General features: G+C 60.4%; 52 protein-coding genes, 1 pseudogene and 1 riboswitch (1 of these 54 only partly in view). Of the genes and pseudogenes, 36 read left to right on the forward strand and 17 right to left on the reverse strand.

What is annotated here, in order from left to right:
- Together CUN63_RS32310 and CUN63_RS21795 are read left to right on the forward strand one after the other, a co-directional pair.
- Positions 1–226 (forward strand): annotated as a pseudogene (locus CUN63_RS32310) (group II intron reverse transcriptase/maturase); the annotation flags it as partial.
- A 96-nt stretch (positions 227–322) separates the two neighbouring features.
- On the forward strand, positions 323–1,051 hold the full coding sequence (locus CUN63_RS21795; RefSeq protein WP_129442306.1) for a dienelactone hydrolase family protein: 729 nt from the start codon (positions 323–325) through the stop codon (positions 1,049–1,051).
- 99 nt (positions 1,052–1,150) lie between these two features.
- Here the strand turns inward: CUN63_RS21795 and CUN63_RS21800 are convergent, their stop codons facing one another.
- Positions 1,151–2,011: a pirin family protein gene (locus tag CUN63_RS21800; RefSeq protein ID WP_129442307.1), complete on the reverse strand. Its 861-nt coding sequence runs from the start codon at positions 2,009–2,011 to the stop codon at positions 1,151–1,153.
- Positions 2,012–2,072: 61 nt separating this feature from the next.
- Positions 2,073–2,489, reverse strand: coding sequence for an OsmC family protein (locus tag CUN63_RS21805; protein WP_129442309.1), 417 nt, complete (start codon positions 2,487–2,489; stop codon positions 2,073–2,075).
- Positions 2,490–2,741: 252 nt separating this feature from the next.
- Between CUN63_RS21805 and CUN63_RS21810 the strand changes: the two genes are divergently transcribed.
- From CUN63_RS21810 to CUN63_RS21820, 3 genes are all read left to right on the forward strand, one after another.
- Positions 2,742–4,367, forward strand: coding sequence for a methyl-accepting chemotaxis protein (locus CUN63_RS21810; protein WP_129442311.1), 1,626 nt, complete (start codon positions 2,742–2,744; stop codon positions 4,365–4,367).
- 169 nt (positions 4,368–4,536) lie between these two features.
- Positions 4,537–5,913: a pyridoxal-phosphate dependent enzyme gene (locus CUN63_RS21815; protein ID WP_129442313.1), complete on the forward strand. Its 1,377-nt coding sequence runs from the start codon at positions 4,537–4,539 to the stop codon at positions 5,911–5,913.
- Positions 5,910–7,100, forward strand: a complete 1,191-nt coding sequence (locus tag CUN63_RS21820) for a cystathionine gamma-synthase (RefSeq protein WP_129442314.1) — start codon at positions 5,910–5,912, stop codon at positions 7,098–7,100. The genes CUN63_RS21815 and CUN63_RS21820 overlap by 4 nt, the downstream gene beginning before the upstream one ends.
- 63 nt (positions 7,101–7,163) lie before the next feature.
- Here CUN63_RS21820 and CUN63_RS21825 read toward each other — a convergent pair whose 3' ends face one another.
- From CUN63_RS21825 to purM, 3 genes are read right to left on the reverse strand one after another with little or no spacing between them, the layout of a single operon-like run.
- A complete protein-coding gene (locus CUN63_RS21825; RefSeq protein WP_129442316.1) occupies positions 7,164–7,877 on the reverse strand; it encodes a DUF3108 domain-containing protein in 714 nt (237 codons plus the stop codon).
- A gap of 8 nt (positions 7,878–7,885) precedes the next feature.
- Complete coding sequence (gene purN / locus CUN63_RS21830; RefSeq protein ID WP_129445131.1) at positions 7,886–8,536, reverse strand: phosphoribosylglycinamide formyltransferase; 651 nt, start codon at positions 8,534–8,536, stop codon at positions 7,886–7,888.
- Between the two features lie 11 nt (positions 8,537–8,547).
- Positions 8,548–9,606, reverse strand: coding sequence for a phosphoribosylformylglycinamidine cyclo-ligase (gene purM / locus CUN63_RS21835; RefSeq protein WP_008148639.1), 1,059 nt, complete (start codon positions 9,604–9,606; stop codon positions 8,548–8,550).
- A 382-nt stretch (positions 9,607–9,988) separates the two neighbouring features.
- On the opposite strand from purM, the gene CUN63_RS21840 reads away from it, so the two are divergent.
- The 6 genes from CUN63_RS21840 to CUN63_RS21865 all read left to right on the forward strand — a co-directional run bounded on the left by CUN63_RS21840 (position 9,989) and on the right by CUN63_RS21865 (position 15,329).
- Positions 9,989–11,047, forward strand: a complete 1,059-nt coding sequence (locus CUN63_RS21840) for a DUF2066 domain-containing protein (RefSeq protein ID WP_129442318.1) — start codon at positions 9,989–9,991, stop codon at positions 11,045–11,047.
- A gap of 38 nt (positions 11,048–11,085) precedes the next feature.
- On the forward strand, positions 11,086–12,159 hold the full coding sequence (locus CUN63_RS21845; protein ID WP_129442320.1) for an AI-2E family transporter: 1,074 nt from the start codon (positions 11,086–11,088) through the stop codon (positions 12,157–12,159).
- Positions 12,160–12,389: 230 nt separating this feature from the next.
- Entirely contained in the window at positions 12,390–13,094 is a 705-nt protein-coding gene (hda, locus tag CUN63_RS21850; protein WP_008148645.1) for a DnaA regulatory inactivator Hda, read from the forward strand.
- A 214-nt stretch (positions 13,095–13,308) separates the two neighbouring features.
- Positions 13,309–13,959, forward strand: a complete 651-nt coding sequence (locus CUN63_RS21855) for a C40 family peptidase (protein WP_129442322.1) — start codon at positions 13,309–13,311, stop codon at positions 13,957–13,959.
- A 164-nt stretch (positions 13,960–14,123) separates the two neighbouring features.
- Entirely contained in the window at positions 14,124–14,660 is a 537-nt protein-coding gene (locus CUN63_RS21860) for a C40 family peptidase (protein WP_129442324.1), read from the forward strand.
- Between the two features lie 15 nt (positions 14,661–14,675).
- Positions 14,676–15,329, forward strand: a complete 654-nt coding sequence (locus CUN63_RS21865) for a class I SAM-dependent methyltransferase (protein ID WP_129442326.1) — start codon at positions 14,676–14,678, stop codon at positions 15,327–15,329.
- A gap of 133 nt (positions 15,330–15,462) precedes the next feature.
- Here CUN63_RS21865 and CUN63_RS21875 read toward each other — a convergent pair whose 3' ends face one another.
- Positions 15,463–16,776, reverse strand: a complete 1,314-nt coding sequence (locus tag CUN63_RS21875) for a sorbosone dehydrogenase family protein (RefSeq protein WP_129442328.1) — start codon at positions 16,774–16,776, stop codon at positions 15,463–15,465.
- Positions 16,777–16,844: 68 nt separating this feature from the next.
- Entirely contained in the window at positions 16,845–17,429 is a 585-nt protein-coding gene (locus tag CUN63_RS21880) for a hypothetical protein (protein WP_129442330.1), read from the reverse strand.
- Positions 17,430–17,583: 154 nt separating this feature from the next.
- Positions 17,584–17,820: riboswitch (cobalamin riboswitch) on the forward strand.
- 80 nt (positions 17,821–17,900) lie between these two features.
- Here CUN63_RS21880 and cobO point away from each other — a divergent pair.
- The 14 genes from cobO (at position 17,901) to CUN63_RS21945 (ending at position 29,356) form a co-directional block, all read left to right on the forward strand.
- Entirely contained in the window at positions 17,901–18,512 is a 612-nt protein-coding gene (gene cobO, locus CUN63_RS21885) for a cob(I)yrinic acid a,c-diamide adenosyltransferase (RefSeq protein ID WP_129442332.1), read from the forward strand.
- Entirely contained in the window at positions 18,509–19,924 is a 1,416-nt protein-coding gene (locus tag CUN63_RS21890; RefSeq protein WP_129442334.1) for a cobyrinate a,c-diamide synthase, read from the forward strand. Before cobO ends, CUN63_RS21890 begins: the two co-directional genes overlap by 4 nt.
- A complete protein-coding gene (gene bluB, locus CUN63_RS21895) occupies positions 19,921–20,571 on the forward strand; it encodes a 5,6-dimethylbenzimidazole synthase (RefSeq protein ID WP_129442336.1) in 651 nt (216 codons plus the stop codon). Before CUN63_RS21890 ends, bluB begins: the two co-directional genes overlap by 4 nt.
- On the forward strand, positions 20,568–21,476 hold the full coding sequence (gene cbiB / locus CUN63_RS21900) for an adenosylcobinamide-phosphate synthase CbiB (RefSeq protein WP_129442338.1): 909 nt from the start codon (positions 20,568–20,570) through the stop codon (positions 21,474–21,476). Before bluB ends, cbiB begins: the two co-directional genes overlap by 4 nt.
- Positions 21,469–22,461, forward strand: coding sequence for a threonine-phosphate decarboxylase CobD (gene cobD, locus CUN63_RS21905; RefSeq protein ID WP_129442340.1), 993 nt, complete (start codon positions 21,469–21,471; stop codon positions 22,459–22,461). The genes cbiB and cobD overlap by 8 nt, the downstream gene beginning before the upstream one ends.
- Positions 22,458–23,909 carry a cobyric acid synthase gene (locus CUN63_RS21910; protein WP_129442342.1) on the forward strand — a complete coding sequence of 484 codons (1,452 nt, stop codon included), beginning with the start codon at positions 22,458–22,460 and terminating at the stop codon, positions 23,907–23,909. Before cobD ends, CUN63_RS21910 begins: the two co-directional genes overlap by 4 nt.
- Positions 23,910–24,030: 121 nt before the next feature.
- Complete coding sequence (gene cobU, locus CUN63_RS21915) at positions 24,031–24,552, forward strand: bifunctional adenosylcobinamide kinase/adenosylcobinamide-phosphate guanylyltransferase (RefSeq protein WP_129442343.1); 522 nt, start codon at positions 24,031–24,033, stop codon at positions 24,550–24,552.
- Positions 24,549–25,604 (forward strand): nicotinate-nucleotide--dimethylbenzimidazole phosphoribosyltransferase, encoded by a 1,056-nt coding sequence (gene cobT, locus CUN63_RS21920; protein ID WP_129442345.1) that lies wholly within the window; start codon positions 24,549–24,551, stop codon positions 25,602–25,604. The genes cobU and cobT overlap by 4 nt, the downstream gene beginning before the upstream one ends.
- Positions 25,601–26,176 (forward strand): alpha-ribazole phosphatase family protein, encoded by a 576-nt coding sequence (gene cobC / locus CUN63_RS21925; protein WP_129442348.1) that lies wholly within the window; start codon positions 25,601–25,603, stop codon positions 26,174–26,176. The genes cobT and cobC overlap by 4 nt, the downstream gene beginning before the upstream one ends.
- Before the next feature lie 2 nt (positions 26,177–26,178).
- On the forward strand, positions 26,179–26,910 hold the full coding sequence (locus CUN63_RS21930) for an adenosylcobinamide-GDP ribazoletransferase (protein ID WP_129442350.1): 732 nt from the start codon (positions 26,179–26,181) through the stop codon (positions 26,908–26,910).
- A gap of 54 nt (positions 26,911–26,964) precedes the next feature.
- Positions 26,965–27,369: a MarR family winged helix-turn-helix transcriptional regulator gene (locus tag CUN63_RS21935; protein WP_129442352.1), complete on the forward strand. Its 405-nt coding sequence runs from the start codon at positions 26,965–26,967 to the stop codon at positions 27,367–27,369.
- Between the two features lie 52 nt (positions 27,370–27,421).
- The gene (locus CUN63_RS21940; protein WP_129442354.1) at positions 27,422–28,630 is read left to right on the forward strand and encodes an MFS transporter; all 1,209 of its coding nucleotides are present in this window, start codon (positions 27,422–27,424) and stop codon (positions 28,628–28,630) included.
- A complete protein-coding gene (locus CUN63_RS32315) occupies positions 28,627–28,749 on the forward strand; it encodes a hypothetical protein (protein WP_256657562.1) in 123 nt (40 codons plus the stop codon). Before CUN63_RS21940 ends, CUN63_RS32315 begins: the two co-directional genes overlap by 4 nt.
- Positions 28,750–28,804: 55 nt before the next feature.
- On the forward strand, positions 28,805–29,356 hold the full coding sequence (locus CUN63_RS21945; protein ID WP_129442356.1) for a glutathione peroxidase: 552 nt from the start codon (positions 28,805–28,807) through the stop codon (positions 29,354–29,356).
- A gap of 76 nt (positions 29,357–29,432) precedes the next feature.
- Here the strand turns inward: CUN63_RS21945 and CUN63_RS21950 are convergent, their stop codons facing one another.
- The 3 genes from CUN63_RS21950 to CUN63_RS21960 all read right to left on the reverse strand — a co-directional run bounded on the left by CUN63_RS21950 (position 29,433) and on the right by CUN63_RS21960 (position 31,838).
- The gene (locus CUN63_RS21950) at positions 29,433–30,710 is read right to left on the reverse strand and encodes an OmpP1/FadL family transporter (RefSeq protein WP_129442359.1); all 1,278 of its coding nucleotides are present in this window, start codon (positions 30,708–30,710) and stop codon (positions 29,433–29,435) included.
- 145 nt (positions 30,711–30,855) lie between these two features.
- On the reverse strand, positions 30,856–31,338 hold the full coding sequence (locus tag CUN63_RS21955) for a hypothetical protein (protein WP_129442361.1): 483 nt from the start codon (positions 31,336–31,338) through the stop codon (positions 30,856–30,858).
- A 275-nt stretch (positions 31,339–31,613) separates the two neighbouring features.
- Positions 31,614–31,838: a hypothetical protein gene (locus CUN63_RS21960; protein ID WP_007898912.1), complete on the reverse strand. Its 225-nt coding sequence runs from the start codon at positions 31,836–31,838 to the stop codon at positions 31,614–31,616.
- Between the two features lie 999 nt (positions 31,839–32,837).
- On the opposite strand from CUN63_RS21960, the gene CUN63_RS21970 reads away from it, so the two are divergent.
- Entirely contained in the window at positions 32,838–33,161 is a 324-nt protein-coding gene (locus CUN63_RS21970; protein ID WP_129442364.1) for a sel1 repeat family protein, read from the forward strand.
- A gap of 175 nt (positions 33,162–33,336) precedes the next feature.
- Positions 33,337–34,701, forward strand: a complete 1,365-nt coding sequence (gene rmuC / locus CUN63_RS21975) for a DNA recombination protein RmuC (protein WP_165353327.1) — start codon at positions 33,337–33,339, stop codon at positions 34,699–34,701.
- Positions 34,702–34,789: 88 nt separating this feature from the next.
- On the opposite strand, the gene CUN63_RS21980 is transcribed toward rmuC, so the two are convergent.
- Positions 34,790–38,260 carry a PAS domain-containing hybrid sensor histidine kinase/response regulator gene (locus CUN63_RS21980; protein ID WP_129442370.1) on the reverse strand — a complete coding sequence of 1,157 codons (3,471 nt, stop codon included), beginning with the start codon at positions 38,258–38,260 and terminating at the stop codon, positions 34,790–34,792.
- Positions 38,261–38,534: 274 nt separating this feature from the next.
- Positions 38,535–39,074, reverse strand: a complete 540-nt coding sequence (locus CUN63_RS21985; protein ID WP_129442373.1) for a TetR/AcrR family transcriptional regulator — start codon at positions 39,072–39,074, stop codon at positions 38,535–38,537.
- Positions 39,075–39,165: 91 nt separating this feature from the next.
- On the opposite strand from CUN63_RS21985, the gene CUN63_RS21990 reads away from it, so the two are divergent.
- The 4 genes from CUN63_RS21990 to CUN63_RS22005 all read left to right on the forward strand — a co-directional run bounded on the left by CUN63_RS21990 (position 39,166) and on the right by CUN63_RS22005 (position 43,943).
- The gene (locus CUN63_RS21990) at positions 39,166–40,359 is read left to right on the forward strand and encodes an MFS transporter (protein ID WP_129442375.1); all 1,194 of its coding nucleotides are present in this window, start codon (positions 39,166–39,168) and stop codon (positions 40,357–40,359) included.
- Between the two features lie 42 nt (positions 40,360–40,401).
- Positions 40,402–40,713 (forward strand): cupin domain-containing protein, encoded by a 312-nt coding sequence (locus CUN63_RS21995; protein WP_129442378.1) that lies wholly within the window; start codon positions 40,402–40,404, stop codon positions 40,711–40,713.
- 105 nt (positions 40,714–40,818) lie between these two features.
- Positions 40,819–41,970, forward strand: coding sequence for a TDT family transporter (locus tag CUN63_RS22000; protein WP_129442381.1), 1,152 nt, complete (start codon positions 40,819–40,821; stop codon positions 41,968–41,970).
- Positions 41,971–42,068: 98 nt separating this feature from the next.
- Positions 42,069–43,943, forward strand: coding sequence for an MFS transporter (locus CUN63_RS22005; protein WP_129442384.1), 1,875 nt, complete (start codon positions 42,069–42,071; stop codon positions 43,941–43,943).
- Positions 43,944–43,989: 46 nt separating this feature from the next.
- Here CUN63_RS22005 and CUN63_RS22010 read toward each other — a convergent pair whose 3' ends face one another.
- The 5 genes from CUN63_RS22010 to CUN63_RS22030 all read right to left on the reverse strand — a co-directional run bounded on the left by CUN63_RS22010 (position 43,990) and on the right by CUN63_RS22030 (position 48,975).
- Positions 43,990–44,916 carry a GGDEF domain-containing protein gene (locus CUN63_RS22010; protein WP_129442386.1) on the reverse strand — a complete coding sequence of 309 codons (927 nt, stop codon included), beginning with the start codon at positions 44,914–44,916 and terminating at the stop codon, positions 43,990–43,992.
- Positions 44,917–45,289: 373 nt separating this feature from the next.
- Positions 45,290–46,030 carry a YciK family oxidoreductase gene (locus CUN63_RS22015; protein WP_129442389.1) on the reverse strand — a complete coding sequence of 247 codons (741 nt, stop codon included), beginning with the start codon at positions 46,028–46,030 and terminating at the stop codon, positions 45,290–45,292.
- 178 nt (positions 46,031–46,208) lie between these two features.
- Positions 46,209–46,880: an N-acetylmuramic acid 6-phosphate phosphatase MupP gene (gene mupP / locus CUN63_RS22020; RefSeq protein WP_056744070.1), complete on the reverse strand. Its 672-nt coding sequence runs from the start codon at positions 46,878–46,880 to the stop codon at positions 46,209–46,211.
- 4 nt (positions 46,881–46,884) lie between these two features.
- The gene (gene ubiG / locus CUN63_RS22025; RefSeq protein WP_033055822.1) at positions 46,885–47,583 is read right to left on the reverse strand and encodes a bifunctional 2-polyprenyl-6-hydroxyphenol methylase/3-demethylubiquinol 3-O-methyltransferase UbiG; all 699 of its coding nucleotides are present in this window, start codon (positions 47,581–47,583) and stop codon (positions 46,885–46,887) included.
- Positions 47,584–47,640: 57 nt separating this feature from the next.
- Positions 47,641–48,975, reverse strand: coding sequence for a TRZ/ATZ family hydrolase (locus tag CUN63_RS22030; protein WP_129442392.1), 1,335 nt, complete (start codon positions 48,973–48,975; stop codon positions 47,641–47,643).
- A gap of 108 nt (positions 48,976–49,083) precedes the next feature.
- Between CUN63_RS22030 and mtnA the strand changes: the two genes are divergently transcribed.
- From mtnA to hisC, 5 genes are all read left to right on the forward strand, one after another.
- Entirely contained in the window at positions 49,084–50,160 is a 1,077-nt protein-coding gene (gene mtnA, locus CUN63_RS22035; protein WP_129442395.1) for an S-methyl-5-thioribose-1-phosphate isomerase, read from the forward strand.
- A 450-nt stretch (positions 50,161–50,610) separates the two neighbouring features.
- A complete protein-coding gene (gyrA, locus tag CUN63_RS22040; RefSeq protein WP_008148713.1) occupies positions 50,611–53,268 on the forward strand; it encodes a DNA gyrase subunit A in 2,658 nt (885 codons plus the stop codon).
- A 230-nt stretch (positions 53,269–53,498) separates the two neighbouring features.
- Positions 53,499–54,584 carry a 3-phosphoserine/phosphohydroxythreonine transaminase gene (gene serC / locus CUN63_RS22045; protein WP_129442397.1) on the forward strand — a complete coding sequence of 362 codons (1,086 nt, stop codon included), beginning with the start codon at positions 53,499–53,501 and terminating at the stop codon, positions 54,582–54,584.
- Positions 54,584–55,678, forward strand: a complete 1,095-nt coding sequence (gene pheA / locus CUN63_RS22050) for a prephenate dehydratase (RefSeq protein ID WP_007899727.1) — start codon at positions 54,584–54,586, stop codon at positions 55,676–55,678. The genes serC and pheA overlap by 1 nt, the downstream gene beginning before the upstream one ends.
- Before the next feature lie 12 nt (positions 55,679–55,690).
- Positions 55,691–56,621, forward strand: the 5' portion of a protein-coding gene (gene hisC, locus CUN63_RS22055; RefSeq protein WP_129442400.1) for a histidinol-phosphate transaminase. 182 nt of this gene lie beyond the right edge of the window; 931 of the gene's 1,113 nt are visible here — the first part of the coding sequence; the start codon lies at positions 55,691–55,693; its stop codon lies beyond the right edge, outside the window.

Genomic DNA, 56,621 nt, shown 5'->3' on the forward strand with positions numbered 1-56,621 from the left:
CTGCGTCGTCTGGCGACAATGGAAGCGGCCCTCAACGAGGGCACGTAACTTGATGCGCCTGGGGCTTAGCGAAGCTCGCGCCTGCAAATCAGCCTTCAATGGCCGAGGCCCATGGTGGAGCTCAGGCGCATCTCATATGAATCAGGCGCTGCCGAAGAAACTATGGGGTCAGCTTGGGTTAGTTTCGGTACTGGATACGATAAACCGGCTTAGCCGCATAGCTTGAACCGCCGTATACGGATCCGTACGTACGGTGGTGTGAGAGGACGGCGGCTGTAAAGCCGCCTCCTACTCGATTGGTGTCTTTTACTGGGAGTTAGTCATGAGCCAGATCATTGTTCGTTCCGTCGCTTATCAGATTGATGGCCAGTCGTATGAAAGCCGTCTGGCGTTCGATGCTGACCACAAAGGCCCACGTCCCGGCCTGTTGATGGCGCCGAACTGGATGGGCGTCAGCGCCGGTGCCGAGGAGATTGCCAAGTCCGTGGCGTCCAAGGGTTATGTGGTGCTGATCGCGGACCTCTACGGCCAGTCGGTCCGTCCGCAGAACGGCGACGAGGCGGGTGCGGCGATGATGCCGCTGAAGAACGACCGCGCATTGCTGCGCAAACGTATGGCGGCGGCCTTCGAGCAATTGCAGGCCCAGGGCGAGGCGGCAGTCGATACCGCGAAGCTGGCGACGTTCGGTTTCTGCTTTGGCGGTTGCTGTGCGCTGGAGTTGGCCCGCACTGGTGCGCCAGTGAAAGCGGCGGTGTCGTTCCATGGCTCGCTCGATACGCCGAACCTGGCGGATGCCAAAAACATCAAAGGCTCGGTACTGGTGCTGCACGGCGCATCCGATCCATTGGTGCCGAAAGACCAACTGCCGGCGTTTGAAGAAGAAATGAATGCGGCGGGCGTGGATTGGCAACTGCTGAGCTACGGCGGCGCGGTGCATTCCTTCACCGATCCGCACGCCAATGTGCCGGGCATGATGATGTATGACGCGAAGACGGCAAGTCGTGCGTTTACCTCGATGCACAACTTGCTGGATGAAGTTTTTAAAGGCTGATTGCCTCAAGATCAAAAGATCGCAGGCTGCGCCAGCTCCTACAGGGGTATGCATTTACATGTAGGAGCTGCCGAAGGCTGCGATCTTTTGATTTTTGCCCTAAGGCAATTCGATCCGCTCACTTTCCCCCGGCACCGTCGGCCAATCCCCGGCCGCCCAGCGTCGCCGCGCTTCATCGATCAACGCCGGATCACTCGCCACGAAGTTCCAGTTGATTCGCCGCGGCCCATCCAGAGGCGCACCCCCAAACAGCACGGCATGACAGTCGCTTTCAGCGAACAGCGTCATCTCTTCCCCGGCCGGCAACACCACCAGTGAATGCGGTTCTACCAGCTCGCCATCCAGTTGCACCTCGCCGTCCAGCACATACAACGCCCGCTCTTCATGCTCGGTTGGAATCAGCAATGTGGTCGCCGATTGCAGGTTCAATTCGGCATACAGCGTGGGAGAAAGCACCGGGACCGGTGATTCCAGGCAAAAGCCTGACCCGGCAATCATCCGGATCTTCACTCCCAGGTTATCGCTGACCGGCAGCGTGGCCGCCGGGTGGTGACTGTAGTGTCCGGGACCGTGCTCTTTATCTTTTGGTGAGGCCAGCCAAATCTGCAAACCATGCATCGTGAAGCCGCTGTCCTTCAACGCCTCAGGCGTGCGCTCGACGTGGGCAATCGCGCTGCCCGCCGTCATCCAGCTGACATCACCGGCCTCCACCACCTGATCGGAGCCGAGGCTGTCCTTGTGCTGGATTTTTCCTTCGAACAAGTACGTGAGGGTCGACAGACCAATGTGCGGATGCTGACGGATGTTCATGCCTTTTCCCGCCTCATAACGGGTTTCGAGCATATGGTCGAAAAACACGAAAGGCCCGACGCTGCGGCATTTGGCTGACGGCAGCGGGCGAAGAATCGGTTGACCCTCGACATCTTCGGCGCGGGGACGAATCACGAGCGGAGTGTTCATGCTGCATTCCAGGCTGAGCGGGTAATGCGTGGAGCATAACCCGCTTGCGCAGCCCTTGCCGCTATTGGCTGAAGGCACCTTCAGACAGGTGCGTTTCGATGCTGACGTCGGTGGTGGTCATCAACTTGTGTACCGGGCAACGGTCGGCCACGCGGTGCAGCTCATCGCGCTGAGCGTCGGTGAGCACACCTTTGAGTGTCAGTTTGACGTGCAGGGCATATTTACCTTTCTGCTCTTCGCTGTTGTCACGTTTGACTTCGACCGTGACACCGGTCAGCGGGATGTCTTTCTTCTTCGCGTACATCTTCAGGGTCAGGGCCTTGCAGGCACCGAGGGCCGCGTCGAAGTAATCGTGTGGCTCGGGCGCCGAGCCTTCGCCGCCGGCGAGTGTCGGTACGTCGGCAAAGAGTTCATGGTCATCGATCTGTACGCTGTGACGAAAACCTTCGGCGGAAACGGTATTGACGGTGACAGTCATGGGAAACCTCGTAGGCAACAGGAAAAGTCATTCGATCAAAAAAGACCTTGAAGGTATAGAGCACTCCTCTTGTTACGCGTTCCACTTTTTCGCTCGCCCATTGCCGTGCGCTGAATCGTTACCGCCCGACGATCGAAGTAGTAAGGCGTTTTGATATCACTTTTTCGTCTTACGCAAAATCTCTCAGGGCCGATACCTTCTAAGGCAACCCGCTGCAGGGTTGATGCGGCACTTTTGGAAGGAACCAGAGCAATGAGTATCAGAAGTCTCAATATTGCGCCGCGCGCGGGCCTGGGTTTTGGCCTGCTGGCGTTGATGGTGTTTGGATTGGGGGCGTTCGCCCTGCTGCAAATGTCGAACATGCGCGCGCAGTCCGATCAGGTCGATGACAACTGGCTGCCCAGCGTGATGGCGGTCGGGGAGATGAATCAGGACATGCTGCGGCTGCGGGCATTGACTATGCGTCTGCTGCTCAATCGGGACCCGCAGGCGCTGATGCAAAACGTCAGTAAACTCAACGAACTCAAAGGCACCCTGGGTGAGCCTCAGCAGCGTTATGACGCGCTGATCGTGCTGCCCGAAGAGCGCGTGCTGTTCGACCGCTTCAAAGCCTCGGAGCAACACTACCTGCAGTTCCAGACGCAGGTGATGACGCTGTCGGTCCAGGGACGGGTGGAAGAGGCGGCCGCCATCCTCAATGGCGAGATGAGTCCGTTGGCCGATGAAATCACCGTCACCCTCAAGGCATTGGTCGAACTGAACAAGCACAACGCCAACCTGGCGACGGAGGCGGGGCGCCAGGTGTTCAGCCGTTCGCGGGTCTGGGTCGGGGTGATGATCGGCCTGACGGCGCTGATGACCATCGGCCTGGCGCTGCTGCTGACCCGCAGCATCGTCGTGCCGCTTTCCCAATCGTTGAAGGTGGCTGAAGAGGTGGCTGGCGGCGATCTCACCGGTGAAATCAGCATCAGCGGCAAGGACGAGCCAGCGCGGCTGTTGCACGCGCTCAAGAGCATGCAGGGGAGTTTGCGCGAAACCCTTCGGCGTATTTCCGACTCGTCCAGTCAATTGGCCTCGGCCTCGGAAGAACTCAGTTGTGTGACCGAAGAGGCCACCCGGGGTCTGCATCAGCAGAGCCTGGAAATCGACCAGGCCGCCACGGCGGTGAATCAGATGACCGCTGCGGTGGAGGAGGTTGCGAGCAATGCGGTGGCCACGTCCGAAGCGTCTCGGGAGTCCGACCGGATTGCCCAGCACGGTCGCGAGCAGGTGCATCAGACCGTGTTGTCCATCGAATCCCTGGCCGACGATGTCACGGCCAATGCGACCCAGGTCGAGGACCTGGCGCAGAAAGTTTATGGCATCAGCAAAGTCCTGGACGTGATTCGCTCGATTGCCGAGCAAACGAACTTGCTGGCCCTGAACGCGGCCATCGAAGCGGCGCGGGCCGGGAGTGCCGGGCGCGGCTTTGCGGTGGTGGCCGATGAAGTGCGGGCGCTGGCGCACCGGACTCAGCAATCGACCCAGGAAATCGAGCAGATGATCTCCGGCATCCAGCAAGGCACCGATGCTGCGGTCAGCTCGATGCAGCAGAGCAACACTCGGGCGCGTTCGACCCTGGAAGTGGCGAAAGCCGCCGGTACGGCGCTGGAAGAAATCGCCACGGCGTTTACCCTGATCAATGAACGCAACCTGGTGATCGCCAGTGCCTCGGAGGAACAAGCGGCTGTCGCGCGAGAGGTGGATCGCAACCTGATGAATATTCGCGATCTTGCGTTGCAGACGTCGGCCGGGGCGAATCAAACCAGTGCGGCGAGCCAGGAGCTGTCTCGGTTGGCGGTCGATCTTAATACGATGGTGGCGCGGTTCTCGGTCTGAACGCCGAGCGGCTTTGTCGTTCCGGCGACGCTACCGGCTGGCTGTGCAAGGTTGCGGGTGGCGCCATCCCGGCCTATGGTCCAAGCGATACTTTGCCTGCGACTGGCGCGCAATGATTCGTCGCCGGTTGCTGTCCATCCAGTGCTAATTTTCGTAGCGAGGTGACGACATGCCCACCGACTCCCGACCCGCCGTGCTCGAACTGATCGGCAATACGCCGCTGGTGCGCGTCAGCCGTTTCGATACCGGCCCGTGCACGCTGTTCCTCAAGCTCGAATCACAGAACCCCGGCGGCTCGATCAAGGATCGCATCGGCCTGGCGATGATCGACGCCGCCGAGCGCGATGGCAGCCTGCGACCCGGCGGCACCATCGTCGAGGCCACCGCTGGCAACACCGGCCTTGGCTTGGCCCTGGTCGGCCGTGCCAAGGGTTACCGAGTGGTGTTGGTGGTGCCGGACAAGATGTCCACCGAGAAGGTCTTGCACCTCAAGGCGATGGGCGCCGAGGTGCACATCACCCGCTCCGACGTCGGCAAGGGCCACCCCGATTACTACCAGGACGTTGCGGCGCGGCTGGCGCAGGAAATTCCCGACGCCTTCTTCGCCGATCAATTCAACAACCCGGCCAACCCGCTGGCCCACGAGTGCAGCACCGCGCCGGAAATCTGGGCGCAGACTCAGCATGACCTGGACGCCATCGTCGTCGGCGTCGGCTCGGCCGGCACGCTGACCGGGTTGACCCGTTTCTTTCGCCGCGTGCAACCGGACCTGGTCATGGTGCTGGCCGATCCGGTCGGCTCGGTGATGGCCGAATACAGCCGCAGCGGCACCATGAACACGCCCGGCTCCTGGGCGGTGGAGGGCATCGGCGAGGACTTCATTCCGTCGATTGCCGATCTGTCCAGCGTCCGCCACGCCTACTCGATCAGCGACGAGGAAAGCTTCGACCATGCCCGCCAACTGCTGCGTGCCGAAGGCATACTCGGCGGCTCTTCGACCGGCACACTGCTGGCGGCGGCGCTGCGTTACTGCCGCGAGCAGACCGAGCCGAAGCGGGTCGTCAGCTTCGTCTGCGACACCGGCACGCGCTACCTGTCGAAGGTCTACAACGACCAGTGGATGAACGATCAGGGCCTGCTGCAATACAAACATTACGGCGATCTGCGCGACCTGATCTCGCGGCGCTTCGAGGATGGCCGGGTGATCAGCGTGGGCCCGGACGACACGCTGCTCACCGCGTTCCAGCGCATGCGCCTGGCGGATGTGTCGCAACTGCCGGTGCTGGAGGGCGGGCAGCGGCTGGTCGGCGTGATCGACGAGTCCGACATTCTGCTGGGCATGCAAGAAGAGGCTTCGCACTTTCGCGCGAGCGTGGCCAGCGCGATGACCGATAAGCTGCAAACCCTGCCTCCAGGCGCCAGTCTGGCTGAACTACGGGCGGAGCTCGACCGTGGGCTGGTGGCGATCATCGCCGACGCTTCGGGCTTCTACGGCTTGATTACTCGAGTCGACATGCTCATTCACCTACGGAGATCCCTTACATGAGTCAACACGATGAAAACGCTGTGCCACGCGCCTTCGCCACCCGTGTGATCCATGCCGGGCAAACGCCCGACCCCACCACCGGGGCGCTGATGCCGCCGATTTACGCCAACTCCACCTATTTGCAGCAGAGCCCCGGTGTGCACAAGGGCTTCGACTACGGGCGCTCGCACAACCCGACGCGCTTTGCGCTGGAACGTTGCGTTGCAGACCTCGAAGGCGGCTCCCAGGCCTTCGCGTTCGCCTCCGGGCTGGCAGCGATCTCCACGGTGCTCGAGCTGCTCGACGCGGGCTCGCACATCGTCTCCGGCAATGATTTGTACGGCGGCACCTTTCGGCTGTTCGACAAGGTGCGCAAACGCAGCGCCGGGCATCGCTTCAGCTTCGTCGACCTGACTGACCTGGCGGGATTCGAAGCAGCACTGCAGCCCGACACGAAGATGGTTTGGGTCGAGACGCCAAGCAATCCCTTGCTGAGCCTGACGGACCTCGCCGCCGTCGCGCGCATCTGTCGCTCGCGAGGCATTATTTGTGTCGCCGACAACACCTTTGCCAGCCCCTGGATACAGCGCCCGCTGGAGCTTGGCTTCGACATCGTGCTGCACTCGACCACCAAGTACCTGAACGGCCACTCCGACGTGATCGGCGGCATTGCGGTGGTCGGACAAAACGCAGACCTGGCGGAGCGTCTGGGCTTCCTGCAGAACTCGGTAGGCGCGATTGCCGGGCCGTTCGACGCTTTCCTCACCCTGCGCGGCGTGAAGACCCTGGCGCTGCGCATGGAACGCCACTGCAATAACGCGCTGGACCTGGCGCAATGGCTGGAACGTCAGCCGCAGGTGGCGCGCGTCTATTATCCGGGCCTGCCGTCGCACCCGCAGCACGAACTGGCGCAGCGGCAGATGCGCGGTTTCGGCGGGATGATATCCCTCGACCTGAACAGCGACCTGAACAGCGACCTGGCCGGCGCCACGCGCTTCCTCGAGAGTGTGCGGATCTTTGCCTTGGCCGAGAGCCTGGGCGGGGTGGAAAGCCTGATCGAGCACCCGGCGATCATGACTCACGCCAGCATCCCCGCAGGCACCCGCGCGCAACTCGGCATCGGTGATGCGTTGGTGCGGTTGTCCGTGGGGGTCGAGGATGTCGAAGACCTGCGCGCCGACCTGGCACAGGCGCTGGCGCGGATCTGAATTTCAGCAGGCAAAAAAAATCCGGAACCCTTATCGGATTCCGGATTTTTGTGTCGAGCCGGATCAGCTGCCTTTGACAGCCTTGCCGTTGACCGTACCGTCGAGGAGCATGATGTTGTACTCCTTGCCGTCGGTTTCAACCTGTTGCAAACGAACCAACAGGTAATCCCAGTCCTTGGCGAACCACAGGACGGTGATGCGCTTGCTTTGTGTCGGGTCGCGCACGCGCTCGACCTTGATCGCATCGATCTGGCCAGCCTTGGTGTCGACCTTTTCCGAACCCAGCACGCGGAAGTCATAGGTATCGACTTCGCCAGCATCGACGACCTGGTAACTCATGCTCTTCTTGCCGGCAGCCACATCGTGTTGCAGGGCCAGCTGATAAGTGGATTTGTCGACCATGCCACGGTTGAGCGGGATCTTGACCGGGTCACCGCGATCGGTGCCGGTGACCATTTTGTTGGTCCAGTCGAAATCCAGGTCAGCCTTCTTGGCTTTACCCAAGCCGCCACGTTCGAAGTGGTAGGACTGCGGCAGCAAGGTGTCCTTGTCCAGCGTCAGGGTGCTTTCTTCGGTCAGGCTGGCGATCATCATCGAGGCCTTGAAGCTGAGCTTCCAGGCGCCGTTGGCTTGCTTGGTCAGGCTTCGTTCAGCGGTGCCGCTCATGGGCAACTGCTTCCAGTCAGCGGTGTAGCTGGCGGAGAAAGGTTGAAGTTCTGCAGCCTGCGCAAATGGCAGTGCGAGCAGAGCGCAAGCGAAGAGCAGGGCGCGACGCATAAAATCTCCTAGGTTCGAATCAAGTGGCCGCTGGCCGCGAGTAACTTTCCATCCAGTAAAGCACCTTGCTCGCCGAGTGATACACGACCTTCGGCAAACCAGCGTACAGCCAGCGGGTAAATCAGGTGTTCCTGGGTATGAACTCGCTGCGCCAGACTCTGCGGCGAATCGTGCAACTCTACCGGTATTACTGCCTGTACGACCAGTGGTCCGCCATCGAGTTCCTCGGTGACGAAGTGCACGGAGCAGCCGTGCTCGGTGTCGCCGGCCTCCAGCGCGCGCTGATGCGTGTGTAACCCTTTGTATTTGGGTAGCAGCGAAGGATGGATATTGAGCAGGCGACCCTGGTAGTGGCGCACGAAGCCTGCGCTGAGAATGCGCATGAAGCCGGCCAGTACCACGAGTTTGGGGTTGAACGCGTCGATCAGTTCGATCAGCGCGGCATCGAAGGCCTCGCGGCCTTCGAAAGCCTTGTGATCCAGGGTGCGGGTGTCGATACCCGCGTCCCTGGCGCGTTGCAGGCCGTAGGCGTCGGCGCGGTTGGAAATCACCGCAGCGATGCGGGCCGGGCTGTCGCCGGTCCGCGTGCTGTCGATCAAGGCCTGCAAGTTACTGCCGGTGCCGGACAACAGCACCACCACATCACAGGTCTGGGACATCGGCACTTGCATCAGTGTGCCTTGAGGTTCTTCAGTTCAACCTGAGCCGCGCCTTCGGCAGCGGTGGAGATCTGACCGATGACCCAAGGCTGCTCGCCGGCTTCGCGCAGGACGTTCAGGGCGGTTTCGACGTGCTCTTGAGCAACGCAGATGACCATGCCCACGCCGCAGTTCAGCACGCGGTGCATTTCGTTTTCGTCAACGTTGCCTTTCTCTTGCAGCCAGTCGAACACGGCAGGACGGGTCCAGCTCGCAACGTCAACCACGGCTTGTGCGCCTTTTGGCAGAACGCGCGGGATGTTGTCCAGCAGGCCACCGCCGGTGATGTGGGCCATGGCTTTCACGGCGCCGGTTTCCTTGATCAGCTTGAGCAGCGGCTTCACGTAGATGCGGGTCGGGGCCATCAGCAGGTCGGTCAGCGGTTTGCCGTCGAGCTGGATGTTTTCGATGTCGGCACCGGAGACTTCGATGATCTTGCGGATCAGCGAGTAGCCGTTGGAGTGCGGGCCGGAAGACGGCAGGGCGAGCAGGGCATCGCCGGCAGCGACTTTGGAACCGTCGATGATTTCGGATTTTTCCACGACGCCGACGCAGAAGCCGGCCAGGTCGTAGTCTTCGCCTTCGTACATGCCTGGCATTTCAGCGGTTTCGCCGCCAACCAGGGAGCAGCCGGACAATTCACAGCCAGCGCCAATGCCGGTCACGACCTGGGTCGCGGTTTCGACGTTGAGTTTGCCGGTGGCGTAGTAGTCGAGGAAGAACAGCGGCTCAGCGCCGCAAACCACCAGGTCGTTCACACACATGGCAACCAGGTCGATGCCGATGCTGTCGTGCTTGTTCAGGTTCAGTGCCAGGCGCAGCTTGGTGCCAACGCCGTCGGTGCCGGAAACCAGCACGGGCTGTTTGTAGCCGGCCGGGATTTCGCAGAGGGCGCCGAAACCGCCCAGGCCGCCCATGACTTCCGGGCGCGCAGTGCGCTTGGCGACGCTCTTGATGCGTTCGACCAATGCTTCACCGGCGTCGATGTCTACACCGGCGTCCTTGTAGCTCAGGGAGGGTTGCTTGCTCATGATCCAGGCCTTTAGGGGGGATTCAGGGGTAACGACCGAGTCCAGTGGGACCACCGAAACTGACGAAGGCGATTGCCATCCGCGAATTTCAGGGTGCCCGGCTGTTGCCGGTCTGCGAAGGCGCGCGATTTTATCAGGCTTGAGGGGCAGCGGCCATCCTCAGGCCGACGGCAGGGGCATATCAGCTTAAAAAAACCTTCATTGCCCGTGTTGGCCGCATCCTTCATGGCTGTATAAGGTATCGCTATTAACCGTCTATCGTTAGGACAGTGCAAAAACTTACCAGGGTCAGGTGAATGTTTTGCTTGGGGGCGTGGTCACAGCCTTGCTCAATCCGGTTCACGCGGCCTGTTCCAGCCGCTCTTGTCGTCAGGAATCCTCCATGCGTTTTTTTTCTAGATTTTTGTTTGCGGGCTGTATGTCATTGGTCAGCCTGGCGAGTCACGCCGAAACCGTCAAAAATCTGTATCAGGTGCGTCAGCCTGTCAGTGGTCAAACCCCGGAAGTGCGCGAGCAAGCGACCCAGCAAGCGCTGGATACGTTGGTGTTGCGTCTGACCGGTGATCCCAAGGCTGCGCAAAGTCCGGGGTTGGCGGCACTGCGCAAGGACCCGCAGCAAATCATCAGTCAGTACGGCTTTGACGCCGGCCCGCCGGAAGTGCTGAAGGTCGATTTCGACCCGGCCACCACCGAGCAAGCGTTGCGCCGTGCCGGGCTGTCGTTGTGGGGGGCGAACCGGCCTTCGATCCTCGGCTGGTGGTTGAACGATTCCACCGAGGGTTCGAGCCTCGTCGGTGATGGCCAGGCCAGTGCTGCGCCGCTGCGCCGAGCAGCGCAACACCGTGGTTTGCCGCTGCGCCTGCCGCTGGCCGATCTGAGTGAGCAGATCGTCGCCACGGCACCGAATCTGGAAGGTGCGGACGCGACGCCACTGCGCGGTGCATCGGAGCGTTACAACGCTGACGCCTTGCTCGCGGTGCATGCCCGTGAAGAGGGCGGGCAGTGGCAGGCCAAGTGGCATTTGTGGCTCGGTGACAAGAAAGAGGCGGGCAGCGTAGAAGGTGCGGATCAGGCTGCGGTGGCCGATGCGGTGATGCTGGCGGTCAGTGAGCGGCTGGCGCCTCGCTTTGTCGTCAAACCGGGTGCTTCGGGCGAACAATTGCTCGAAGTACAGGGCATGAATCTGGAGCACTACGCGGCGCTTGGGCGTTTGCTGGAACCGTTTGGTGCGCGTCTGCAAAGTGTCGACGGCGACCGGATTGTCTATCGGGTCAATGGCAGCGCCGAACAGTTGAGGTCGCAATTGTCGCTGGCGAAGTTGCAGGAAGTTCCGGCCGGTGAAGCGCCGGCGCCAGTCGCACCGGCTCAGCCGGCCGAGGGTTCGGCACCGGTAGTAGCGCCGACTCCGGCACCTGTGCCGCAGTTGCGATTCCGTTGGTAAGGTTTTCTTTCTTTATATAGATGCATATGGAGTGGTACATGGCCGATACGCGGCGTTGGTTCTGGTTGGGTGGGGTTGTCCTGCTCTGCGCGTTTGTCTGGCTGTTGCATCCGATCCTGACGCCGTTTCTGGTGGCACTGCTGTTGGCCTATCTGTTCGACCCGTTGGTGGATCGGCTGGAGAAGGCCGGTCTGTCTCGGACCTGGGGCGTGGTGGCGGTGTTTGCGCTGTTCACCCTGATTTTCACGACCTTGCTACTGGTGTTGGTGCCGATGCTCGCCAAGCAGCTGTTTCGCTTGTACGAATTGGCACCGCAGATGCTCGACTGGTTGCAGCACACCGCACTGCCGTGGGCGCAATCGAAATTCGGACTCTCGGATAATTTCTGGAAATTCGACAAGCTCAAGGCTGCAATCAGTGAGCACATGGGCCAGACCACTGACATTGTCGGGGTCGTGCTGAGTCAGGCGACGGCTTCCGGGCTGGCGCTGATCGGTTGGTTGGCGAATCTGGTGCTGATCCCGGTGGTGAGTTTCTATCTGCTGCGGGACTGGGACCTGATGATGGCCAAGATCCGCGGTCTGCTGCCCCGTGACCGCGAAGAGCGCGTTGTGATCCTGGCGGGTGAATGCCATGAAGTGCTGGGTGCATTCGTGCGCGGACAGTTGCTGGTGATGGTGGCGCTGGGCGTGATCTACGCGGCGGGCCTGATGTTGGTAGGGCTGGAGCTGGGGCTGTTGATTGGGTTGATTGCCGGTCTGGCGGCGATCGTGCCGTACATGGGGTTCGTTATCGGGATCGGTGCGGCCTTGATTGCCGGGCTGTTCCAGTTCGGTGGCGATCTGTATCCCATGATCGGAATCGTCGCGGTGTTCATGGTGGGACAGGCGCTGGAAGGTATGGTGCTGACGCCATTGCTGGTGGGGGACCGGATCGGTCTGCACCCGGTGGCGGTGATCTTCGCGATTCTGGCAGGGGGTGAGCTGTTCGGTTTCACCGGTGTGTTGCTGGCGCTGCCGGTGGCGGCGGTGATCATGGTGCTGGTGCGGCATGTGCATGATTTGTATAAAGATTCTGATATCTACAGTGGTGTCGACGAGCCTGAGCGCTAAGGTTCGTTGATGGTGGGTAACGGGCGGCCTGGTTCCATGCCGGGTTGGCCCACATCCCTCGTGCGGCTGTCACATGCGCCGCCAAAGAAACTGTCATAAAACCAGTGTGTTAACGCAAACCTTTGATTTTGCTTGTGGTCTGTCGCATTGTGCGACCCGCCTCACGGGTATAAACTTCGCAAACTTTACACAGAGGCCACTAACGGTTCCTTTGGAACTGTTCAGTCAGCATGAAACCGATTCAGCTGCCCCTAGGTGTGCGTCTGCGTGATGACGCTACCTTTATCAATTACTATCCAGGCGCCAATGCCGCTGCACTCGGCTATGTCGAGCGGCTATGCGAAGCCGACGCCGGCTGGACCGAAAGCCTGATTTACCTCTGGGGCAAGGACGGGGTAGGGCGTACGCACTTGTTGCAGGCGGCCTGCCTGCGCTTCGAGCAACTGGGGGAGCCGGCGGTGTATTTGCCGTTGGCCGAACTGCTTGATCGCGGCATCGCCATCCTCGACAACCTCGAACAGTACGAACTGGTCTGCCTGGATGATTTGCAGGCGGTGGCCGGTCGGGCGGATTGGGAAGAGGCGCTGTTCCATCTGTTCAATCGTCTGCGTGACAGCGGTCGACGCCTGTTGATCGCCGCGTCGACATCCCCGCGTGAACTGCCGGTGAAGCTGGCGGACCTCAAATCCCGTCTGACGTTGGCGCTGATCTTTCAGATGCGTCCGCTCTCCGACGAAGACAAATTGCGTGCCTTGCAACTGCGCGCATCTCGTCGTGGTCTGCACCTGACCGATGAAGTCGGGCATTTTATTTTGACCCGCGGTACGCGCAGCATGAGTGCACTTTTCGAGCTGCTTGAGCGTCTCGATCAGGCTTCCCTTCAAGCTCAGCGCAAGCTGACAATTCCGTTCCTGAAAGAAACGCTAGGCTGGTAAAGCCAAGGCCTGTAGCGGGATTTGGCATATTTCAGGCGTCAAGAATTCCGCTTTCCTACAGGGTTGCAGGCTGCGCGAACGTCTAAAACGGGCTTAAGCGCTTAGATGTAAACGAGAAACCGATAAGTCACATCAAGATCGATTGAATTTGCAAATGAGGTTGATAGCGGGCATAGTCTCGCCTTCTTTACAACTATCAGCCACGGTCGTGCCCATGCTAAATCGCTTTGCACCCCTCGTGCCTCTCGCACTCGTCACCCTGTTGTTCGGTTGCGCTGCCCACTCTCCAGTGTCCCAGCAAGAGCAACAACAGCAGGTTAAAAATTCTGCTACCGCCCAATCTTCCGCTCTTTATCAGCAAGCTCTTTTCCAGGAAGAGGCGGCCACCGAAAAAGAACTGGCAGACTTCGCCGGCGGCAAGTCCTACCAGCTTCCAGTTCTGGCTGACAGCATCCTCGAACGCGGCATGTCCCTGATCGGTACCCGTTACCGTTTCGGCGGCACCTCCGAAGCTGGCTTTGATTGCAGCGGCTTCATCGGTTACCTGTTTCGTGAAGAAGCCGGCCTGAACCTGCCACGCTCCACTCGCGAAATGATCAACGTCGACGCTCCGCTGGTTTCTCGCAGCAAACTGGAGCCGGGCGACTTGCTGTTTTTCGCCACCAATGGCCGTCGCGGCCGCGTCAGTCACGCCGGGATCTACCTGGGTGACAACCAGTTCATCCATTCCAGCAGCCGCAAAAGCGGTGGTGTCCGGATCGATAGCCTGGGCGACAGCTACTGGAGCAAGACCTTCATCGAAGCCAAGCGCGCACTGGCGATGGCGCCGACTGCAGCCCCGACGATCGTCACGGCTCGCAAGTAAGCGGACATTTTGTAAGGTGAACTTAAAGTCTTACTTGAAGTTTGCCGCGTAGCCGCTAGAATCCTGATCTATTATTGATGGCAAACCGCCTGCGTCCTGCGCAGGCGGTTTTCTTTTCTGCGCCCCTGCAGAAAAAGCCGCAGCCAGATCAGGATGCTCTGCATATGTCGACGTCGGCCCGCCTCGCAATCATGTTCTTCGCCGCGCTGCTCAGCGCCTGCGCCAGCCGTACACCGCCTCCTGCGCCGGTGGTTCGCGCGCCCATTATTTTCAGTTCCTCCCAAGCATTCTCCCCTGAAGCAGAAGACGTATTGTTCCGCGCGCTCGGCCTGGTGGGCACGCCGTATCGTTGGGGTGGCAACACACCGGATTCGGGTTTCGATTGCAGCGGGCTGATCGGTTATGTCTACCGTGATGTCGCCGGCATTTCTCTGCCGCGTACCACGCGCGAGATGATCAGCATGCAGGCGGCCAGTGTGGGCAAGGAAGGCCTGCAGACCGGTGACCTGATCTTCTTTGCCACAAATGGCGGTTCTCAGGTCAGTCACGCCGGGATCTACGTCGGCGAAGGTCGCTTCGTCCATGCGCCAGCCACCGGCGGCACGGTGAAGCTCGACAGCTTGTCCAAAGCTTACTGGCAGAAAGCCTATCTGAGTGCCAAGCGCGTCTTGCAACCTGAGCACTTGGCACGCAACCCCTAAATGGCAGAGGTTGTCATGACCGCTCGCACACTCAATCTCGACGATTCCCTGTATCAATACGTGCTCGACGTTTCCCTGCGCGAAACGCCGTTGCTCAAGCGTTTGCGTGACGAAACCCAGGCGCTGCCCATGGCTCGCTGGCAGGTGGCGCCCGAGCAAGGTCAGTTCCTCGCGCTATTGGTGAAGCTCACCGGCGCCAAGCGTCTGCTGGAAGTGGGCACCTTTACCGGTTACAGCGCGTTGTGCATGGCGGCTACATTGCCGGATGACGGTTCGCTGATCTGCTGTGACATACCTGGCGACTACAACGCCATCGCGCGCCGTTACTGGCAGGAGGCGGGGCTTGCTGAGCGGATCGATCTGCGTCTGGCGCCCGCGCTGGAAACCCTGGCTCAGCTGGATCAGCAAGTGCCATTCGACCTGATCTTCATCGATGCCGACAAAGCCAACTACCCACGCTATCTGGAGCACGCATTACGTCTGCTGCGCGTCGGCGGTCTGGCGGTGTTTGATAACACGCTGTGGAGTGGCCGGGTGCTTGAGGACAATCCCGAGAGCGAAGACACCCGAGCCATCCAGGCACTCAATCGTGCCTTGAAGGATGACTCGCGTGTTGACCTGTCGTTGTTGCCAATAGGCGATGGTTTAACGCTGTGCCGCAAAAGGTAGGCGCTGAACCGATCTAATGTGGGAGCGGGCTTGCTCGCGAAAGCGCACTGACAGTCAACATTGATGTTGAATGTCATGACACCTTCGCGAGCAAGCCCGCTCCCACATTGGTTATGTGTTGGCAGTTGGAGATTTATTTTGCGGCCGACACGCGCCACACCTTATTGCCCACGTCATCCGCCACCAACAAATCACCCTGCTGGTCAATCACCACGCCCACTGGCCGGCCCATGGCTTTCTCATCTGCGTTGAGGAAACCTGTGAGCACATCGACCGGTTGCCCAGTCGGTTTGCCTCCCGCGAACGGTACGAAAATCACTTTATAGCCACTGTGCGGTTTACGGTTCCACGAACCGTGCTGGCCGACGAACGCCCCTTCCTTGAACTGCGCCGGCAGTCTGTTGCCTTCAGCGAACGTCAGGCCCAACGAGGCGGTATGCGGGCCGACCGCGTAGTCCGGAGCAATGGCCGTGGCCACCAGGTCGGGGTTTTGCGGTTCGACGCGGATGTCGACGTGCTGACCGTAATAACTGTAAGGCCAGCCATAGAACCCGCCGTCCTTCACTGACGTGATGTAGTCCGGCACCAGATCGCTGCCGATCTCGTCACGTTCGTTGACTGCCGTCCACAATGCGCCGCTCCGAGGTTCCCAGGCCAGACCGTTTGGATTACGAATTCCCGAGGCAAAGATCCGATGGTTGCCGGTGGCGCGATCCACTTCCCAGATCGCCGCCCGACCTTCTTCCTTGTCCATGCCGTTTTCGGCCACGTTGCTGTTGGAGCCTACAGTGACGTACAGCTTGCTGCCGTCCTTGCTGGCGATGACGTTTTTGGTCCAGTGGTGATTCAGCGTACCGCCCGGCAGGTCGATCACCTTCATCGGCTGCGACTTGATCGCCGTCTCGCCGTTTTCATAGTGGAAGCGCAGCAAGCGGTCCGTGTCGGCGACGTACAGGTCATTGCCGACCAGGGTCATGCCGAAGGGCGAGTTGAGGTTTTCCAGGAACACCGTACGGGTTTCGGCGATGCCGTCATGGTCCTTGTCCCGCAGCAGCGTGATGCGATTCGGGCTCGGTACTTTGGCGCCGGCACGGTCCATGACTTTGCCCATGACCCAGCCACGAATACCTTTGCCGTCATCGGGTTTGGGTGGTGCGTTGGTTTCGGCCACCAGCACGTCGCCGTTAGGTAATACGTAAAGCCAGCGCGGGTGATCGAGACCTTCGGCAAACGCCGCCACCTGAGTCCCTGTCGCGGCGATAGGCTTCGCGCCGTTCGGCCAGCCAATCGCCGGGGCGATGTTCACTGTCGGGATCAGGGTTTTGTTTGGTTCTGGCAGCTTGGGTGACGGGCCGGTGCCGTCGGAGACTTGCAGCCTGGAGGTTTCACCACAGGCGGCAAGCCCTCCGGCGAGCACGATGACGAGAACGAGCGGGGGCTTGCGCATGCTGATCTTCCCTATGAATGCATTGACCTAATCAATAGAGAAGCGCAAATGCGCGATGGTTCAACCGGTCAGCCGCGGGCTTCCTTGAACAGCACGGCAATGCCGGGGTGATAGTTGCCGGCTTCGTTGCGTAACTTGCGATAGGCATAGGGGAAGTACCAGGCCACCGCGCAGGAGTGTTCCTTTTGCAGGTCGTCGACCATGTCCTGGAGTTCTTCCGGGGTGGCGCTTTGTTGGGCTTTTTGCGGCGCGACGAACAGGCAGCCGAGTTTCAGGTCGCTGGCGTAGCTGATGCGCTTGGCGTCGCTGGTGATGTCCTGCAATGCTTGAGTCAGGTTCAGGCTGTTGACGCGTGGCCAGCGCTGGGTCGCCTGAAGGTAAGCGCGTTCTTCGCTGGTCGCGATAAACAGATCGGCGCGGCCATTGCGTTCGCCTTCCTCGGTCTGCTTACGGGTCGGCGTTTGTTGCAGCGTGATCATTTCTGCCATCCAGGCCGCGGCGGAAAGCAGGCTCAGGTTGGCTTTTTCGTCGAACCAGTAAGGCGTGTCGTTATCGCCGCGCACGGCGTTGTAGCGGTCGATACAGTCAAACCAGCGTTCCAGCACCGGGCGCAGGAATTCCAGCTTCGGATTGCTGATGATCATGCCTTGCATGTGGCTCACCCTTGTTATTGTGTTGTGAGATTGTGGCTCTTTGATATCACTGCTGAGAGTGTGGCACAAGATTGGCGCCAGATAATTGATCGACGGCAGTTATTCGCTCGCAGGCCGCCCGTCTTCAATTGACGCTCCATCCCCAACCCTCTAACCTTCGCGGCTTGTTTCAGGTGCTCTGTGACCTTGGTCGACAGAGTGAAACAGGGAAGCCGGTGAGTGACTCTCTTCACGCGACGAAGAGCCATGATCCCGGCGCTGCCCCCGCAACGGTAAATGAGTGAAGGCTGCGCCTTGAGCCACTGTGTTGATATCAACATGGGAAGGCGCGCAGTCAGGCAAAAAATGCCGCTCATGAGCCCGGAGACCGGCCTGATCCATCCAGCGGCATCACGGTGGGCGATGCCAGGCTTCTTGCCGTCTATTCTTGTGCCTGCCCGCCGTTATCCAGCCTCAACGGAGAGCTCCCCCATGACTGATACCCCCGATCGTGACGAACGTCATCTGGCGCGCATGCTGCGCAAAAAAGCCGTGATCGACGAACGCATCGCCAATTCCCCGAATGAATGTGGCCTGCTGCTGGTGCTGACCGGCAACGGCAAAGGCAAAAGCAGCTCGGCCTTCGGCATGCTCGCCCGGTCCATGGGCCACGGCATGCAGTGTGGCGTGGTTCAGTTCATCAAGGGGCGCAGCAGCACCGGCGAAGAACTGTTCTTCCGGCGCTTTGCGGAACAGGTGCGTTTTCATGTGATGGGCGAGGGCTTCACTTGGGAAACCCAGGATCGCCAGCGAGACATCGCCGCCGCTGAAGCCGCGTGGGCGGTGTCGCGCGAATTGCTGCGTGACCCGTCGATCGGCCTGGTGGTGCTGGATGAATTGAACATCGCGCTCAAGCACGGTTATCTGGATCTCGATCAAGTGCTCAGCGACTTGCAGGCCCGTCCGCCGATGCAGCACGTGGTGGTGACCGGTCGCGGCGCCAAGCCGGAGATGATCGAACTGGCCGACACCGTCACCGAAATGGGCGTGATCAAGCACGCATTCCAGGCCGGGATCAAAGCGCAAAAAGGCGTCGAATTGTGAGTCAACCACGTCATTGCCCGGCGGTATTGATTGCCGCGCCGGCCTCCGGTCAGGGCAAGACCACCGTCACCGCCGCACTGGCCCGTTTGCATCGCAATCAGGGCCGCAAGGTGCGCGTGTTCAAATGCGGCCCCGACTTTCTCGACCCGATGATTCTCGAGCGCGCCAGCGGTGCGCCGGTGTATCAACTCGACATGTGGATGGTCGGGGAACAGGAAAGTCGTCGACTATTGTGGGAAGCCGCCGGCGAAGCCGATCTGATCCTCATCGAAGGCGTCATGGGTCTGTTCGACGGCACTCCGTCCAGTGCTGATCTGGCGCGGCATTTCGGTGTGCCGGTGCTCGGTGTGATCGACGGCACTGCCATGGCCCAGACCTTTGGCGCACTGGCGTTGGGGCTGGCGCGTTATCAGCCGGACTTGCCGTTTGCCGGTGTGCTGGCCAACCGCGTCGGCACCCTGCGTCATGCGCAATTACTTGAAGGCAGCCTGACTGAAGGTTTGCGCTGGTACGGCGCCTTGTCCCGGGAAACCGGGATCGAATTGCCGAGTCGCCATTTGGGTCTGGTTCAGGCCAGTGAGTTGAACGATCTCGACCTGCGCCTCGATGCGGCGGCCGATGCACTGGCCAGCAGCTGCGAGGTCGCGCTGCCACCAGCAGTGGAATTCGCCGCTCCTGATGTGATCGCTGTCGAGCCTCTGTTGGCCGGTGTGCGAATTGCCGTGGCCCGTGACGAAGCGTTTGCCTTCACCTACGGCGCGAGCCTGGATTTGCTGCGAGCCATGGGCGCTGAGTTGCTGTTTTTCTCGCCGATCCGTGATGCGCAATTGCCGCCGGCAGACAGTCTTTATCTGCCGGGCGGTTATCCCGAATTGCACCATGTGGCGCTGTCACAGAACACCACGATGCTGGCCGCAATCCGCGCTCACCATGCGGCGGGGAAACCGATGTTGGCCGAGTGTGGTGGCATGCTCTATCTGCTCGATTCGCTGACCGATGTCGAGGGCACTCGCGCTGAATTGGTCGGCTTGTTGGCCGGTGATGCGGTGATGCAAAAGCGTCTGGCTGCATTGGCGTTGCAGGCGGTCGAATTACCGGAAGGTTCGCTGCGCGGGCACACCTATCACCACTCGCTGACCAGTACCGAGCTTGAACCTATTGCTCGTGGCTTGAGCCCGAACGGTGGGCGCGGGGCAGAGGCGGTTTACCGCGAAGGGCGGATGACGGCTTCTTATGTGCATTTCTATTTCCCGTCCAATCCATCGGCGATTGCCGCGCTGTTTGTGCCTGACCTTCAAGCCGCCTTCGCGAGCAAGTCGAATCGTCGCACCGCCGCTCCCACATTGGACCGCGTTTCTTCAGGCAACACCCTTTCTAATGTGGGAGCGGGCTTGCTCGCGAAGTGGCCATGACGGACAACGCCTTCTCCGAAGCTGAGCGCGCGGCGGTCTACCGAGCCATCGGCGAACGCCGTGACATGCGTCATTTCAGCGGTGGCACGGTCGAGCCCGAGTTACTGCGGCGCCTGCTCGAAGCCGCGCATCAGGCGCCGAGTGTCGGCCTGATGCAGCCCTGGCGGTTCATCCGCATCAGTGATCGGGCCCTGCGCGGCAAGATCCAGCTGTTGGTGGAAGAGGAGCGCATCCGCACCGCCGAAGCCCTCGGCGAGCGCACCGACGAATTCATGAAGCTGAAAGTCGAAGGCATCAACGACTGCGCCGAAGTGCTGGTTGCTGCGCTGATGGATGATCGCGAGCGTCACATCTTCGGCCGTCGCACGATGCCGGAAATGGACATGGCCTCGTTGTCCTGCGCGATCCAGAACCTCTGGCTGGCCTCCCGCGCTGAAGGATTGGGCATGGGCTGGGTCTCGCTGTTCGAGCCGCAAGCGCTAGCGGACTTGCTGGGGTTGCCCGCCGGGGCCAAGCCGTTGGCTGTTCTTTGTCTCGGCCCGGTCAAGGAATTCTATCCGGCGCCGATGCTGGTACTCGAAGGCTGGGCGCAGGCGCGTTCGCTCAGTGAGCTGCTGTATGAAAATTATTGGGGAGTGAGTCAATGAGTGTGGCGTTGTTGAGTGTCGCCGCGGTTGCGCTGGATGCGCTGCTGGGTGAACCCAAACGCTGGCATCCGCTGGTGGCTTTCGGCCGTTTTGCCGACCGCATCGAGCAACGTTTCAATGGTGAAGGTCGCGGCTGGCGCAGTCATGGCGTCACTGCCTGGGTGATCGCGGTGTTGCCGCTGACCTTGCTGGCCACGGCGTTTTCCTGGGCGCCCTATGTCGGCTGGATCGTCGAAATTCTCGTGCTCTATTGCGCCCTCGGCATGCGCAGCCTCGGTGAACACGTCGAGCCGGTGGCCAAGGCGCTGCGCAGCGATGATTTGGACGAGGCGCGCAAACGGGTCAGTTATCTGGTCAGCCGCCAGACCAGCGAACTGGATAAAACCGAAGTCGCCCGCGCCGCCACAGAATCGGTGCTGGAGAACGGCAGCGATGCGGTATTCGCTGCGCTGTTCTGGTTTGCCGTGGCCGGCGCGCCTGGTGTGGTGCTCTACCGTTTGAGCAACACGCTGGATGCGATGTGGGGTTATCGCAATGTACGATTCGAGCGTTTCGGCTGGGCCGCGGCAAAGATCGACGATGTCCTCAACTATATTCCTGCACGCCTGGTGGCGCTGACCTACGCGCTGCTGGGTAAAACCCGACTGGCGCTGAAATGCTGGCGCACCCAGGGCCCGACCTGGGACAGCCCGAATGCCGGTCCGGTGATGGCGGCCGGTGCCGGTGCGCTCGGAGTCGAGTTGGGCGGGGCGGCGATTTATCACGGTGAACTGCATCAGCGTCCGCCACTGGGCGAAGGCGTGCCGGCGGACGCCGACTCCATCGACCGCGGCTGGCAATTGGTCCAGCGCGGGGTATGGTTATGGTTGCTGATCCTCTGCGTGGGGGCTGAATTTTATGCTTGAGCACGGTGGTCGGTTACGCAAGGCAGCGCTCGATTACGGCATTGCCGAAGCCGATTGGCTCGACCTGTCCAGCGGCCTCGCGCCCTGGCCGTTTCCGGTCCCGCAGATCCCGTTGCGGGCCTGGGCGCGGTTGCCGGAAACCGATGACGGTCTGGAGCGGGCGGCCTGTGATTATTACGGCGCTGCTCAGGTGCTGCCGGTGGCCGGCTCGCAAATGGCGATCCAGTTGCTGCCGCGTTTGCGACGGGTCGGCAAGGTCGGCGTGCTCTCGCCGTGTTACGCCGAACACGCCGAAGCGTGGCGCCGTAATGGCTACATCGTGCGTGAAGTGCTGGAGCAGGAAGTCGACTTCTTTCTCGACAGTCTCGACGTGTTGGTGGTGGTCAACCCGAACAACCCAACCGGCCTGAGCCTGACGCCGAGTCGGCTGCTCGACTGGCATTCGCGGCTGGCGCAGCGCGGTGGCTGGCTGGTGGTGGACGAGGCGTTTATGGACAACACGCCGCCGCTGAGCCTGGCACCTTTTGCCAATCAGGTCGGGTTGATCGTGCTGCGTTCCTTCGGCAAGTTTTTCGGCCTGGCCGGTGTGCGCCTGGGTTTCGTACTGGCCGAGCGCAAGTTGCTCAAGTTGCTGGCCGAGCAAGTGGGACCGTGGGCGGTCAGCGGGCCGACGCGGGTGTTGGGGCAGGCCTGTCTGCGGGATACCGAAGGGCATGCCCGGCAACGGGTTCGCGCTGAAGAGGCCAGCGAGCGTCTGGCGCTGCTGCTGGAACAGCACGGTTTCAAACCACAGGGCGGCTGCGCCTTGTTTCAATGGCTGATCACCGACCGCGCCGAAGACCTGCATGAGTTCATGGCTCGGCGCGGCATTTTGCTGCGGTTGTTCACGCACAACAGCAGCCTGCGTTTTGGTTTGCCCGCCGATGACGCGGATTTCACCCGTCTCGAAAAAGCCCTGCAAGCCTACGCCAAGGAAACCCAATGACTACGTTGATGGTGCAGGGCACCACTTCCGACGCCGGTAAAAGCACGCTGGTGACGGCGTTGTGCCGCTGGGTCACGCGTCAGGGCGTCAGCGTCGTGCCGTTCAAGCCGCAGAACATGGCACTTAACAGTGCGGTGACCGCCGACGGTGGCGAGATCGGTCGCGCGCAAGCGGTGCAGGCTCAGGCCGCCAACCTTGAGCCGCACACCGACATGAACCCGGTGCTGCTCAAACCCAACAGCGACACCGGCGCCCAAGTGATCATCCATGGTCGCGCGGTCACGACGATGAACGCGGTCGCGTATCACGACTACAAAGCCATCGCCATGCAAGCAGTGCTGGCCTCCCATGAACGGCTGAGCGCAGCGTATCCAGTGGTCATGGTCGAAGGAGCGGGCTCGCCGGCCGAGATCAATCTGCGTGCCGGTGACATCGCCAACATGGGCTTTGCCGAGGCCGTGGATTGTCCGGTGGTGCTGATCGCCGACATCAATCGCGGCGGGGTTTTCGCGCATCTGGTGGGCACACTGGAACTGCTGTCGCCCAGCGAGCAGGCGCGGGTCAAAGGCTTCATCATCAACCGGTTTCGCGGCGATATCGCTTTGCTGCAACCGGGTCTCGACTGGCTGGAAGCGCGCACCGGCAAACCGGTGATCGGCGTTCTGCCTTACGTGATGGACCTGCACCTGGAAGCCGAGGACGGCATCGATCAGCGTCAGACCGACAAGGCCGACCAGGTGCTGAAAGTGCTGGTGCCGGTGCTGCCGCGCATCAGCAACCACACCGATTTCGATCCGTTGCGCCTGCATCCGCAGGTGGATCTGCAATTCATCGGCCCCGGCCAGGCGATTCCGCCGGCGGACCTGATTATTCTCCCCGGTTCGAAAAGCGTGCGCAGCGACCTCGCGTATCTGCGGGCCAATGGCTGGGACACCGCGATCAGTCGTCATCTTCGTTATGGCGGTAAAGTGCTGGGGATTTGCGGCGGTCTGCAAATGCTCGGCGAGCAGGTACACGACCCGCTAGGCCTCGAAGGCGCACCGGGTTCCAGCGCCGGTTTGGGCTTGTTGGCGTTTGAAACGCAGCTCGAAGAAGAGAAGCAGATGCGCAATGTGCGCGGACGTCTGGCGCTCGAAGACGCGCCGGTCAGCGGTTACGAAATTCATGCCGGCGTCACCACCGGGCCGGCATTGGAAAACGCCGCGGTGCAGCTGGACGACGGTCGCTGCGACGGTGCGCAAAGTGTGGACGGGCAGATATTCGGCACCTATCTGCATGGGCTGTTTGAATCGCCCGCGGCGTGCAGTGCGTTGTTGCGCTGGGCAGGTTTGCAGGCTGTGCAGGAAGTGGATTATCACGCGTTGCGTGAGCGCGATATCGAGCGGCTGGCGGATCTGGTGGAGAAGCATCTGGATACACGGCTGTTGCGTGAGCTCTGCGGGTTTTAGGTTGAATTTGATGGCCTCATCGCGAGCAAGCTCGCTCCCACAGGTGATCGCATTCCAATGTGGGAGCGAGCTTGCTCGCGATGAGGCCCGTCGCCACACCGCCAATTTGAAGGAATGAACCATGCTGCAACTGATCCTCGGCGGCGCCCGTTCCGGTAAAAGCCGCCTGGCCGAAAAACTCGCCTCCGACAGCAATCTGGCGGTGACCTACATTGCCACCAGCCAACCCCTCGACGGTGAAATGAACGAGCGGGTCGCCCATCACCGCGCCCGTCGTCCAGCCGAATGGGCGTTGATCGAAGAGCCTGTGGAACTCGCCCGCATCCTGCGCGAAACCGCCAGTGCCGAACGTTGCCTGCTGGTGGATTGCCTGACGTTGTGGATGACCAATCTGCTGATGCTCGACGACGCCGAGCGACTGTCTGCCGAACGTGATGCATTGCTGGAGTGCCTGGCGTCGTTGCCGGGTGAAATCATTTTTGTCAGCAACGAGACCGGAATGGGTGTCGTGCCGCTGGGCGAATTGACTCGCCGCTATGTCGATGAAGCCGGTTGGCTGCATCAAGCGTTGGCCGAGCGCTGTCAACGCGTCGTCCTGACCGTCGCCGGTCTGCCCCTGACTTTGAAAGGAACTGCGTTATGACTCAATCCTGGTGGCTTAACCCGTGCAAACCGATCGATGCTCAAGCGGTCGAGCAGGCGCAGGCCCGGCAACAACAGCTGACCAAACCGGCCGGCTCCCTCGGTCGGCTTGAGTGGGTGGCCGTGCAATTGGCCGGGATGCAGGGGCAGGTCAAGCCGAGTCTGGATCAGCTGTGGATCGCGATTTTTGCCGGTGACCATGGCGTGGTCGCTGAAGGGGTATCGGCATTTCCCCAGGAAGTTACCGGGCAGATGCTGCACAACTTCGTCAGTGGTGGGGCGGCGATCAGCGTGTTGGCGCGGCAACTCGGGGCATCCCTGGAAGTTGTCGACCTCGGCACGGTCACACCGTCGTTGAATTTGCCGGGCGTGCGGCACTTGAACATCGGCCCGGGCACGGCGAATTTCGTCGAAGGGGCGGCCATGACGCCGGCTCAAGGCGAACTCGCTTTGCAGGCCGGCCGCGACAGCGTGCAGCGCGCCATCGTGGCGGGTGCGCAGTTGTTTATCGGTGGCGAGATGGGCATCGGCAACACCACCGCAGCCAGCGCATTGGCCTGTGCCTTGCTCGATTGCCCGGTGGTACATCTGGCCGGTCCGGGCACGGGTTTGAACGCGGCGGGCGTCAGTCATAAAGCCCAGGTTATCGAGCGCGCTTTGGCGTTGCACAGCGCTCAACGTGGCGATGCACTGCAAACCCTGTTCAACCTCGGCGGTTTTGAAATCGCGGCACTAGTCGGCGCGTATCTGGCGTGTGCCCAGGAAGGCGTCGCGGCGCTGGTGGACGGTTTCATTTGCAGCGTCGCGGCGTTGGTGGCGGTGCGCTTGAATCCTGAATGCCGTCAGTGGCTGTTGTTCGGTCATCGCGGCGTCGAGCCGGGTCATCGTCACGTGCTGGAAACCCTGAACGCCGAACCGCTGCTGGACCTCGGCCTGCGTCTGGGCGAGGGCAGTGGCGCGGCGTTGGCCGTGCCGTTGCTGCGTCTGGCGTGCGACCTTCACGGGCAGATGGCGACGTTCGCCGAGGCCGCCGTGGCGGACCGTCCGGCATGACCTTGCGCCTGGACCTGTTGCGCCACGGTGAAACCGAACTCGGCGGCGGTTTGCGCGGCAGCCTCGACGATGCGCTGACTGAAAAGGGCTGGGCACAGATGCGCGCGGCGGTGGTCGAGTGTGGGCCTTGGGATCGTTTGGTCAGCTCGCCGTTGCAGCGGTGTGCGCGGTTCGCCGAAGAACTCGGCGCACAACTGGGTTTGCCAGTGCAGTTGGATAAAGACCTGCAAGAGCTACACTTCGGCGCCTGGGAAGGGCAGAGCGCTGCGGCGCTGATGGAAACTGATGCCGAGGCGTTGGGATTGTTCTGGGCCGACCCTTATTCGTTTACGCCGCCTCAGGGTGAGCCGGTGGCGGATTTTGCGACGCGGGTGTTGGCAGCTGTTGAGCGCTTACAGGCTACCTACGCAGGCGAGCGGGTATTGCTGATCAGTCACGGCGGGGTCATGCGTTTGTTGCTGGCTCAGGCGCGGGGATTGCCTCGTGAGCAGTTGCTCAACGTCGAAGTCGGCCATGGCGCGTTGTTTTCGCTGACGGTCGAATCCGGCGTGTTGTTAAAGGAAGCGATCTGACCATGTTGCCGTTCTGGATCGCCCTGCAATTTTTGAGCAGTCTGCCGATTCGTCTGCCGGGCATGCCGGAACCACAGGAACTGGGGCGGTCGTTGCTGTTTTATCCGCTGGTCGGCTTGCTGTTCGGCGGGATTTTGTGGGCGTTCAACTGGCTGCTGCTCGGCACCCCGTTGTTGCTTCACGCAGCGCTGTTGCTGACGGTTTGGGTATTGCTCAGCGGCGCGTTGCACCTGGACGGCCTGGCCGACAGCGCCGATGCGTGGCTCGGTGGGTTCGGCGACCGCGAGCGCACGTTGACGATCATGAAGGACCCGCGCAGCGGGCCGATCGCGGTGGTGACGTTGGTGCTGGTGTTGCTGCTCAAGTTCGCTGCGTTGCTGGCATTGATCGAGCAGCAACACGCCGTTGTCCTGATCATTGTCCCGTTGATCGGGCGCAGCGCGATGCTGGGCTTGTTCCTGACCACGCCTTATGTGCGTGCCGGCGGTTTGGGGCAAGCCCTGGCCGATCATCTGCCGCGTTTGGCGGGTAAACGGGTGTTGGCGGTGAGTGCGTTGACGTGTGTTTTGATTGCCGGCCTCAGCGGCGTGTTGGCAGTGGTGCTGGCGGCGTTGGTGTTTGTCTGGCTGCGGCAAGTGATGCAGCGACGATTGGGCGGCACGACGGGCGATACGGCGGGGGCGTTGTTGGAAATCCTTGAAGTCGCGGTGCTGGTGGGATTGGCGATCTGCTGAACTTCCCACATCATGTAACTTGATTTAACACAACCGCGGGTATATACACGCACCATGCTCGACTCCCAATGTTTATGCATCAACCTGCGTCGCGCCGCCCGAGGCGTCAGCAGGCACTACGACGGCGCGCTCGACGGCTTCGGGATCAACGTTGCCCAGTATTCTCTGCTGTGTAATCTGCTGCGTCTGGATAAACCGAGTATTTCCACGTTGGCCGAGGCCATGGGGCTGGATCGCAGTACCTTGGGGCGCAATCTGCGGGTGCTGGAAGGCGAAGGCCTGCTGATGCTGGTCGAGGGCGAAGACATGCGTAACCGCATCGTCATGCTCACCGAGGCCGGTGTTGAGCGCCTGAAAGCGGCCTTGCCCGCGTGGGAAGCGGCGCAACAGCGATTGATTGACCGCCTGGGTGCCGAGAAACGCGAAACCTTGCTGCGACTGCTGGACGAACTGGCGTGATGCCGGTTTTTCCGATCTTAAGCGGGTATATACCCGCTACCGGAGAATAAGAATGACATCGATGTGGCGTACGTGCGGTTGGGTTTTATTGGGGAGTGCGCTGATTCTCGCATTGTCCTTGGGTGTAAGACACGGCTTCGGGCTGTTTCTGGCGCCGATGAGTGCCGAGTTCGGCTGGGGGCGTGAGACGTTTGCCTTCGCCATTGCCTTGCAGAACCTGATCTGGGGCCTGGCGCAGCCATTCACCGGCGCGCTGGCCGACCGCTTTGGCGCCGCGAAAGTGGTGCTGGTCGGCGGTGTCTTGTATGCATTGGGCCTGATGTTCATGGGCCTGTCGGATTCGGCCGTGACCTTGTCCCTGAGTGCCGGCCTGTTGATTGGCATCGGCCTGTCCGGCACCTCCTTCTCGGTGATCCTCGGCGTGGTCGGCCGCGCAGTGCCGCCGGAGAAACGCAGCATGGGCATGGGCATTGCCAGCGCAGCCGGTTCTTTCGGCCAGTTCGCCATGTTGCCCGGCACGCTGGGGTTGATCGGCTGGCTCGGCTGGTCCGCGGCATTGCTGGTGTTGGGCCTGTTGGTGGCGCTGATTGTGCCGCTGGTGAGCATGCTCAAGGACAAGCCGCTGCCGGTGTTCGGCCATGAGCAAACACTGTCCGAGGCCCTGCACGAGGCCTGTTCCCATTCGGGTTTCTGGCTGCTGGCGTTCGGCTTTTTTGTTTGCGGCTTCCAGGTGGTATTCATCGGCGTGCACTTGCCGGCTTATCTGGTGGATCAGCACCTCCCGGCGAGCGTCGGTACGACAGTGCTGGCGCTGATCGGGCTGTTCAACATATTCGGGACATACACGGCGGGCTGGCTTGGCGGGCGGATGTCCAAGCCGCGTTTGCTCACCGGCCTGTATCTGCTGCGGGCAGTGGTGATTGGGTTGTTCCTGTGGGCGCCAGTCACGACGACCACCGCGTACCTGTTCGGCATGGCGATGGGCTTCCTGTGGCTGTCGACCGTGCCCTTGACCAACGGCACCGTCGCGACCTTGTTCGGCGTGCGAAATCTGTCCATGCTCGGTGGGATTGTTTTCCTGTTTCACCAGCTCGGATCGTTCCTCGGCGGCTGGTTGGGCGGGGTGGTGTACGACCGAACCGGAAGCTATGACTTGATCTGGCAGGTAGCGATTCTCTTGAGCCTGTTGGCCGCCGCCCTGAACTGGCCGGTGCGTGAGCGGCCGGTGGCGCGTCTGCAAACACAGATGAGTGCGATATGAACAGTCTCTGGCCGCGGATCGCTGTCGTCGCTGCCTGCGCCTTGCTGCTGGCCCTGTCGTGGTGGGGCTGGCATCAGGGCGGGCTCGCGTTGATGCAACTGGGCATGGGTGCTTGCTAGCAGGCTAGGAGGGCGAGTAACTTCGTTGTTGACGACTTCTCAAGGATGCACCGACATGCTGATGCGCTGGCTCGCTGTTCCCGCGTTACTGGTAGCGTTTAGTGGATGGGCTCAAGCGGCAGAGTGCCCGGACCTTTTGCAAGGCTCGTTGCCCAAGCTGCGCGCCAAGGAATCCATCGACCTGTGCCAGCGCTTCGCCGGAAAACCGCTGGTGGTGGTCAATACCGCGAGCTTCTGTGGTTTTGCCCCGCAGTTCAAGAGCCTTGAGGCACTGAATCAGCGCTACAAGGATCAGGGGCTGGAGGTGGTCGGCGTTCCGTCCAACGACTTCAAGCAAGAGTCCAAGGATGGCGAAGAGACCGCCAAGGTCTGCTATGTGAACTACGGCGTGACGTTCACCATGACTGAACCGCAGAAAGTCCGCGGTGATGATGCGACTCATTTGTTCAAGATCATCACCAAGCAGAGCACCGCGCCGAAGTGGAATTTCTACAAATATGTGGTCGATCGCAAGGGCAAGGTGATCGCCAATTTCTCCAGCCTGACCACGCCTGACGATCCCGAGTTCATCGCTGCGGTGGAGAAAGCCCTGGCCTCGCAACCCTGATCGACACCCGTTAAAAAGCCCCGCCTCTGTACAAGAGAGCGGGGCTTTTTCAATTCAGGCGGCGAGTGAGGAACCGTCAGAAGCGGTAGGTCGCACCGACACCGAAACCGTTCGCACTGTTTTCGTACTTGGCGTTGTAGCTCTGGTTACGAGGGGCACCGTTGCTGTTGTTGACCTTGACCGACTCTTCGCGCAGGTAAGAATACGCTACGTCGATGGTCAGGTCGTCGGTCGGGCTCCAGCCGGCGCCCAGGCTGAAAATCTTGCGATCGCCCGTCGGGATGCGTGGGGAACGGTTTTCGTTGTTGGTCGGTGCCTGGTCAACGGACAGGCCGGTACGCAGCACCCACTGCTTGTTCAACTGATAGGAAGCACCGATGGCGTGAGCCCAGGTGTCGTGCCAGTTCTGCTCTTCAGTGATGGTGCCGAACTGGGGGGCCAGGGCGGCAGGAACACCGCTGTTCTCGACGCTGATTTCCTTCAGGCGGCTCCAGCGAGTCCAGGTGCTGCCTGCGTAGAGGGTCCACTGGTCGTCCAGCTGATGAGTGACCGAGAAGTCGACCGACTCAGGCGTGGTGATATCCAGCGACGCGTCGTACTTCTGGTTCGGGTTCTGACGCAGGTTCGCGAGGAAGCCGTAGTTGACCTTGGTGTTACCCTCAAGCTTGTACTTCACTTTCGAGTGGTAGGTCAGGCCGACGCGGGTGGAGTCGGTGGCTTGAACCAGGATACCGATGTTGTAGCCCAGCGCCGTGTCGTCACCCTTGATCTTGACTTCACCGTCCGGTGCACGTTGGGTCAGCGACAGGTTCGATTCCAGAGTACCGTCGATGCGGTTGATGGTCGGACCGAAACCGATCGACACCTTGTCGTTGAAGGCGTAGCTGACGGTTGGCTGGAGAGTCACGATTTTGACTTCGCTCTTGCTGCCGAAGTATTTGCCGGCGAAGCCGTTCTCGTAGTCGGTCACCAGACCGAATGGAGCGTAGACGCCGAAACCGACTGCCCACTGGTCATCGATTGGCTTTACGTAGTAGCCCATGGGCACGCCCATGAAAGGGACCATGTCACCTTTGTTGGTACCACTATTCGGGCGGGAGCTGGCATCACTGATGTCAGTGTGCGCGTCGATAAATGCAACACCACCGGTCACTTGTTCGCGCTTGAGGCGAGACATGCCGGCAGGGTTGCCAAAAACGGTGGATGCATCGTCGGCAGAAGAAGATCGCCCGGCAAAACCTGTCCCCATCCCGCTGATGCTTTGTTCGTTAAGGGCGAAGCCACTTGCGAAGATTTGGGTGGATGCCAAGGTAACGGCGAGGCTAAGGGTGGTTTTGAGCATTACTTTTTTCATTATTAGAACTCCTGATGATCACCGGGGCGAAAATTACCAACATTTTCGTCCCAGCGCTATAGGCTGTATCGCTTGATTTAGAGCGGTTTTGTAGGACAATCCGACCAAAATCGCAGCAGTTGCGCGATCTTGTGGAAACAGCAGATCAGCAGGCGACCTGATTCAACGATGAAACACAGGTTTGCCAGGCGTAGGTGAAGTCTCTCAGGCGTCCTTGAGGCTGGAAGGTCTGGCGCCAGATACGGGCCATTCCCAGCAGGTCGTCTGCTTCGGGGAGCGGGGTGTTCTGTTCTTCTACCAGCAGCCAGGCGATGGCTGTGGCGTAACGCAGGTTGACGGTCAATTCGAGGTGCGGACCACTCAGGAAAGCATGTTGGCTGGCCAAGCCGCGAACCAGGCTTGCGCGTTCCGGGTCAAGTGCCAGGTAGTGGTCCCACAGTGCCTGATGGCGGGGTTCGGCGATTCGGTACAGGCCGTGTCCACGGCGGTCATGCAGGGCAGTACCAAGGGCCGACTGGCTGGCGGCGACGCCCAGCAGCAGGGATTCGGCAGTTGCGCTATGGCGCCCGAGGTAAATCAATGTCGGGCGGATCACATAACGGCACAGTTCGCTGGCAGCGATACCCATAAAGCCCTCGAAACGTGAAGTGGACGGCGATACCTGAAGGGGCCTTGGCAGCAGTGAATCGAATCAGGCTCGCCGGAAGCGGAACAAGCCGCTTGAGTTGAAGTGTAGTGTCATATTCGCGCCGTAAAGGCCTGTTTTTAAAATATTTCCGGCTGCGAGTTATAACCGTTATATCGGTTAGTGCTTAGGCGGCGGCAGCGAAAACAGAAATTTCTGGCAATAAAAAGCCCCGCTTTTTAAGCGAGGCTTTTGAGGTTTTCAGTCTTTCTGGCGTATCAGGCAACCAGTGCCTGACGGGTACGCTCGATCACGGCCTGCAGCGGCTCGGCGCTGGAGTATTGATCGGGGTACAGGCGTTCGCTGTGACGAGCGATGCCGTGTTCGTTGACCAGAGTGAAGCTGAAGCAGCCTTTGCGAGCAGCCATGATCAGGCAGTTCATTGGTGCAAAAGCGTTGGTTAGGGTGCGAATGGCATCCTGGGTGTGGATTTGAGTAGACATAGTCATTGGGTGTTCCTACAAGCGACACGGATAAGAACCGTGCAAAGTTAAAACGTTCCAGTGACGACGACCACCATTGGTCGAACGAAGAACCCGACTGGAACAAAGCAGCCAGTTTGAAGCGCTGATAAATTGGCGCGCTTGGGCTGGCAGGTAGGTACTTAGGAGGGCAGGCAACACATCAAGGGCAAAGGTTCTGGGCCCGGGGTGAAGATCCTGATCAATTTGCAGGTTGGTTCGGTCAGAGTAAGTGAGCTTCGCAACACCCTTTGCTTTCGATTCAAAGGCTGTGTTGACGCAAGGTTTACCTGGAAACCATCGAGGTGGTCGATCCCGCTTTGTCGGTGGAGGCTTCCTTTGGGAAGGCTGACCGGGGGGATTTGTTCGACCAGAATTGACTTTCAGCTTGGTACTAACGCCGCGGATACTAACGGATTGAATTGCTGAAGGGAAGTGTGTTGGCAAAAAAGTTCTCTGAACGCCCTCATTCAACGTCCGGATTGGCGCTCGGAAAAAGCCGTTAGCCGCAGGACTTGCCCTGTAATAGCACAAATTCCGACTATTGGTAGTCACGGCTCATCGGGCCAGGACCAGCCTGGATCATGGGTTTGCCAAGGTTTATCCCCAGATTCAGGCAAAAAATGCGCCGTAAAAGCGCATCGATATAACTGCCTCGAAGGTACTTGTGCACATAAGTCACGCGGGGTGTCACGCCGCTGTCATCTTCCCTTCAAACGCAGTGGGTGCCTGTAACCAAAATTTAAGTCAATGAAAAACATCGCTTTTTTTTGCTGGTGAAAAAATCGTCAGTTTGACTGCGGGCCCCATTCCATAGGGCTTTGCGAGAGTTCAAAGGCGGTTGTCCACTGAGTTATCCACAGCTTCTGTGGATTGTCCCGAGCGCTTGCTCTAGGACGGGCGTGCCGGGTTTTTTTAGGCTTTACCTGTAAGAAAAAAAGAGTAGAGTGGCGCGCCTTCCGATCTGCCCCACAGTGCTTTATGAAGTTTCGCTGCGTATCAGTCCCTGCAATCTCCACACCTCCCAACGTTACCCCGCCCAAGCGCTTTTCGATGCGTGTGGCCGAGTGGCTGCTGGACAGCCCGCGTCTGGGCGAAAACCCCAACGTCAAACACTTCGCCGGACATTTGCTCAAGCAGCCAGCCCGTGAAGGGGTCGTGGCCGCGCAAAGCCGTCTCGGTCAGCTGATGTGCCGTGAATGCGGGAATGCCCGGGATCGCCGTATCGGCCAGGACCTTTTGCGTTCGGCCGCGCGGGCAGGGGATCGGCGCGCCCAGCAGGAACTGGGTCTGATCGAAGACTGAGCTGTCCAAGACCTGACGCCTTGGTTAACCTTCAAGCTTTATTTCATTGGCAGGAGTGGCTATGGCTATGGACTTGACCAGCGCATTGCTTGGTCTGGCGGGCGCTGCGCTGCCGTTACTGGTACTGGCCTGGCAACTTCAGCGCCGAGCGAGCGCCACGCAGTCAGACGTTGCACTGTTGGAAGAGCGTCTGGCCACCGCCCATTTGGCCCAGGACGGATTGAACGCCCAACTCGAAGCCTGTCGCGATGAAATAGGTGATCTGGGCCAGGCCAACGCCGCCAAACAGGCAGACCTGGCCGCCGTACGCCGTGAAGTCGAACTGTTGCAGATCGAGCGTGACGACGCACGCGATGCCGCCCACGCCTGGAATCTGGAACGCGCCGGCAAAGAGGCTGAGTTGCGTCGTCTGGACGCCCAGGCCGCCTCGCTCAACGCCGAGCTGCGTGAGCAGCAGGAAAGCCATCAGCAGCGCCTCAACGACCTTCAGGGCTCGCGAGACGAGTTGCGAGCGCAGTTCGCCGAGCTGGCCGGCAAGATCTTCGACGAGCGCGAGCAGCGCTTTGCCGAAACCAGTCAACAACGCCTCGGTCAGTTGCTCGATCCGTTGAAGGAACGCATCCAGTCCTTCGAAAAACGCGTCGAAGAAAGTTATCAGGCAGAAGCCCGTGAACGTTTTTCCCTGGCCAAGGAACTGGAGCGGCTGCAACAGCTGAACCTGCGCCTGAGCGACGAAGCCACCAACCTGACCCGCGCCTTGAAAGGCCAGAAAACCCAAGGCAACTGGGGGGAGCTGATTCTTGAGCGAGTGCTTGAACACGCGGGCCTGGAAAAGGGGCGCGAGTACCAGACCCAGGTCAACCTCAAGGGTCCGGACGGTGAGCGTTTCCAGCCGGACGTGATCATTTATCTGCCGGGCGACAAGCAGGTGGTGGTCGACTCCAAGGTCAGCCTCACGGCCTATCAGCAATACGTCGCGGCCGAAGACGATGCCATCGGCCAGATTGCCATCAAGCAGCACGTGCTGTCCTTGCGCACTCACGTCAAAGGGCTGGCCGGCAAGGATTACAAGCGTCTCGACGGTCTGCACAGCCTGGATTTCGTCTTGCTCTTCGTACCGATCGAAGCGGCGTTTTCCGCCGCATTACAGGCTGAGCCGACGCTGTTTCAGGAGGCCTTCGATCGCAACATCGTGATCGTCAGCCCAACCACGTTGCTGGCGACCCTGCGCGTCATCGACAGCCTGTGGAAGCAGGAACGCCAGAGTCAGAACGCCCGGGAAATCGCCGAGCGGGCCGGGTGGCTGTACGACAAGTTCGTGTTGTTCATCCAGGATCTGGATGAAGTCGGCAATCGCCTACAACAATTGGATAAAGCCTACAGCTCTGCGCGCAATAAGCTGACAGAAGGTCGGGGCAATCTGGTCAGTCGTAGCGAGCAGCTCAAGTTGCTTGGCGCGCGGGCGAGCAAGAGCCTGCCCGCAGACTTGCTGGAGCGGGCGATGACGGATGTGGATGGGTTGGCCGAGTTGCCTGAATAAGATCAAAAGATCGCAGCCTGCGGCAGCTACAGGTGTACGTAATTCCGTGTAGGAGCTGCCGCAGGCTGCGATCTTTTTTGTTGCCGCGCTACAGCGGCAAATGCCGACTCAGCAACGCCCGCAACGCCGCCGGCTTCACCGGTTTAGCCAGGTAATCCAGCCCCGCCGCATGCACTTGGGCCACCGTCTCCGGTCGCCCATCGGCGCTGATCACAACCCCTGGCACTGGCTCACCCAGTCGGGTTCGCAGCCATGCCATCAGCTCGGTCCCGGTCTCGCCATCGTCCAGGTGGTAATCCACCAGCGCCAATTGCGGTCGCATCCCGTCGCTGAGCAGCGCCGCGCATTCATCGCGGTTGCGCGCGGTCCAGACCTGACAACCCCAGCGCGTGAGCAAGCTGTTCATGCCGATCAGGATGCTGTCTTCGTTGTCGATGCACAGTACCTGCGCGCCGCTCAGCAATTTGCCATTGAGCTCGGCGACCTTGGTCGGGATCGCGGATTGCGCCCGAGCCAACGGCACACAGACGCTGAACACGCTGCCGCGCCCCGGCCAGGAGCGCACGCGCAAGGTATGACCGAGCACGCGACACAACCCGTCGGCGATCGCCAGGCCCAGCCCCAGGCCTTTTTCAGCGCGCGTCTGGTGGCTGTCGAGGCGTTTGAATTCTTCGAAAATGACCTGCTGTTTATCCACAGGAATGCCCGGCCCCCGGTCCCAGACTTCCAGGCACAGCTCGCCCTTGCGTCGGCGAACCCCCAGCAGTACCGGGCCTTTGGCGTAGCGGAAGGCATTGGTCAGGAAGTTCTGCAGGATTCGCCGCAATAGTTTGATGTCGCTGTCGATGCGCAACGTACTGCCCCTGACGCGAAACTTCAGCCCCTGATCGCGGGCCAGCGCCTTGAACTCGGCACCGAGGACGTCGAACATCTCATTGAGCACGAACGGTTTTGGATCAGGGTTGATCTTGCCGTTTTCCAGGCGGGAAATGTCCAGCAGGTCGCTGATCAAGTCCTCGGCCGATCGCAGTGACGTGTCCAGATGATGGACCAGTTTCTGCGCCTCACCGCAGAGGCCGTCTTCCTGGTGGGAAAGGGCGGCCGAGAACAGTCGCGCAGCATTCAGCGGTTGCATCAAGTCGTGGCTGACCGCCGCCAGGAAACGGGTTTTCGACTGGTTGGCCGACTCCGCGGTGCCCTTGGCTTCGGTCAGGGCGACGTTGAGTTGCGACAGTTCGTGGGTCCGCTCGGTGACCCGTCGCTCTAGGCCCTCGTTGGCTTCGGTCAGCGCCTGCTCAGCCTCGCGGAACGCGGTGATGTCGGTGAAACTCATGACAAAACCGCCGCCCGGCATCGGGTTGCCGATCAGCTCGATCACACGGCCATTGGGGAAAAGTCTTTCAGAGGTATGGGCGCGGCCCTGACGCATCCAGTGCAAGCGGCGGGCGACGTGCACTTCGGCTTCGCCGGGACCGCACAGGCCGCGTTCGGCGTTGTAGCGAATAATGTCGGCAATCGGGCGGCCAAGCCTGATCAGTCCATCCGGGTAGTTGAATAACTCCAGGTAGCGCCGGTTCCAGGCCACCAGTTTCAGCGACTGGTCGACCACACTGATGCCTTGGGTGATGTTCTCGATCGCGCCTTGCAGCAGCGCGCGGTTGAACTGCAGCACTTCCGAGGCTTCGTCGGCGATTCGGACGACGTCCTCGAGTTGCATTTCCCTACCTTCGATGGCGGCTTTTACCACCGCCCGGGTCGAAGAAGCACCCAGCACACCGGCCAGCAAACGTTCGGTATGGGCGATCCATTCACCATCGGCGTTCTGGTTCGGGTTGAAGCCTTTGCCCTGACGGTAGGCGAAGCGGATAAAACTCTGACGGGCGCGTTCTTCGCCGACGAAGCGTGCGGCCAGCTGCAACAAATCGTCGATCTGCACCGACAGCATCGAACGGGCGCTAGGGCGGGCACTGATTTCCTGACCGATGAAGCGACCCGCCTGCCAATGTTCCGAAACCCTCGTACGTGACAGCATCGACACCCAGGCGAACAGCGTGAAGTTGGCTGCAAGCGACAACACTACGCCTTGTGTCAACGGGGTGAGCGGCAGTTTCATCGGGTTGCTGTGCAACCAGGCCAGGCCGGGGAAACTGCTCAACGACAAACCAAGGCTGTTGGCGGCAATCGGCAGAATCAAGGTGTAGAACCACAGGAACGTCCCGGCAGCCAGACCGGCGAACACACCGCGACGATTGGCCTGTTTCCAGTACAGCGCGCCGAGCATGGCCGGGGCCAGTTGGGTCACGGCGGCGAAGGCGATCTGGCCAATGGTCGCAAGGCTCGCCGTTGAGCCGAGCAGGCGATAACTGACGTAGGCCAGCAGCAGAATCACCACAATGCTCACTCGGCGCACCGAGAGCATCCACTGGCGGAACACTTCGAACGGCCGCTCGGCGTTGTTGCGCCGCAGCAGCCATGGCAACAGCATGTCGTTGGATACCATGGTCGACAACGCCACGCTGGCGACAATCACCATGCCGGTCGCCGCCGAGGCGCCACCGATAAACGCCAGCATCGCCAGGGCAGGGTGGGATTGGGCCAGCGGCAGGCTGATGACAAACGAGTCCGGCAGTACCGAACTCGGCAGCAGCATCTGACCGGCGAGGGCGATAGGAACGACGAACAGCGCCGCCAGCGCCAGATAGGCCGGAAACACCCATTTGGCCAGGCGCAGATCCTGAGGGTCGATGTTTTCCACCACGGTCACGTGGAACTGCCGGGGCAGGCAGATGATTGCCATCATCGCCACGCCGGTCTGCACCACCATCGACGGCCAGTTGATGGTTTCCTTCCAATATTCTTCCAAGCGCGGGGCGAGCATGGCCTGGTCGAACAGGTCGTCGAAACCGTCGTACAGGCCGTAGGTCACGAACGCACCGACCGCGAGAAAAGCGAACAGCTTGACCAGTGATTCGAACGCAATCGCCAGCACCATGCCGCGGTGGTGTTCCGTGGCGTCGAGGTTGCGGGTACCGAAGACGATGGTGAACAACGCCAGCACCAGCGACACGATCAGCGCCGTGTCCTGGGCGCGGGTGCCCATGGCGTCGGCACCGGCGCCGATCAACAAGTTCACCCCGAGCACGATGCCCTTGAGTTGCAGCGCGATGTAGGGCAACACGCCGACCAAGCAGATCAGCGCCACCACCACCGCCAGCGACTGGGATTTGCCATAACGCGCAGCGATGAAGTCGGCAATGGAGGTGATGTTCTCCTGCTTGCTGATCATCACCATTTTTTGCAGGACCCACGGCGCGCACACCAGCAGCAGGATCGGACCGAGGTAGATCGGCAGGAAAGACCAGAGTTGTTCGGCAGCCTGGCCCACGGCGCCAAAGAAGGTCCAGCTGGTGCAATAGACGGCCAGCGACAGGCTGTACACCCAGGCGCGCACTCGCGGCGGCAACGGTGTGCTGCGACGGTCGCCGTAGAAGGCGATGGCGAACATGATGGCCATATAGGCCAGGGCGACGGCGGCGATCAGCCCGCTGGACAGCGACATGGGAACTCCAGACAAAAGACACCCGGGATTCGCGCCCGGACAGACAGTCTCGCACGATGGCAGGGGTTAGTCAGTGTCGACCAAGGTCGCGGCGCGGCGGGGTGTCGCAGGGTGTTTGTCAGTTGGATCTTTGGTGTTTGTGCAGGCCTCATCGTCGGAACGCCGCCCGGAGCAAGCTCGCTCCCACACTGAATTGTTGCTCACAAATGATGTGTTCACTGAAGATCCAATGTGGGAGCGAGCTTGCTCCGGGCGGCGTTCCGACGATGAGGTCTCACTGACTCAACGCAATCTCGATCAACCGATGCAATTCCTCAACCTCCAGCGGCGCCGCTGAAAACAGGATCCGAAACACCGTCGGCGCCGCCACCATGTTGATCAGCCGATCAACGTTCGGCTTCGGCTGATCGGGGTAACGATCCAGAATCGTCTGCAACTGCCCGCCAATGATCGTCGCGCAAAGGGCCGGTGTGGTGCTGCATTGCACGTCGCGCAAGATGTTGCGGCCGGGTTCGGAACTCATCTCGTCCAGATACTGCTCGGCCCAGGCGCGCACGTCACCGCGCAGGCTGCCGGTATTGGCCGGCTCGCTCTCGGGGCGCATGCGGGCGAGGGCGACATCCGCCAACAACACCGACAGATCGCCCCAGCGCCGGTAGATGGTCGACGGCGTGACACCGGCGCGCGCGGCGATTTGCGGGACGGTCACGGTGGCGCGGTCCTGCTCTTCGAGAAGATCGCGGACTGCCGAGTGAACCGACTCTTGCACCCGGGCACTGCGGCCGCCCGGGCGTAAACCTTCTTTAATAGCCATGCATCGGACCTTAACACAAAGAATTTGCTTTAAGCGCTAGCCGGTAGCACACTCCGCAAAAGCAAAAAGTTAGCTTTAGCGGAGTGTGCCCATGTCCAGTTCAACGTCTAATCGTTCAAGCCTGTGGTTCCTGGCGATCACCTTACTCAGTTTTCTTGCCGCTTCCACCGCGCCGACGCCGTTGTATCACTTGTACCAGGAGCACCTGCAATTCTCGGCAGCGACCCTGACCCTGATTTTCGGCGTGTACGCCATCAGCTTGCTGGCAGCGTTGCTCACGGTTGGTTCGCTCTCGGATTACCTGGGGCGCAAACCGGTGATCTTCACCGCTGTGATGTTGAACATGCTGGCGATGCTGCTGTTTATCAATGCAGACAGTGTCGCCTGGTTGATCAGTGCGCGAGTGCTTCAAGGTTTTGCTACAGGGATGGCCACTGCCGTATTGAGCGCGGCGCTGTTGGACGCCGATCGCCAGCAAGGGCCGCTGGTCAACAGTGTTGCGCCGTTGCTGGGCATGGCGTTGGGCGCCATGGGCTGCGGCTTATTGGCCGAGTTTGCGCCGTTGCCATTGCAGTTGACCTATTGGGTGCTGTTCGCGCTGTTTGTGATGCAAGCGCTGTACGTCTGGCGCTTGCCGGAAAGCGTCAGCCCCCAACCGGGAGTCTGGGCTTCGCTGCGTCCGACACTGCATGTGCCGATCCAGGCGCGGCGCGCGTTGTGGCTGGTGCTGCCGATCAATATCGCGGTGTGGGCTCTCGGTGGTTTTTACGCTTCTTTGGCCCCGTCGTTGGTGCGCACGGCCACGGGATCGACCTCAAATCTGATTGGCGGTGCGACGGTGGCTGTGTTGACGGTGACCGGCGCGTTGATGATCTACACCCTGCGCAATCGGCCGGCCGACAAGGTTTTGCGCTTGGGCGGCCGTCTGCTGCCCGTCGGCGTCGCGCTGATTCTGATGGCGGTGCACAGCGCCAGCCTGACTCTGTTTTTCGTCGGCACGCTGGTGGCCGGATGCGGTTTCGGTGCCGGTTTCCTCGGTGCGTTGCGTAGCGTCGTGCCGCTGGCCTTGCCCCATGAGCGGGCGGGGTTGATGTCGGCTTACTACGTGCTCAGTTATCTGGCGTTCTGCTTGCCGTCGTTGCTGGCCGGAAATTTGACCCGGACCTTTGGGCTGGTGGCCACCACCGATGGTTACGGCGCGGTGCTGATTATTCTCTCGGTCGGCGCTTTGTTCGCGTTGATGCGTCAGCAGTCCATGAAAGTCTGTGGCGTCGATGTTCGATGACCGTTAGCCTTGGCACCGCCATACCTTTCGACGGACCGACGCATGAAAATCATCTGCAGCAAATCCTTCACCGCTGACCGTGCCTGGGGCGCTTTGGATATCGCCAACATGAACGGCATCACCACGCGTTTGCACTGGACCGATCAGCCCTATCAATGGCACATCAATGATGGGCAAGAAGTGTTCGTGGTGCTGGATGGCGTCGTGCAGATGCGTTATCGCGAAGCAGGTCAGGAGAAAGAAGTGGTGTTGGGTGTAGGAGATATCTTCTATGCCGACGTCGGCACCGAACACGTTGCCCATCCGCAGGGTGCGGCAAGAATCCTGGTGATCGAAACTGAAGGCAGCGTTTGACGCCATATCTGCAAAACAGATAACAGTTAGAGATATTACCCGTTATATCGATATTCGATTCGGATCTACCATGAGCTCCACCTCAACAGAGGACAGGAGTTCACCATGACATGCCCCAACACCGCCCCAGCCGGTTTCAAACCTTTCAGTCATTTGCAGCATCCGCGTGAAGTCATCCGCCAGTTCACGCCGAACTGGTTCGCCGCCACCATGGGCACCGGTGTGCTGGCGTTGGCGCTGGCGCAGCTGCCTGGCGAAAATGCCGGTTTACACGCGATTGCCGAAGCCCTTTGGCTGTTCAATATTGTGCTGTTCGTTTTATTCACGGTTATGTATGCGGCGCGTTGGGCGCTGTTTTTCGATGAGGCGCGGCGGATTTTCGGTCACTCCACGGTTTCGATGTTTTTTGGCACCATCCCCATGGGCCTGGCGACCATCATCAACGGTTTTCTGGTGTTCGGTCTGCCGCGTTGGGGCGAGGGCGTGATTCATGTCGCCGAGGTGCTGTGGTGGCTGGATGTGGCGATGTCTGTGGCGTGCGGTGTGCTGATTCCCTACCTGATGTTCACCCGTCAGGAGCACAGCATCGACCAGATGACCGCCGTCTGGCTGTTGCCGGTGGTGGCGGCAGAAGTGGCGGCCGCCAGCGGTGGTCTGCTGGCGCCGCACCTGGCCGATGCCCATTCGCAACTGGTGGTGCTGGTGACCAGCTACGTGCTCTGGGCCTTTTCCCTACCGGTGGCGTTCAGCATTCTGACCATTCTGTTGCTGCGCATGGCACTACATAAATTGCCCCACGAAAACATGGCCGCCTCCAGCTGGCTAGCGCTCGGCCCGATCGGCACCGGGGCGCTAGGCATGTTGCTGCTGGGCGCGGACGCACCGGCGATCTTCGCTGCCAACGGTCTGCCGGGCATCGGTGAAATCGCCGCAGGGCTGGGGTTGGTGGCCGGAATCACCCTGTGGGGCTTTGGTCTGTGGTGGATGCTGATCGCGGTGCTCATCACCCTGCGTTACCTGCGCGTCGGTATTCCGTTCAATCTCGGCTGGTGGGGTTTCACCTTCCCGCTGGGCGTCTATTCCCTGGCGACGTTGAAACTGGCCAGCACCTTGAACCTGACGTTTTTCAGTGCCTTCGGCGGTGTGCTGGTGGTGTTGCTGGCGGTGATGTGGCTGATCGTCGCCAAACGGACAGTGCAGGGCGCCTGGCGGGGTGAGTTGTTTGTCTCGCCGTGCATTGCAGGATTAAAGAAATAACCTGCAAGTTTTAGGTAATGTGTGGCCTGGATCGTCGTTCGATATTCCAATAACTGCATCCACGCCACTCTCTACCCAACATCAGGGACACATGGAAGATGAGTCACCCCTCACAGTTCACCTTGCTTCGCACCCGGCGCTTCCTGCCGTTCTTCGTCACGCAGTCGCTCGGGGCGTTCAACGACAACATCTTCAAGCAGTCGCTGATCCTCGCCATTCTCTACAAGTTGACTATCGAGGGTGATCGCTCGATCTGGGTCAACCTGTGTGCGCTGCTGTTCATTCTGCCGTTCTTCCTGTTCTCGGCGCTGGCCGGGCAGTTCGGGGAGAAGTTCGCCAAGGACGCGTTGATTCGTCTGATCAAGCTCGGGGAAATCGCCATCATGGCGGTAGGCGCGGTCGGTTTCATGTTCGATCACCTGTCGCTGATGCTGGTGGCGCTGTTCGCCATGGGCACTCACTCGGCGCTGTTCGGGCCGGTGAAATATTCGATCCTGCCGCAGGCCTTGCGTGACGAAGAGCTGGTGGGTGGCAACGGCCTGGTGGAAATGGGCACCTTCCTGGCGATCCTCGCCGGGACCATCGGCGCCGGGATCATGATGTCGTCCAGTCATTACGCGCCGATCGTCTCCACGGCGATCATCGGTGTTGCGGTGCTCGGCTATCTGGCCAGCCGCAGCATTCCACGGGCCGCAGCCGCCTCCCCGGAAATGCGTCTGAACTGGAACATTTTCAGCCAGTCCTGGGCCACGTTGAAGCTGGGCTTGGGGCAGACGCCAGCGGTGTCACGCTCGATTGTCGGCAACTCGTGGTTCTGGTTTGTCGGGGCGATTTATCTGACGCAGATCCCGGCCTATGCCAAGGAGTGGATGCACGGCGACGAAACCGTGGTGACGCTGATTCTTACCGTGTTTTCGGTGGGTATCGCACTCGGTTCGATGCTTTGCGAGAAACTGTCCGGCCGCAAAGTCGAGATCGGTCTGGTGCCGTTCGGCTCTTTCGGTCTGACCGTGTTTGGTTTGCTGCTGTGGTGGCATTCCGGTGGAATTCCGGACAGCGTTACAGGCCATGGCTGGATCGAAGTCCTGGGTTTTGGCCACGCCTGGCTGGTGTTGATCGACATTCTGGGGCTTGGGGTGTTCGGCGGTTTCTATATCGTGCCGCTGTACGCGCTGATTCAGTCTCGTACCCCCGAGAACGAGCGGGCGCGGGTGATTGCCGCCAACAATATTCTCAATGCGCTGTTCATGGTGGTCTCGGCGATTGTCTCGATCGTCTTGCTGAGCCTGGTCAAACTGTCGATCCCGCAGCTGTTCCTGGTGGTGTCGCTGCTGAACATCGGCGTCAACGCCTACATCTTCAGCATCGTCCCCGAGTTCAGCATGCGTTTCATGATCTGGCTGCTCAGCCATTCCATGTACCGCGTGGAGCATCGCAATCTACAGCTGATTCCCGATGAAGGCGCGGCGTTGCTGGTGTGCAATCACGTGTCCTTCGTCGACGCCTTGCTGATTGGCGGCGCGGTGCGTCGACCGATTCGCTTTGTGATGTATTACAAGATCTACAACTTGCCAGTGCTGAACTTCATCTTCCGCACGGCCGGGACCATTCCGATCGCGGGGCGTCAGGAAGACATTCAGATCTACGAAAAAGCCTTCACGCGCATTGCTCAGTATCTGAAGGACGGCGAGTTGGTGTGCATCTTCCCTGAGGGCAAATTGACCGCCGATGGCGAGATCAACGAGTTCAAGGGCGGGCTGACGCGGATTCTCGAAGAAACGCCGGTGCCGGTGATTCCGTTGGCATTGCAGGGCTTGTGGGGGAGTTTCTTCAGCCGCGATCCGCAAAAGGGCGTGTTTCGCCGGTTGTGGTCACGGGTGACGCTGGTGGCAGGGCCTGCGGTGTCGGTTGAAGTGGCAGAGCCAGCCCGGTTGCAAGGGATGGTGGGGGAGTTGCGCGGCGCTGTGCGCTAATTCCTTTCGTTGCGGGCCGCTAACCAAGCGTGCCCGCTCTGGGCATTTAACCCGCCATCGCCAACCGGTTACGTCCCTCGCGCTTGGCCACATACAACGCACTGTCGGCTCGTCGCAACAGGCTCTCGGCAGACTCGCCGGGCAATAGCGTCGAGCAGCCAAGGCTGACCGTCAGCTCGATCGCATGGCCGTCGGCCGAATATTCCTCTGCCTGCACTGCAAATCGTAGCCGTTCGCCAACCAAGGCTGCTGCCTCACGGCTCGTGTTGGAAAGCAGGATCAGGAACTCTTCGCCACCAAAGCGGAAGACCATGTCCACGTTGCGCAACTGGTTTTTGATCGAGGCTGCAACGGCCTTGAGCACGTCATCGCCGGCGCTGTGTCCGTGGTTGTCGTTGATGCGTTTGAAGTAATCGATGTCCAGCATCAGCAGCGACAAGGGTTGCAGATGCCGAAGTGACATCTCGATTTCCCGTTGCAGGGTCTGATCCATGGCGATGCGGTTGCCGGTATCCGTGAGCGGATCGCGCAAGGCGCTTTGGGTGGCAGCGCGGTAGAGCAAGGCATTGCGCATCGGATACAGCAATGCGGACAGCAGTGACTCGAGGTTGCCTTGTTCCTGCTCACTGAAACGCTGATTGCGGCGGAATACCAGTTCACCCAGATCCTCGCCTTCATGGCTGAGGCTGTAGCTGATCGAATGATGGCCGCGCAGGCCGAATTCCAGGCGCAAGTCGCTGGACGTGTGCTCGTACGTCAAGGCGTCAAGCGGTACGAGTCGCTGAATCTCACGGAAGAAGAGCCCGAGAATGCGTTGCGGCTCAAGACTGGTTTGCAGCTGCAGGCTCAGTTGCTGGCGCAGTTGCGAAAGGCTGACGGGCCTCTCGATGAGGGTAGGCTGCTGACCAAAGCCCAGGCGTTGCAATTTGGCGCTATCGAAGTCAATTGCGTTGGTCTGGGAAGGTGATTTCATATGGCGTGCGCCCCTAAGCAGTAAGGCTGTCTTACAGGCTGGGTGAGAGCGGCTTTGGGCTGCGCGTCATACTGGTCCATCAGTCCCGTAGGACATTTGGCCCAAGTTTAGTCCGCTTTGCCGACGATAAGTAACCTGTCGGCTCAGGCGTCCGCCCGTTTGCTTTCACACTGCGTGTCTGAGCAAATTTAGAGCGAAACTCGTGCCATTCGGTTCATTCGGATAAAAATCGTTCTAAATCAAAGTATTGGAGTGTTGATGAAGAATGTCGCCGCATTCGGTGACGGTTGTTTGACTTGTGATGGCGGTAGTTACGACGCACTTTGAATGCCGCGACGGGAAGTCGTCGCGGCACAAAAGCGACGCGCGGGCGTTACTGAGCGTTGAACGCCTGGCCGTTGATGCCGGTGCTGTCCGGACCCATCAGGTAGAGGTAGACCGGCATGATCTCCTCGGGCGTCGGGTTGTTCAGCGGGTTTTCACCCGGGTAAGCCTGGGCGCGCATGCTGGTGCGGGTGGCACCCGGGTTGATGCTGTTGGAGCGCACCGGTGTCACGGTGTCGACTTCGTCGGCCAGGGTTTGCATCAAGCCTTCGGTGGCGAACTTGGACACGCCGTATGCGCCCCAATACGCACGACCCTTGCGGCCGACGCTGCTGGAGGTGAACACCACCGAAGCGTCCTGAGACAGCTTGAGCAGCGGCAACAGGGTGCTGGTGAGCATGAACATGGCGTTGACGTTGACGTGCATGACACGCATGAAGTTTTCGCCGGATAGCTGCTCGATCGGCGTACGCGGGCCAATGATCGACGCGTTGTGCAGCAAACCGTCGAGATGGCCGAATTCGGTTTCGATCATCGCTGCCAGCTCATCGTATTGATGGGGCAGGGCGGTTTCCAGGTTGAACGGGATTACGGCCGGTTGTGGATGGCCGGCGGCTTCGATTTCGTCGTAGACCTGAGTCAGGTTGGCCTCGGTCTTGCCCAGCAGCAGCACGGTGGCGCCATGTGCAGCGAAGGTTTTTGCGGCGGCAGCGCCGATGCCACGGCCAGCGCCGGTGACCAGGATGACCCGGTCCTTGAGCAATTCTGGGCGGGCGGAATAATCAAACATAAGAAAACCTCACAAAGCAGAAGACACATTGCGGCGCGGCCATTCGCGGGCAAGCCCGCTCCCACAAGGATCGAAGGTGTTCACACATGTTGCATCCACCAACAGGACCCTGTGGGAGCGGGCTTGCCCGCGAAGGCGTCAGCATTCACGCCTCATTTCCAGAACCTGAAACCGGCACTCAGCAGCTACAGAGGGCGCTATCCAAAACCTTGCGCAGCTCCAGCGGATGATCGACCACCACATCCGCGCCCCAATGCCGCGGGTTATCGTCCGGATGAATGTAGCCATAAGTCACGGCGGCCGTCTTGGTGCCGGCATCGCGACCGGATTCGATATCGCGCAAGTCATCACCCACGAACAACACGCTGGCCGGGTCCAGGTCGAGCATCTTGCACGCCAGGATCAACGGCTCGGGGTCCGGTTTGCTGTTCTTCACATGGTCCGGGCAGATCAACAGCGCCGAGCGCTCGGCCAGGCCAAGCTGCTGCATGATCGGCTCGGCGAACCGCAGCGGCTTGTTGGTGACCACGCCCCAGATCAGGTTGGCCTTTTCGATGTCGGCCAGCAGTTCGCCCATGCCGTCGAAGAGTTTGCTGTGAACCGCGCAACCGGCGAGGTAACGCTCCAGAAACTCCAGGCGTAATTCCTCGAAACCCGGTGATTCCGGGTCCATGGAGAAGGTCACGGCGACCATCGCCTTGGCGCCGCCGGAGATCTCGTCGCGAATGTGTTTGTCGTTCATCGGCGGCAAGCCGCGATCGGCGCGCATCGCCTGACAAATCGCAATGAAGTCCGGCGCGGTGTCGAGCAGGGTGCCGTCCATGTCGAAAAGAACTGCTCTGATACGCATCGGCTTACTCCTCGCGCAGGGTCTGGATCATGTAGTTGACGTCCACGTCGGAGGCCAGTTTGTAGTGCTTGGTCAGCGGGTTGTAGGTCAGGCCGATGATGTCCTTGACGGTCAGGCCGGCCATGCGGCTCCAGGCACCCAGCTCCGAAGGGCGGATGAATTTCTTGAAATCGTGGGTGCCGCGCGGCAGCAGCTTCATGATGTATTCCGCGCCGACGATGGCGAACAGATACGCCTTCGGGTTGCGGTTGATGGTGGAGAAGAACACCTGGCCACCGGGTTTGACCATGCGGAAGCAGGCGCGGATCACCGAGGACGGGTCCGGCACGTGCTCGAGCATTTCCAGGCAGGTGACCACGTCGAACTGCTCAGGCATTTCTTCAGCCAGCGCTTCGGCGGTGATCTGCCGGTATTCGACGCTCACCCCGGATTCCAGTTGATGCAGTTGCGCGACCGCCAGCGGCGCTTCGCCCATGTCGATGCCCATGACGGTAGCGCCGCGCTGGGCCATGGCTTCGCTGAGAATGCCACCGCCGCAACCGACGTCGAGGACTTTCTTGCCGGCCAGGTTGACCCGTTCGTCAATCCAGTTGACCCGCAGCGGGTTGATGTCGTGCAGCGGTTTGAACTCGCTTTCGCGGTCCCACCAGCGATGGGCCAGGGCTTCGAATTTGGCGATTTCGGCGTAGTCGACGTTGCTCATGGTTAAGTCCTCTAAAACTTGAAAAATCCTGTTGCCCCGGTGGTAAGTCCGGGGGGCTTACGATTCGGTATGGCCGCTGATGCGCTGGCCCCAGGCCTTGGCCGTGGCGCAGAGCTGTTCTTCATCCAAGCGGGTCAAGCGGCGGTCGTCGAGCAGTTGCTTGCCGGCGACCCAAAGGTGTTTCACGCAGTCACGGCCGGTGGCATAAATAAGCTGCGAAACCGGGTCGTAGACCGGTTGCTGCGCCAGGCCGGAGAGGTCGAACGCGACGATGTCTGCCGCTTTGCCGACTTCCAGCGATCCCACTTCGGATTCAATGCCCAGCGCGCGGGCGCCGTTGAGCGTGGCCATGCGCAGGGCGCGATGGGCATCCAGCGCAGTGGCCGAGCCGGCAACAGCTTTGGCCAGCAAGGCGGCGGTGCGCGTTTCGCCGAGCAGGTCCAGGTCATTGTTGCTGGCCGAGCCATCGGTGCCGACCGCCACATTGACGCCCGCCTGCCACAAACGCTCCACCGGGCAGAAACCACTGGCTAGCTTGAGGTTCGACTCCGGGCAATGAATCACGTTGGTGTTGCTTTCTACCAGCAACACCAGGTCTTCATCGCTGATCTGGGTCATATGAACCGCCTGGAAGCGGGGCCCCAACAAACCCAGGCGCCCGAGGCGGGCCAACGGGCGTTCGCCGCGCTGCTCGAGGGACTGCTGCACTTCATAAGCTGTTTCATGTACGTGCATATGGATCGAGGCGTCCAGCTCTTCGGTGATCACCCGGATTTTCTCCAGGTTCTCGTCGCCCACGGTGTAGGGTGCATGGGGGCCGAAGGTGACTTTGATACGCTCGTGGTGCTTGAGATCGTTGAACAGTTCGACGCCCTGACGAATGGCTTCGTCCGCCGTGCTGGCGCCCGGGATCGGGAAATCGAGGATCGGAATCGCGAGTTGCGCGCGAATACCGCTGTTATGGACGCGCTCGCTGGCAACCTTCGGGAAGAAATACATGTCAGAGAAACAGGTGATACCACCTTTGATCTGCTCGGCGATCGCCAGGTCAGTGCCGTCACGTACGAAAGCCTCATCGACCCACTTGGCCTCGGCCGGCCAAATGTGGTCTTCCAGCCAGGTCATCAGGGGCAGATCATCGGCCAGGCCACGGAACAGCGTCATCGCCGCATGCCCGTGGGCATTGATCAAACCGGGGCAGAGCAACATGTCCGGCAATTCGCGGACTTCGGTTGCGTTAAGCTTCAGCGCAGCCGAGCGCGGGCCGATGAATACGATGCGTCCGTCGCGGATGCCCAGGGCGTGCTCTTTGAGGACAACGCCAGCGGGTTCGACGGGTACCAGCCAGGTCGGCAGCAATAGCAAGTCGAGCGCAGCGGCAGTGTTCGGCATCGAGAATCGGTTCCAGAGCTTTTGTAAAGGATGGCGAAGTATACCCGAGCGTCTTCGCAGGGGGATCGCTATAATCGACGGCTTTTGTTCATGAGTACGGGGTGACGGATGCGCGATCGACTGTTGGCTGCGGAGAAGGTGAAGGCCATCGATTGGCGTGATGGCGCCCTTTACCTGCTGGATCAGCGTATTTTGCCGTTCGAGGAAACCTGGATCGCCTACACCAGCGCTGCTGGCGTGGCCGAGGCCATTCGTTCGATGGTGGTGCGCGGCGCGCCGGCAATTGGCATCAGTGCCGCCTATGGAGTTGTGCTGGCGGCCCGCGCGCGGTTTGCCAAGGGCGGTGACTGGCAGGCGGCGCTGGAAGAGGATTTCGCGCTGCTGGCCGATTCCCGTCCGACCGCGGTCAACCTGTTCTGGGCCCTGGGCCGCATGCGCGACCGGCTTGAACGTCTGAAGCATCACGCCGATCCGCTGGCGGTGCTGGAGGCGGAGGCTATCGCCATTCACGAGAGTGATCGCGAAGCCAACCTGACCATGGCGCAACTCGGTGTGGATCTGATCCGCAAGCACCAGGGCAATGCCCAGGCGATTTTGACCCACTGCAACACCGGCGCTCTGGCCACCGGCGGCTTTGGCACGGCGCTTGGCGTGATTCGTGGCGCTTTCATTGAAGGCATGGTCGAGCGCGTCTATGCCGACGAAACCCGTCCATGGCTGCAAGGTTCGCGGCTGACCGCATGGGAACTGGCCAACGAAGGCATTCCCGTCACGCTCAATGCCGACTCCGCCGCCGCCCACATCATGAAGACCAAAGGCATTACCTGGGTGATTGTCGGCGCTGACCGGATCACCGCCAATGGCGACGTGGCCAACAAGATCGGCACTTATCAGCTGGCGGTGAACGCCATGCACCACGGCGTGCGTTTCATGGTGGTGGCGCCGAGTTCGACCATCGACATGAACCTGGCCAGCGGTGATGACATCCCGATTGAAGAACGCGATGGTCGCGAGTTGCTGGAAGTCGGCGGCAAGCGGGTCGGGGCCGATGTCGATGCGTTCAACCCGGTGTTCGACGTGACCCCGGCTGACTTGATCGATGCGATCGTCACCGAAAAAGGCATCGTCGAACGCCCGGATACCGCGAAAATGGCGCAGTTGATGTGCCGCAAGCGTCTGCATTAAAGATATCTGGTGCCTGATAAATCGCCTTCGCGAGCAAGTCGGATCGCCGCACCGCCGCTCCCACATTTGACCGAGTTCTCCAGTTAGACTCGGTCGAGTGTGGGAGCGGGCTTGCTCGCGAAGAGGCCCTCACAGCCACTGAACAACCCCCTTTCACCCCGTAAATCTTCAATTAAAAAGGCTCTAAGCCTCTCTCGTCCCCTTCAAGCCTGTCACCGGTCAACTAACTATGCTCCATGCGCATCAGGGGGATAGGTGCGTGGCGGCTCTTGTGATAACATCCGGCGGTTTCCAAGGTGGCCCGATGTGGCTGCCTTTACTGCGCAGATCCATGGCATAACTCGTTGATTTGTCGTAAGTCGGTGCATGGCACTCAGCCTGCAGCGGCGAGCTTCGTTCGTCCCATATGGATGTGACGAAGTTTCACCAGAAAAAGGAATCAGGCTTCTCATGGGCGAACTGGCCAAAGAAATCCTCCCGGTCAATATCGAAGACGAGCTGAAGCAGTCCTACCTCGACTACGCGATGAGCGTAATTGTCGGGCGGGCACTGCCGGATGCGCGCGATGGCTTGAAGCCCGTGCACCGGCGTGTGCTGTTCGCGATGAGCGAGCTGGGCAACGACTTCAACAAGCCGTACAAGAAATCTGCCCGTGTTGTCGGTGACGTGATCGGTAAGTATCACCCTCACGGTGATACCGCGGTGTACGACACCATCGTTCGGATGGCGCAGCCATTCTCGCTGCGCTACCTGCTGGTAGACGGTCAGGGCAACTTCGGTTCCGTGGACGGCGACAACGCCGCAGCCATGCGATACACCGAAGTGCGCATGACCAAGCTGGCGCACGAGCTGCTGGCTGACCTGCACAAAGAAACCGTGGACTGGGTGCCGAACTACGACGGCACCGAAATGATCCCGGCGGTCATGCCGACCCGTATTCCCAACCTGTTGGTCAACGGCTCCAGCGGTATCGCCGTGGGCATGGCGACCAACATCCCGCCGCACAACCTCGGTGAAGTCATCGACGGTTGCCTGGCACTCATCGACAACCCTGAGTTGACCATCGATGAGCTGATGCAATACATCCCCGGTCCGGACTTCCCGACCGCCGCGATCATCAACGGTCGCGCCGGTATCATCGAAGCCTACCGCACCGGTCGTGGCCGCATTTACATGCGCGCCCGCTCGATGATCGAAGACATCGACAAGGTCGGTGGCCGTCAGCAGATCGTCATCACCGAACTCCCTTACCAGCTGAACAAGGCCCGTCTGATCGAGAAGATCGCCGAGCTGGTAAAAGAGAAGAAGCTCGAAGGCATCACCGAACTGCGCGACGAGTCCGACAAGGACGGTATGCGCGTCGTGATCGAACTGCGTCGCGGCGAAGTGCCTGAGGTGATTCTCAACAACCTCTACGCCCAGACCCAGCTGCAAGCGGTGTTCGGTATCAACATCGTCGCGCTGATCGACGGCCGTCCACGCATCCTGAACCTCAAGGACCTGCTGGAAGCCTTCGTTCGTCACCGTCGCGAAGTCGTTACCCGCCGTACCGTGTTCGAACTGCGTAAAGCCCGCGAACGGGGTCACATTCTGGAAGGCCAAGCGGTTGCCCTGTCGAACATCGACCCGGTCATCGCCCTGATCAAGGCCTCGCCAACCCCGTCGGAAGCCAAGGAAGCGCTGATCAAGACTGCGTGGGAATCTTCCGCCGTGGTCGCGATGGTTGAACGTGCCGGTGCCGATTCGTGCCGTCCAGAGACCTTGGACCCGCAATACGGTCTGCGCGAAGGCAAGTACTTCCTGTCGCCAGAGCAGGCGCAAGCCATTCTGGAACTGCGTTTGCACCGCCTGACCGGCCTGGAACACGAAAAGCTGCTGGCCGAGTATCAAGAGATCCTCAACCAGATCGGCGAGCTGATCCGCATCCTCAGCAGCGCCACGCGCCTGATGGAAGTGATCCGCGAAGAGCTGGAAGTGATCCGCGCCGAATACGGTGACGTGCGTCGCACCGAGATTCTCGATGCCCGTCTCGACCTGACCCTGGGTGACATGATCCCGGAAGAAGAGCGCGTCGTGACCATTTCCCACGGTGGCTACGCCAAGACCCAGCCATTGGCTGCGTACCAGGCTCAGCGTCGTGGCGGTAAAGGCAAATCGGCTACTGGCGTCAAGGATGAGGACTACATCGCTCACCTGCTGGTCGCCAACAGTCACACCACGCTGCTGCTGTTCTCCAGCAAAGGCAAGGTGTACTGGCTGAAAACCTACGAAATCCCGGAAGCGTCCCGCGCTGCCCGTGGTCGTCCGCTGGTCAATCTGCTGCCGCTGGACAGTGATGAATACATCACCACCATGCTGCCGGTCGACGAATACACCGAAGGTCACTTCATCTTCATGGCCACTGCCAAAGGCACCGTGAAGAAGACCCCGCTGGAGTCCTTCAGCCGTCAACGCAGCGTCGGCCTGATCGCGCTAGAGCTGGACGAAGGTGACGTACTGATTTCTGCCGCCATTACCGATGGCGAGCGCGAAGTCATGCTGTTCTCCGACGGCGGCAAGGTCACTCGCTTCAAGGAAACCGACGTTCGTGCCATGGGCCGTACCGCTCGCGGTGTCCGCGGCATGCGTCTGCCGGAAGGCCAGAAGCTGATTTCCATGCTGATCCCGGAAGAAGGCAGCCAGATCCTCACCGCTTCGGCCCGTGGTTTTGGCAAGCGCACGGCGATCACCGAGTTCCCTGAGTACAAACGTGGTGGTCAGGGCGTTATCGCCATGGTCAGCAACGACCGTAACGGCCGTCTGGTCGGTGCAGTCCAGGTGCTCGACGGCGAGGAAATCATGCTGATTTCCGACCAGGGCACCCTGGTGCGTACTCGTGTTGACGAAGTCTCCAGTCTGGGTCGTAACACCCAGGGCGTGACCCTGATCAAACTGGCCAGCGATGAAACGCTGGTAGGTCTGGAGCGGGTTCAGGAGCCGTCGGAAGTCGAAGGCGAAGAGCTGGAAGAAGGTGAAGAGGGTGCAGTGTTCGACGGCGAAGTCGTAATCGACGACGTTGTTGAAGATCAGCAACTCGACGCCGCCGCTGACGAAGAACCGCAGGAGTAAGCGGACAGACAGGGGGCGGATGAGAATTCGCCCCCTTGTTGTTTGTCTGCAATGAAATTATCGACGCCCATGGAGATCGAGTGTGGGAGCGGGCTTGCTCGCGAAGACGGACTGACATTCAACATCGATGTCGCCTGTTACACCGCTTTCGCGAGCAAGCCCGCTCCTACATTGGATCTGCGTCGACTGATATGTTTGCGTGATACCACCAAATCAGAGCGAGATTGGATGTGAGCAAGAGAGCCTATAACTTCTGTGCCGGTCCTGCGGCACTTCCCGAAGCTGTCCTGCAGCGCGCCCAGGGTGAACTCCTTGATTGGCATGGCAAAGGCTTGTCGGTCATGGAAATGAGCCATCGCAGTGATGAGTTCGTGTCCATCGCCACCAAGGCCGAGCAGGATCTGCGTGATCTGCTGAATATCCCCTCGAACTATAAAGTGCTGTTTCTGCAAGGTGGCGCCAGCCAGCAATTTGCTCAGATTCCTCTGAACCTGTTGCCGGAAAGCGGCACCGCCGACTATATCGACACCGGTATCTGGTCGCAGAAAGCCATCGAAGAAGCTTCGCGCTACGGTCACGTCAATGTCGCCGCCACCGCCAAGCCTTACGACTATTTCGCTATTCCCGGTCAGAACGAATGGAACCTGTCGAAAGATGCGGCCTACGTTCACTACGCGCCGAACGAAACCATCGGTGGTCTGGAATTTCAGTGGATCCCGGAAACCGGCGATGTTCCGCTGATCGCCGACATGTCCTCGGACATCCTGTCGCGTCCGATCGATGTTTCGCGCTTTGGCATGATCTACGCCGGTGCCCAGAAAAACATCGGCCCGAGCGGCGTCGTCGTCAACATCGTTCGCGAAGACCTGCTGGGTCATGCCCGTTCCCTGTGCCCGACCATGCTCAACTACAAGGTCGCGGCCGACAACGGCTCGATGTACAACACCCCGCCAACCCTGGCCTGGTACCTCTCGGGTCTGGTATTCGAGTGGCTGAAAGAGCAGGGTGGTGTTGAAGCCATCGGCAAGCTCAACGAAGTGAAGCAGCGCACGCTGTACGACTTCATCGACGCCAGCGGCTTGTACAGCAACCCGATCAACAAATCGGATCGCTCGTGGATGAACGTGCCGTTCCGCCTGGCGGACGACCGTCTCGACAAGCCATTCCTGGTCGGTGCCGAAGAGCGTGGCCTGTTGAACCTCAAGGGTCACCGTTCTGTGGGTGGCATGCGTGCCTCCATCTATAACGCCGTCGACATCGTTGCGGTCAACGCACTGATTTCGTACATGGCAGAGTTCGAGAAGGAACACGGCTAATGTCTGAGCAAGAACTCAAGGCACTGCGCCTGCGCATTGATGCCCTGGACGAGAAAGTCCTGGAGCTGATCAGTGAGCGCGCACGCTGCGCCCAGGAAGTTGCGCGAGTAAAGATGGCCTCGCTGGCCGAAGGCGAAGTGCCGGTGTTCTATCGTCCTGAGCGTGAAGCTCAGGTGCTCAAGCGCGTCATGGAGCGTAACCAGGGTCCGCTGGGCAACGAAGAGATGGCGCGGCTGTTCCGCGAAATCATGTCCTCGTGCCTGGCCCTCGAGCAGCCGCTGAAAGTGGCTTACCTCGGCCCTGAAGGCACCTTCACCCAAGCCGCGGCCATGAAGCACTTCGGTCATGCCGTGATCAGCAAGCCGATGGCAGCGATCGACGAAGTGTTCCGTGAAGTGGCGGCCGGTGCGGTGAACTTTGGCGTGGTTCCGGTGGAAAACTCCACCGAGGGCGCGGTCAACCACACCCTCGATAGCTTCCTCGAACACGACATGGTGATCTGTGGCGAAGTCGAGCTGCGGATTCACCACCACCTGTTGGTCGGTGAAAACACCAAGACCGACAGCATCAGCCGTATCTATTCCCACGCCCAGTCCCTGGCCCAGTGCCGCAAGTGGCTGGACGCGCATTACCCGAATGTCGAGCGCGTGGCAGTGTCCAGCAACGCCGAAGCGGCCAAGCGGGTCAAGGGTGAGTGGAACTCGGCGGCGATTGCCGGCGATATGGCCGCAGGCTTGTACGGGCTGACCCGTCTGGCCGAGAAAATCGAGGATCGCCCGGACAACTCCACGCGATTCCTGATGATCGGCAGCCAGGAAGTGCCGCCGACCGGCGACGACAAGACTTCGATCATCGTCTCCATGAGCAACAAGCCCGGCGCTCTTCACGAGTTGCTGGTGCCGTTCCACGACAACGGCATCGACCTGACGCGAATCGAGACGCGTCCTTCGCGCAGCGGTAAATGGACCTACGTGTTCTTCATCGACTTCGTCGGCCACCACCGCGACCCACTGGTCAAAGGTGTGTTGGAAAAGATCAGTCAGGAAGCAGTGGCACTCAAAGTGCTGGGTTCCTACCCGAAAGCAGTTCTCTAAGGGCGGTAGCAAATGAGTGGTGACTTCCTCGCTCTGGCACAGCCGGGCGTGCAACAACTTTCGCCTTACGTTCCGGGCAAGCCCGTGGACGAACTGGCGCGCGAGCTGAACATCGATCCGGCCAGCATCGTCAAACTGGCCAGCAACGAAAACCCGTTGGGCGCCAGTCCCAAGGCTCTGGCGGCGATTCGCGAAGCATTGGCCGAGCTGACCCGCTATCCGGACGGCAACGGTTTTGCGCTCAAGACCCTGCTGGCCGATCAGTGCCGCGTCGAGCTGAATCAGGTGACGCTGGGCAACGGTTCCAACGACATTCTGGAACTGGTCGCCCGTGCCTATCTGGCGCCGGGCCTGAACGCGGTATTCAGCGAGCACGCGTTTGCGGTCTATCCGATCGTGACCCAAGCCGTTGGCGCTACGGCAAAAGTGATCCCGGCCAAAGACTGGGGTCATGATCTGTCGGGCATGCTGGCCGTGATCGATGCCGATACCCGCGTAGTGTTCATCGCCAACCCGAACAACCCTACCGGGACCTGGTTTGGCGCCGAAGCGCTGGACGAATTCCTGCAGGACGTACCGGAGCACGTGCTGGTGGTGCTGGACGAGGCCTACATCGAATACGCCGAAGGCAGCGACTTGCCGGACGGCCTGGACTATCTGGCGGCCTACCCGAACCTGCTGGTTTCGCGCACGTTCTCCAAAGCCTACGGCCTGGCGGCATTGCGGGTCGGTTATGGCTTGTCCACGGCGGTGGTCGCGGATGTGCTGAACCGTGTGCGTCAACCGTTCAACGTTAACAGCCTGGCTCTGGCCGCTGCATGCGCTGCACTGCAAGACGCTGAGTACCTGGCTGAAAGCCGTCGCCTGAACGAATCCGGCATGCAGCAGCTGGAAGCGGGTTTCCGCGAGTTGGGGTTGAGCTGGATTCCGTCCAAGGGCAACT

Origin of the sequence: Pseudomonas sp. ACM7 (assembly GCF_004136015.1) — a bacterium.
In the GTDB taxonomy this organism is placed as follows: domain Bacteria; phylum Pseudomonadota; class Gammaproteobacteria; order Pseudomonadales; family Pseudomonadaceae; genus Aquipseudomonas; species Aquipseudomonas frigoris.

Coding starts and splice junctions, on each gene's coding strand:
- CUN63_RS21795 (WP_129442306.1), top strand. CDS start 323: ATGAGCCAGATCATTGTTCGTTCCGTCGCTTATCAGATTGATGGCCAG.
- CUN63_RS21800 (WP_129442307.1), bottom strand. CDS start 2,011: ATGAACACTCCGCTCGTGATTCGTCCCCGCGCCGAAGATGTCGAGGGT.
- CUN63_RS21805 (WP_129442309.1), bottom strand. CDS start 2,489: ATGACTGTCACCGTCAATACCGTTTCCGCCGAAGGTTTTCGTCACAGC.
- CUN63_RS21810 (WP_129442311.1), top strand. CDS start 2,742: ATGAGTATCAGAAGTCTCAATATTGCGCCGCGCGCGGGCCTGGGTTTT.
- CUN63_RS21815 (WP_129442313.1), top strand. CDS start 4,537: ATGCCCACCGACTCCCGACCCGCCGTGCTCGAACTGATCGGCAATACG.
- CUN63_RS21820 (WP_129442314.1), top strand. CDS start 5,910: ATGAGTCAACACGATGAAAACGCTGTGCCACGCGCCTTCGCCACCCGT.
- CUN63_RS21825 (WP_129442316.1), bottom strand. CDS start 7,877: ATGCGTCGCGCCCTGCTCTTCGCTTGCGCTCTGCTCGCACTGCCATTT.
- purN (WP_129445131.1), bottom strand. CDS start 8,536: ATGTCCCAGACCTGTGATGTGGTGGTGCTGTTGTCCGGCACCGGCAGT.
- purM (WP_008148639.1), bottom strand. CDS start 9,606: ATGAGCAAGCAACCCTCCCTGAGCTACAAGGACGCCGGTGTAGACATC.
- CUN63_RS21840 (WP_129442318.1), top strand. CDS start 9,989: ATGCGTTTTTTTTCTAGATTTTTGTTTGCGGGCTGTATGTCATTGGTC.
- CUN63_RS21845 (WP_129442320.1), top strand. CDS start 11,086: ATGGCCGATACGCGGCGTTGGTTCTGGTTGGGTGGGGTTGTCCTGCTC.
- hda (WP_008148645.1), top strand. CDS start 12,390: ATGAAACCGATTCAGCTGCCCCTAGGTGTGCGTCTGCGTGATGACGCT.
- CUN63_RS21855 (WP_129442322.1), top strand. CDS start 13,309: ATGCTAAATCGCTTTGCACCCCTCGTGCCTCTCGCACTCGTCACCCTG.
- CUN63_RS21860 (WP_129442324.1), top strand. CDS start 14,124: ATGTCGACGTCGGCCCGCCTCGCAATCATGTTCTTCGCCGCGCTGCTC.
- CUN63_RS21865 (WP_129442326.1), top strand. CDS start 14,676: ATGACCGCTCGCACACTCAATCTCGACGATTCCCTGTATCAATACGTG.
- CUN63_RS21875 (WP_129442328.1), bottom strand. CDS start 16,776: ATGCGCAAGCCCCCGCTCGTTCTCGTCATCGTGCTCGCCGGAGGGCTT.
- CUN63_RS21880 (WP_129442330.1), bottom strand. CDS start 17,429: ATGCAAGGCATGATCATCAGCAATCCGAAGCTGGAATTCCTGCGCCCG.
- cobO (WP_129442332.1), top strand. CDS start 17,901: ATGACTGATACCCCCGATCGTGACGAACGTCATCTGGCGCGCATGCTG.
- bluB (WP_129442336.1), top strand. CDS start 19,921: ATGACGGACAACGCCTTCTCCGAAGCTGAGCGCGCGGCGGTCTACCGA.
- cbiB (WP_129442338.1), top strand. CDS start 20,568: ATGAGTGTGGCGTTGTTGAGTGTCGCCGCGGTTGCGCTGGATGCGCTG.
- cobD (WP_129442340.1), top strand. CDS start 21,469: ATGCTTGAGCACGGTGGTCGGTTACGCAAGGCAGCGCTCGATTACGGC.
- CUN63_RS21910 (WP_129442342.1), top strand. CDS start 22,458: ATGACTACGTTGATGGTGCAGGGCACCACTTCCGACGCCGGTAAAAGC.
- cobU (WP_129442343.1), top strand. CDS start 24,031: ATGCTGCAACTGATCCTCGGCGGCGCCCGTTCCGGTAAAAGCCGCCTG.
- cobT (WP_129442345.1), top strand. CDS start 24,549: ATGACTCAATCCTGGTGGCTTAACCCGTGCAAACCGATCGATGCTCAA.
- cobC (WP_129442348.1), top strand. CDS start 25,601: ATGACCTTGCGCCTGGACCTGTTGCGCCACGGTGAAACCGAACTCGGC.
- CUN63_RS21930 (WP_129442350.1), top strand. CDS start 26,179: ATGTTGCCGTTCTGGATCGCCCTGCAATTTTTGAGCAGTCTGCCGATT.
- CUN63_RS21935 (WP_129442352.1), top strand. CDS start 26,965: ATGCTCGACTCCCAATGTTTATGCATCAACCTGCGTCGCGCCGCCCGA.
- CUN63_RS21940 (WP_129442354.1), top strand. CDS start 27,422: ATGACATCGATGTGGCGTACGTGCGGTTGGGTTTTATTGGGGAGTGCG.
- CUN63_RS32315 (WP_256657562.1), top strand. CDS start 28,627: ATGAACAGTCTCTGGCCGCGGATCGCTGTCGTCGCTGCCTGCGCCTTG.
- CUN63_RS21945 (WP_129442356.1), top strand. CDS start 28,805: ATGCTGATGCGCTGGCTCGCTGTTCCCGCGTTACTGGTAGCGTTTAGT.
- CUN63_RS21950 (WP_129442359.1), bottom strand. CDS start 30,710: ATGAAAAAAGTAATGCTCAAAACCACCCTTAGCCTCGCCGTTACCTTG.
- CUN63_RS21955 (WP_129442361.1), bottom strand. CDS start 31,338: ATGGGTATCGCTGCCAGCGAACTGTGCCGTTATGTGATCCGCCCGACA.
- CUN63_RS21960 (WP_007898912.1), bottom strand. CDS start 31,838: ATGTCTACTCAAATCCACACCCAGGATGCCATTCGCACCCTAACCAAC.
- CUN63_RS21970 (WP_129442364.1), top strand. CDS start 32,838: ATGAAGTTTCGCTGCGTATCAGTCCCTGCAATCTCCACACCTCCCAAC.
- CUN63_RS21980 (WP_129442370.1), bottom strand. CDS start 38,260: ATGTCGCTGTCCAGCGGGCTGATCGCCGCCGTCGCCCTGGCCTATATG.
- CUN63_RS21985 (WP_129442373.1), bottom strand. CDS start 39,074: ATGGCTATTAAAGAAGGTTTACGCCCGGGCGGCCGCAGTGCCCGGGTG.
- CUN63_RS21990 (WP_129442375.1), top strand. CDS start 39,166: ATGTCCAGTTCAACGTCTAATCGTTCAAGCCTGTGGTTCCTGGCGATC.
- CUN63_RS21995 (WP_129442378.1), top strand. CDS start 40,402: ATGAAAATCATCTGCAGCAAATCCTTCACCGCTGACCGTGCCTGGGGC.
- CUN63_RS22000 (WP_129442381.1), top strand. CDS start 40,819: ATGACATGCCCCAACACCGCCCCAGCCGGTTTCAAACCTTTCAGTCAT.
- CUN63_RS22005 (WP_129442384.1), top strand. CDS start 42,069: ATGAGTCACCCCTCACAGTTCACCTTGCTTCGCACCCGGCGCTTCCTG.
- CUN63_RS22010 (WP_129442386.1), bottom strand. CDS start 44,916: ATGAAATCACCTTCCCAGACCAACGCAATTGACTTCGATAGCGCCAAA.
- CUN63_RS22015 (WP_129442389.1), bottom strand. CDS start 46,030: ATGTTTGATTATTCCGCCCGCCCAGAATTGCTCAAGGACCGGGTCATC.
- mupP (WP_056744070.1), bottom strand. CDS start 46,880: ATGCGTATCAGAGCAGTTCTTTTCGACATGGACGGCACCCTGCTCGAC.
- ubiG (WP_033055822.1), bottom strand. CDS start 47,583: ATGAGCAACGTCGACTACGCCGAAATCGCCAAATTCGAAGCCCTGGCC.
- CUN63_RS22030 (WP_129442392.1), bottom strand. CDS start 48,975: ATGCCGAACACTGCCGCTGCGCTCGACTTGCTATTGCTGCCGACCTGG.
- mtnA (WP_129442395.1), top strand. CDS start 49,084: ATGCGCGATCGACTGTTGGCTGCGGAGAAGGTGAAGGCCATCGATTGG.
- gyrA (WP_008148713.1), top strand. CDS start 50,611: ATGGGCGAACTGGCCAAAGAAATCCTCCCGGTCAATATCGAAGACGAG.
- pheA (WP_007899727.1), top strand. CDS start 54,584: ATGTCTGAGCAAGAACTCAAGGCACTGCGCCTGCGCATTGATGCCCTG.